General features: G+C 68.6%; 49 protein-coding genes and 1 pseudogene (1 of these 50 cut by a window edge). 33 read left to right on the top strand and 17 right to left on the bottom strand.

The genetic code is table 11. From position 1 onward, the window contains the following. The first annotated feature begins 104 nt into the window (after positions 1-104). The gene (locus tag AB5J50_RS21530; protein WP_369260058.1) at positions 105-1211 is read left to right on the top strand and encodes a hypothetical protein; all 1107 of its coding nucleotides are present in this window, start codon (positions 105-107) and stop codon (positions 1209-1211) included. A 158-nt stretch (positions 1212-1369) separates the two neighbouring features. Here AB5J50_RS21530 and AB5J50_RS21525 read toward each other — a convergent pair whose 3' ends face one another. From AB5J50_RS21525 to AB5J50_RS21510, 4 genes are all read right to left on the bottom strand, one after another. Beyond that, on the bottom strand, positions 1370-2719 hold the full coding sequence (locus AB5J50_RS21525) for a replication initiator (protein ID WP_369265471.1): 1350 nt from the start codon (positions 2717-2719) through the stop codon (positions 1370-1372). A gap of 289 nt (positions 2720-3008) precedes the next feature. After that, positions 3009-3206, bottom strand: coding sequence for a hypothetical protein (locus tag AB5J50_RS21520; RefSeq protein ID WP_369265470.1), 198 nt, complete (start codon positions 3204-3206; stop codon positions 3009-3011). 11 nt (positions 3207-3217) lie between these two features. Beyond that, positions 3218-4519: an FtsK/SpoIIIE domain-containing protein gene (locus AB5J50_RS21515; protein WP_369260057.1), complete on the bottom strand. Its 1302-nt coding sequence runs from the start codon at positions 4517-4519 to the stop codon at positions 3218-3220. Next, positions 4519-4866, bottom strand: coding sequence for a hypothetical protein (locus AB5J50_RS21510; RefSeq protein WP_369265469.1), 348 nt, complete (start codon positions 4864-4866; stop codon positions 4519-4521). The genes AB5J50_RS21515 and AB5J50_RS21510 overlap by 1 nt, the downstream gene beginning before the upstream one ends. 164 nt (positions 4867-5030) lie before the next feature. Here AB5J50_RS21510 and AB5J50_RS21505 point away from each other — a divergent pair, with 164 nt between their 5' ends. Continuing rightward, a complete protein-coding gene (locus AB5J50_RS21505; RefSeq protein WP_369260056.1) occupies positions 5031-5810 on the top strand; it encodes a GntR family transcriptional regulator in 780 nt (259 codons plus the stop codon). A gap of 404 nt (positions 5811-6214) precedes the next feature. Here AB5J50_RS21505 and AB5J50_RS21500 read toward each other — a convergent pair whose 3' ends face one another. Continuing rightward, positions 6215-6514, bottom strand: coding sequence for a hypothetical protein (locus AB5J50_RS21500; RefSeq protein WP_369265468.1), 300 nt, complete (start codon positions 6512-6514; stop codon positions 6215-6217). Positions 6515-6832: 318 nt separating this feature from the next. Then, positions 6833-7399, bottom strand: a complete 567-nt coding sequence (locus AB5J50_RS21495; RefSeq protein WP_369260055.1) for an ATP-binding protein — start codon at positions 7397-7399, stop codon at positions 6833-6835. Positions 7400-7646: 247 nt separating this feature from the next. Here AB5J50_RS21495 and AB5J50_RS21490 point away from each other — a divergent pair, with 247 nt between their 5' ends. Further along, entirely contained in the window at positions 7647-8939 is a 1293-nt protein-coding gene (locus AB5J50_RS21490; protein WP_369260054.1) for a tetratricopeptide repeat protein, read from the top strand. A gap of 95 nt (positions 8940-9034) precedes the next feature. On the opposite strand, the gene AB5J50_RS21485 is transcribed toward AB5J50_RS21490, so the two are convergent. Further along, entirely contained in the window at positions 9035-9940 is a 906-nt protein-coding gene (locus tag AB5J50_RS21485) for a hypothetical protein (protein WP_369260053.1), read from the bottom strand. A 536-nt stretch (positions 9941-10476) separates the two neighbouring features. Between AB5J50_RS21485 and AB5J50_RS21480 the strand changes: the two genes are divergently transcribed. The 8 genes and pseudogenes from AB5J50_RS21480 to AB5J50_RS21445 all read left to right on the top strand — a co-directional run bounded on the left by AB5J50_RS21480 (position 10477) and on the right by AB5J50_RS21445 (position 21129). Then, positions 10477-10794, top strand: a complete 318-nt coding sequence (locus AB5J50_RS21480) for a trypco2 family protein (RefSeq protein ID WP_369260052.1) — start codon at positions 10477-10479, stop codon at positions 10792-10794. A gap of 51 nt (positions 10795-10845) precedes the next feature. Next, positions 10846-13458 carry a tetratricopeptide repeat protein gene (locus AB5J50_RS21475; protein WP_369260051.1) on the top strand — a complete coding sequence of 871 codons (2613 nt, stop codon included), beginning with the start codon at positions 10846-10848 and terminating at the stop codon, positions 13456-13458. Positions 13459-13854: 396 nt separating this feature from the next. Further along, entirely contained in the window at positions 13855-14172 is a 318-nt protein-coding gene (locus AB5J50_RS21470; protein WP_369260050.1) for a trypco2 family protein, read from the top strand. A 48-nt stretch (positions 14173-14220) separates the two neighbouring features. Further along, positions 14221-15294 carry a trypsin-like serine protease gene (locus tag AB5J50_RS21465; protein WP_369260049.1) on the top strand — a complete coding sequence of 358 codons (1074 nt, stop codon included), beginning with the start codon at positions 14221-14223 and terminating at the stop codon, positions 15292-15294. Positions 15295-15821: 527 nt separating this feature from the next. After that, positions 15822-16985: a trypsin-like serine protease gene (locus AB5J50_RS21460; RefSeq protein WP_369260048.1), complete on the top strand. Its 1164-nt coding sequence runs from the start codon at positions 15822-15824 to the stop codon at positions 16983-16985. A 407-nt stretch (positions 16986-17392) separates the two neighbouring features. Beyond that, positions 17393-17710 (top strand): trypco2 family protein, encoded by a 318-nt coding sequence (locus AB5J50_RS21455; RefSeq protein ID WP_369260047.1) that lies wholly within the window; start codon positions 17393-17395, stop codon positions 17708-17710. A gap of 68 nt (positions 17711-17778) precedes the next feature. Beyond that, positions 17779-18342, top strand: a pseudogene (locus AB5J50_RS21450) (trypsin-like peptidase domain-containing protein); the annotation flags it as partial. 264 nt (positions 18343-18606) lie between these two features. After that, a complete protein-coding gene (locus AB5J50_RS21445; protein ID WP_369265467.1) occupies positions 18607-21129 on the top strand; it encodes a tetratricopeptide repeat protein in 2523 nt (840 codons plus the stop codon). Between the two features lie 69 nt (positions 21130-21198). Here the strand turns inward: AB5J50_RS21445 and AB5J50_RS21440 are convergent, their stop codons facing one another. From AB5J50_RS21440 to AB5J50_RS21415, 6 genes are all read right to left on the bottom strand, one after another. Further along, complete coding sequence (locus AB5J50_RS21440) at positions 21199-21966, bottom strand: EamA family transporter (RefSeq protein WP_369260046.1); 768 nt, start codon at positions 21964-21966, stop codon at positions 21199-21201. Further along, on the bottom strand, positions 21963-22523 hold the full coding sequence (locus AB5J50_RS21435; RefSeq protein ID WP_369260045.1) for a YbaK/EbsC family protein: 561 nt from the start codon (positions 22521-22523) through the stop codon (positions 21963-21965). The genes AB5J50_RS21440 and AB5J50_RS21435 overlap by 4 nt, the downstream gene beginning before the upstream one ends. Before the next feature lie 45 nt (positions 22524-22568). Further along, complete coding sequence (locus tag AB5J50_RS21430; RefSeq protein WP_369260044.1) at positions 22569-23354, bottom strand: DUF4253 domain-containing protein; 786 nt, start codon at positions 23352-23354, stop codon at positions 22569-22571. 76 nt (positions 23355-23430) lie between these two features. After that, positions 23431-25104, bottom strand: coding sequence for a penicillin-binding transpeptidase domain-containing protein (locus tag AB5J50_RS21425; RefSeq protein WP_369260043.1), 1674 nt, complete (start codon positions 25102-25104; stop codon positions 23431-23433). A gap of 103 nt (positions 25105-25207) precedes the next feature. Beyond that, complete coding sequence (locus tag AB5J50_RS21420; RefSeq protein WP_369260042.1) at positions 25208-26851, bottom strand: penicillin-binding transpeptidase domain-containing protein; 1644 nt, start codon at positions 26849-26851, stop codon at positions 25208-25210. Between the two features lie 281 nt (positions 26852-27132). Continuing rightward, positions 27133-28872, bottom strand: coding sequence for a dolichyl-phosphate-mannose--protein mannosyltransferase (locus AB5J50_RS21415; RefSeq protein ID WP_369260041.1), 1740 nt, complete (start codon positions 28870-28872; stop codon positions 27133-27135). Between the two features lie 62 nt (positions 28873-28934). On the opposite strand from AB5J50_RS21415, the gene rsmI reads away from it, so the two are divergent. The 16 genes from rsmI (at position 28935) to AB5J50_RS21335 (ending at position 49886) form a co-directional block, all read left to right on the top strand. Continuing rightward, positions 28935-29801, top strand: a complete 867-nt coding sequence (rsmI, locus tag AB5J50_RS21410) for a 16S rRNA (cytidine(1402)-2'-O)-methyltransferase (protein WP_369260040.1) — start codon at positions 28935-28937, stop codon at positions 29799-29801. Between the two features lie 304 nt (positions 29802-30105). Next, entirely contained in the window at positions 30106-30516 is a 411-nt protein-coding gene (locus tag AB5J50_RS21405; RefSeq protein ID WP_369260039.1) for a hypothetical protein, read from the top strand. Between the two features lie 83 nt (positions 30517-30599). After that, positions 30600-31472: a TatD family hydrolase gene (locus AB5J50_RS21400; RefSeq protein ID WP_369260038.1), complete on the top strand. Its 873-nt coding sequence runs from the start codon at positions 30600-30602 to the stop codon at positions 31470-31472. A 189-nt stretch (positions 31473-31661) separates the two neighbouring features. Continuing rightward, complete coding sequence (locus AB5J50_RS21395) at positions 31662-33143, top strand: ubiquitin-like domain-containing protein (RefSeq protein WP_369260037.1); 1482 nt, start codon at positions 31662-31664, stop codon at positions 33141-33143. 393 nt (positions 33144-33536) lie between these two features. After that, complete coding sequence (rsmA, locus tag AB5J50_RS21390; RefSeq protein ID WP_369260036.1) at positions 33537-34421, top strand: 16S rRNA (adenine(1518)-N(6)/adenine(1519)-N(6))-dimethyltransferase RsmA; 885 nt, start codon at positions 33537-33539, stop codon at positions 34419-34421. Then, positions 34418-35317 (top strand): 4-(cytidine 5'-diphospho)-2-C-methyl-D-erythritol kinase, encoded by a 900-nt coding sequence (locus AB5J50_RS21385; RefSeq protein WP_369260035.1) that lies wholly within the window; start codon positions 34418-34420, stop codon positions 35315-35317. The genes rsmA and AB5J50_RS21385 overlap by 4 nt, the downstream gene beginning before the upstream one ends. Before the next feature lie 149 nt (positions 35318-35466). Then, a complete protein-coding gene (locus tag AB5J50_RS21380; RefSeq protein ID WP_369260034.1) occupies positions 35467-36873 on the top strand; it encodes an acyltransferase in 1407 nt (468 codons plus the stop codon). A gap of 164 nt (positions 36874-37037) precedes the next feature. Beyond that, the gene (locus tag AB5J50_RS21375) at positions 37038-37817 is read left to right on the top strand and encodes an MHYT domain-containing protein (protein ID WP_330305139.1); all 780 of its coding nucleotides are present in this window, start codon (positions 37038-37040) and stop codon (positions 37815-37817) included. A gap of 237 nt (positions 37818-38054) precedes the next feature. Then, on the top strand, positions 38055-40082 hold the full coding sequence (locus AB5J50_RS21370; RefSeq protein WP_369260033.1) for a nitrate- and nitrite sensing domain-containing protein: 2028 nt from the start codon (positions 38055-38057) through the stop codon (positions 40080-40082). A gap of 423 nt (positions 40083-40505) precedes the next feature. Further along, complete coding sequence (locus AB5J50_RS21365; protein WP_369260032.1) at positions 40506-42311, top strand: ABC-F family ATP-binding cassette domain-containing protein; 1806 nt, start codon at positions 40506-40508, stop codon at positions 42309-42311. 666 nt (positions 42312-42977) lie between these two features. Further along, entirely contained in the window at positions 42978-44894 is a 1917-nt protein-coding gene (locus AB5J50_RS21360; RefSeq protein WP_369260031.1) for a PQQ-binding-like beta-propeller repeat protein, read from the top strand. Between the two features lie 130 nt (positions 44895-45024). Further along, complete coding sequence (locus AB5J50_RS21355) at positions 45025-46905, top strand: PQQ-binding-like beta-propeller repeat protein (protein ID WP_369260030.1); 1881 nt, start codon at positions 45025-45027, stop codon at positions 46903-46905. A gap of 248 nt (positions 46906-47153) precedes the next feature. Further along, positions 47154-47849, top strand: a complete 696-nt coding sequence (locus tag AB5J50_RS21350) for a LuxR C-terminal-related transcriptional regulator (protein WP_369260029.1) — start codon at positions 47154-47156, stop codon at positions 47847-47849. A 261-nt stretch (positions 47850-48110) separates the two neighbouring features. Beyond that, complete coding sequence (locus tag AB5J50_RS21345) at positions 48111-48563, top strand: hypothetical protein (protein WP_369260028.1); 453 nt, start codon at positions 48111-48113, stop codon at positions 48561-48563. Continuing rightward, positions 48548-49240, top strand: coding sequence for a hypothetical protein (locus AB5J50_RS21340; protein WP_369260027.1), 693 nt, complete (start codon positions 48548-48550; stop codon positions 49238-49240). Before AB5J50_RS21345 ends, AB5J50_RS21340 begins: the two co-directional genes overlap by 16 nt. Before the next feature lie 7 nt (positions 49241-49247). After that, entirely contained in the window at positions 49248-49886 is a 639-nt protein-coding gene (locus tag AB5J50_RS21335) for a class I SAM-dependent methyltransferase (protein ID WP_369260026.1), read from the top strand. Here the strand turns inward: AB5J50_RS21335 and AB5J50_RS21330 are convergent. Beyond that, positions 49862-50050, bottom strand: coding sequence for a DUF397 domain-containing protein (locus AB5J50_RS21330; RefSeq protein ID WP_369260025.1), 189 nt, complete (start codon positions 50048-50050; stop codon positions 49862-49864). The two genes, AB5J50_RS21335 and AB5J50_RS21330, sit on opposite strands and share 25 nt — an antisense overlap. Positions 50051-50058: 8 nt before the next feature. Continuing rightward, a complete protein-coding gene (locus AB5J50_RS21325) occupies positions 50059-50910 on the bottom strand; it encodes a DUF5753 domain-containing protein (RefSeq protein ID WP_369260024.1) in 852 nt (283 codons plus the stop codon). 235 nt (positions 50911-51145) lie between these two features. Here AB5J50_RS21325 and AB5J50_RS21320 point away from each other — a divergent pair, with 235 nt between their 5' ends. Genes AB5J50_RS21320 through AB5J50_RS21310 form a run of 3 tightly spaced genes read left to right on the top strand, consistent with a single transcriptional unit; the run spans position 51146 to position 52781 of the window. Further along, positions 51146-51553 (top strand): ATP-binding protein, encoded by a 408-nt coding sequence (locus tag AB5J50_RS21320; RefSeq protein WP_369260023.1) that lies wholly within the window; start codon positions 51146-51148, stop codon positions 51551-51553. 33 nt (positions 51554-51586) lie between these two features. Beyond that, complete coding sequence (locus tag AB5J50_RS21315) at positions 51587-52465, top strand: hypothetical protein (RefSeq protein ID WP_369260022.1); 879 nt, start codon at positions 51587-51589, stop codon at positions 52463-52465. Continuing rightward, positions 52449-52781, top strand: coding sequence for a hypothetical protein (locus tag AB5J50_RS21310; RefSeq protein WP_369260021.1), 333 nt, complete (start codon positions 52449-52451; stop codon positions 52779-52781). The genes AB5J50_RS21315 and AB5J50_RS21310 overlap by 17 nt, the downstream gene beginning before the upstream one ends. Before the next feature lie 61 nt (positions 52782-52842). On the opposite strand, the gene AB5J50_RS21305 is transcribed toward AB5J50_RS21310, so the two are convergent. Together AB5J50_RS21305 and AB5J50_RS21300 are read right to left on the bottom strand one after the other, a co-directional pair. After that, positions 52843-53175: a hypothetical protein gene (locus AB5J50_RS21305; RefSeq protein WP_369260020.1), complete on the bottom strand. Its 333-nt coding sequence runs from the start codon at positions 53173-53175 to the stop codon at positions 52843-52845. 21 nt (positions 53176-53196) lie between these two features. Continuing rightward, positions 53197-54900 carry a sodium:solute symporter family protein gene (locus AB5J50_RS21300; protein ID WP_369260019.1) on the bottom strand — a complete coding sequence of 568 codons (1704 nt, stop codon included), beginning with the start codon at positions 54898-54900 and terminating at the stop codon, positions 53197-53199. Between the two features lie 153 nt (positions 54901-55053). Between AB5J50_RS21300 and galT the strand changes: the two genes are divergently transcribed. The 3 genes from galT to galK all read left to right on the top strand — a co-directional run. Continuing rightward, complete coding sequence (gene galT, locus AB5J50_RS21295; protein WP_369260018.1) at positions 55054-56118, top strand: galactose-1-phosphate uridylyltransferase; 1065 nt, start codon at positions 55054-55056, stop codon at positions 56116-56118. Continuing rightward, positions 56115-57074, top strand: coding sequence for a UDP-glucose 4-epimerase GalE (galE, locus tag AB5J50_RS21290; RefSeq protein ID WP_327429329.1), 960 nt, complete (start codon positions 56115-56117; stop codon positions 57072-57074). Before galT ends, galE begins: the two co-directional genes overlap by 4 nt. Positions 57075-57140: 66 nt before the next feature. Further along, positions 57141-57671, top strand: the 5' portion of a protein-coding gene (gene galK, locus AB5J50_RS21285; protein WP_369265466.1) for a galactokinase. The gene runs 606 nt beyond the window's last position; only the first 531 of its 1137 coding nucleotides appear in the window; its start codon is at positions 57141-57143; the stop codon falls past the right edge of the window.

Genomic DNA, 57671 nt, shown 5'->3' with positions numbered 1-57671 from the left:
ACCGACCAAACCAAATGAGATGATCTCTAAAGAACAGCATCGATCAATGTCGGTTACTTGTCTCCGGTCTTGCGACGTCCGAAACCTGTGGCTAGGCTGGGCAAATGTTCCGCGGCAGGAAGATAGTGCAGAATAAGCACGTCGCCAGGCAGATGCGGCGGTTTTTCTCCGGCTTGACAGTCGAAGATCGCATGGAATCCGGAAATGTCGCCCGCATGTACGGAAAGCACATGTGGAGCGGCCCTCGCCAAACCCTCACCGATGAGAAGCGGCTCTTGAGATCACGCTATTATGTTGGCCTCGGAGTTGAAAGTGCGGAATTCGACGACGCTACGAAACGGTCCGTTCTAATCTCCGACACATTATTACTCTCGCACGGGAAGCGGGAGCGGTATGTTGACCTCGGATCCTATCGCAACGAGGGCGGATATCCGGCAGGTTCCTTTAGCGACGGAGGGTCGCCGGACTATATCAACGTTCCGCAGGATCCGTCTCCGTTCTTTCAATCTCGGTACGGATTCCACTGCCCCGATACGGTCAACCTTGGAGACTGGCTCCTTGCGTCGGAGCCACTGCTAAAAGCAGGCTTGGCTTGGTATCTCCCAAATTATTCAACGACCCTGCACGTGACTGAGCTGTCCGGTGAGCGCGGAGCCCCGGTCACGCGCCATGTTGCAGCTGTCGACTATCTGCTCCGCGACGGGCGCGCCATAGACATGTCGGGCGCAGAGCCGGTAACAGGTGATCACATACGGGAAGTCTTGCGCATCGAATTGCCATTTCTGAGCGGGGTAAGCCTCCGCGATTTCAGCAAGATCACCACCGAGGAATTCAGGTCATACTCCGCCTTCAAAGATTTTCTGCGCATGCAGCTTCTGGAAATTGATGAATCGCTCAACGATGTGCAGTCCCAAAAGGCGCTGAGAAGGATCGGCCTACAGATCGCGGAAGAAGTACGGTCTGTCGAGTCGCAGATGAGGAAAGCGAGGAAACGTCGGGCTGTTTCTGTAATGGGTGGAGCGCTAGCGTCAGCGACTGCCGCATTAGTGGCCGTATACGGCCCGACCTTCGAAAAGGCGATTGAAATTCTTGGCGTGAGTGGAGGGGTGTGGACAATCATCACCGGTATCGCCGAAAGTGATACGCGCACCATACGCGAAGACAAGTGGTACTACGTTTGGGCCCTCTCTCGGGAGAGCCATACCCTCTAGACCTGTCCTACACCACGACTAGGGGCTGTCTTATGAGTCCCTCCGTGTAGGACCAAGCAGCCGCGCGAGTCGCGTGGCGCTCTTCGGCCCTATCCGTGTGGGGAACTTGGCCGCCTGGCGCTCGACGGCCCGAGCCCACTCCTCGCTGTGGCGTCTCGTCACCGGAGCGACTCACGCTCTTCGCGGGCGATCTCACGGTTCGTGGCGATGTCTTCAGCGATTCCAGCGGCCAGGAGTGCGGCACCAAGAGTGTGGCCGGAACCGACGTAGCGCCAGTGCCGTTCGGTGACCGCGTCGGGCATGTCGGCATGGCCCATGTGATCGGCGCGTTCGGCGCGGAGTGCTGCGTACGTCGTCGAGTAGGCACGGGACTTGGTGAGGATGTGGCCCCGGTATCCGAGCGTGTGAGCCCAGGACCGGAGGCGGAGACACTGGTACTCGGGTAGGCCACCGAGGCGCCAGCACGTGCGCATGAGAGTGCGGACATGTTGGCTGACGGGTGCCGACTCGATGTCCGCCCAGGTGGTGAGTGAGTGGTCGATGCCGGCGCCTGTCTCGCTCGCGCCTTTCGTGACGTACTTGGCAACGTACGCGGCGACCGCGTCATCGTCGGGCCCGTCGCCGTCGGCGTGCAGTTGCCGGGCGTCGACCTGGGCGCCCCAGCGCAGGGCCAGTTCGCCCACGGCCGGGCTGTAGGGCGTGCGGACCAGGACCCGGCGGGCGGACTGGCACACGGCGTCGATGAGCAGCTCCGCGGTGCCCCAGGCCGGGGGTTCGTCGTCGGGTCCGTTCGGGCCGTCGAGGCGGACGACGGCGTGGACGTGGACGGCCGCCCGCTTCTGGTACTCCGCGACGCGGGCGAAGGACAGCCGTGCGTGCCGAGCAAACCGGGACTGTACGAGGCCGACCGAAGAGGCCAGACGCCGCCGGACGTCGATGACGAACCGGTCCCACAGCTTGGACGCGTGTGCGTGCCACAGGACATGGGCGGCGTAGTCGTAGCAGTCGGGGCACAGCGGTTGGCCGACATCCGGGGCGTCCGGCGCGTGGACAGTGCCGCAGCCGAGGGAGCGCCCGTGCTCGCAGGTTCCGCCGTCGCGGCGCGGTCGGCACAGCTCCCCAGCACGGTGGACCGGGCCGAAGGACGGGGCGGTGAGGGTGACGAAGAGCCGGGGCCGGTGACGGACCGCGTCGGGAACGTTCTTGCCGCCCACGAGGCCCGCGCGGACGAGGTGGAAGGTGTCCCCGGCGTGGAGACGGGAGCAGGCTGGGCAGACGGTTGCCCGTCTGTTGCGGCAGCGGACGAGGAGGCGTTCGCCGGGTTCGTCGCGGGTGTCGTAGTGGTGGAGGATCTCGCCGGTCGTGTCGTCCAGGGTGATGGTCGAGCCGGACAGATGGATGGGGTGCGAGCAGCCTCCGGTAGCGGTGACCTGCTCCAGCCAACGACGGAACTTCGGATCTTGGGCGATGCGGATTGCGTCGCGGTCTGATTCGGGGAGCTGACGCAGACGCGCCGCGCGGTCGAGGGCGGCGCGCCTGTCAGCCGGGGTGAACTCCGGGGTGATGGTGGTGACCTTCCAGGGTGGGCCGCCGAAGCGGCACGGTGGGTGGTTGGTGGCGCGACGTGGGTCATGGGGTTCGCCTTCGTGTGGTTGGTTCGATGAGGTTCAGCGGATGGTTCCGGTGCCCCGGCAGACGCGGCAGCGCCGCAGCCGTCCGGTCCAGGTCTTCCGGGCTCCGTCGCCCTTGCAGTACGGGCACCTCACGCGAGGCATGGGCATGGCGCGTCCTTTCTGCTCAGGTGTGGGAGAAGCCGCTGATGAACCAGGTCAGGAGTCCATGGATGGTGAAGAACACGGGGGTCTGGCCGAGGTAGACGCCGAAGAGGCCGACGCAGACCGCTTCCCAGGCGCGGACGTCGCGGGAGCGGACGAGGAGGACGGTGATGATCCCGAAGATCACCGCGAACGTGAACGCCGTGCCGACGCTGATCACTTGGCCGCTGGTCACTTGGCATCTCCTTCCAGTGCCGCAAGAGCGCGATCTACAGCGGGCAGTTCCGGGGTCATGCCGGAGTACTTGCGGGCGGTCGCGACGGCCTCTTGTGTCGAGGTGAGGTGGGAGCGGGCACGGCTCCAGCCGCCGTCCGGTCCGGTGCAGACGGCCACACCCTGTTCCTCGGCAGTGATCGACTGCGCGACGGCAACGGCGTCCTTGTTGAGGTCGCCCAAGGTCATTTCGGCCGTGCCGGGGTCGTTGACGCGGTGGCAGATCCGGCCGCCGAGCTGGGCGCGCAGGGCGGTGACTCCGGGGCCGAGATCGGAGCCGACCCGTTGTCCTGCGACGACCAGGTGCAAGCCGAGTGCGGCCCCGAGCTGACCCAGGCGCAGCAGCAACGTCGAGCACTGCTCCGCCTCTGCTTTGCTCTCGCGGGTGCCGTCCGCGAGGTACAGCTCCGCGATCTCGTCGACGATCACGACGACGGGTATCGGGCGCAGCTTCTCGGGCAGCTCCCAGATCGAACGCACACCAGCCGCCCGGCACGCGCTCATCCGGTCTTGCATGTCGACCACTAGTGCGCTCAACACCGCGACCGCTTCACGTCGGCAGGTCGCCAGTGCGGTCAACCTTCCAGCAAACAGGCCGAGTTCCATGCCGCCCTTGCAGTCGATCCCGACCAGGGCGACGGGTTGCGTGGCGAGTTGGGTGATCAGCCGAGCCAGCAGGGTGGACTTGCCGGAACGGGTAGCCCCGGTGATGAGCCAGTGCGGCACGAGCCGCAGGTTCATGACCCAGGCGCCGCCGGACTCCAGCGCGCCGATGAGGGCGGACAGCAGCTCGGCGGGCGCCGACGCTAAGCCGGGCTGCTCCAGCGGATCACTGGCCATAGCTGTCAGCAGCACGACACCGCGTTCCGGCGAAGTGACCCGTACCGCGTGGACTCTCCACGCATGGACGAGCGCTTCGGCCGCCTTCATGTACGTCGCCGGGGTCTGCCCCGCGTGCAGGCGCACGGTCACGGTCAGCCCAAGGCGGGTAGCGCGGGGGAACGAGGAGCGTGGAGCCACCGGCCGCACCGGATCGCCCTTGACCATCAGGTGCCCGACCAGCGTCCGTGCCGGAAGCTTGGACACGGACAGGTCATTGAGCGTGGCGACCCGACGCCAGGTGAACAGCACCCGGCACGCGGTCACCGGGTAGCCGACGACGTACCAGTGCCAGACCGGCCGCTGCCGCCGCACCAAGTCACCGACGACCATCAGCCAGGCCAGCACGGCCAGGGCGAAGGCGAGCAGGGTCGGCCCCATCACGCGTCACCGCCCTTGCCGTGCGTCGGGGTGCCGTGCACGGGTGTGATCGCGTCGGCGCGGAAGCTGATGCCGTGCCGATCTCCCATCGACCAGGCGAACGCGGTCAGACCGGTGACCCTGACGATCTGTCCTTCCTCGATGCCCTTCGGCTCACCGCTCACCGCGATCTCGATGACGGAGATCCGGCGGCCGTCCTGCCGCACGGTGACGGCCACGGTGTAGACGGGGTTACCCTCCCGGTCCTTCTTCACCTCCTGCGTCTCGAAGTTGCTGATCTTCGTTTCGGGCGCGATGGCGCACCGCAGTACGCCCAACCGCGCCGTGTCCACGGGAATGGACTGCATTTCGTTGGCCTCCCTGGCCAGTTGGGGCGCCAGCTCTGATGCTGACGTCACTTGTCCTTACGAGTTATGACTATGGAGCTCTGTACGACATCGATGCAACTACTTATGCTGACGAGTGATGTCGCGCGTGCGACGTCCCTACGACCTCACCCGGAGATCCCGAGATGTCAGAGATCCAGCGCCCCGGAGCCCTCTACCAACAGGTGGCCGCCGCCATCCGCGAAGCGATCCTGTCCGGCGAGTTCGCCCCGGACTCCCTGCTGCCGTCCGAAGCCCAGCTCATGACCCGCTACGGCGTCTCCCGCCCTACCGTCCGCAACGCGATCGCGGCCCTGCGCGCGGAAGGGCTGATCGACGTCCGGCACGGCAAGGGCAGCTTCGTACGCTCCGACAGCCAGCCCGCATTCACCATCGAGCGCCGCATCAGCCGGGCCTCGGACGGCCGGTTCGTGATGCCCAACGGCGATGCCTGGGAGGAGGCCGAGGAGCCAAGCACGTACCGCACCCGCACCACCAAGACCACCGGCCGACTCCTCGAACTCGGCGAGGAAGAAGCACTGTTGGGCTGTGACCGGCTGCTCTTCGAGCCCGGCACCGGCACCCGCGCCATGCACCGGACGCTGATCCCCTTCGAAGTGGCCGACGCTGTGCCACTGCTCGCCGAGGAGCCATGCAAACGCCCCGCGGCGATCTACCGGCTGCTCACAGAAGACGGACACAAGCTGTGGTGGTCGGAGACGGTCCGCGCCCGCATGCCGCTGCCGGACGAGCGCACCACGCTCCAACTCCCGGACGCGACTCCGATCCTGCACACTGCCCGTGTCGCGCACGGAACCGACGACCGCCCGCTGATCCTCGAAGAGATGCGCGTCGGTGCGGACCGTGCCGAACTCGCCTACCGGATCACTGCCGACAGGCAGCCCGCGCGACGCACCCGCGCCTGAGCAACGGCCATCGGTCGAAACAGCCTTCACTTCCTCAAGGGCGCGCCTGCGGCGCGCCGGGGCGCCCGCCCGCCCCGGCCGGGCGTGCGGCGTGGCCGCCGGTCCCGTCCGGTCGGCCAGCGCCCCGCACCGCAGCACGCCGGAGGAATCAGGGCGTCGACCGGCCGTCGCGGGCCGGGGCGTTCGGGGCTGGGGGTCGTCGGCCGCAGAGACTTTAGGCAGCTCCCATGGGGCGAGCCTCGAAGAACAGGGGGCCGATCGGGCTATTGCGGGCAGCTCCAAGAACTGCCCGATCCGCTGGCGAGCGTAAGGCCCCCTGTTCACTCGCCCCATGGCAGCTACCGCCCAAAGTCTCTGCGGCCGGCGACGTGCCCACGCACGCCACTCACCAGCGAAAAGGCGCCTCATCGCGCACCGCCATCGCCGTCCGCGAGCGTCTCCAGGAGATCGGCGAGCCGGTTCACGGCGTCCGGCCAGCCCGCCACACGCACGATCCCGCGCCCCTCCTCATTGACCGAGGCGACGGCCCGTAACTCGGACAGCTCGAACCCAGCACCAAGGAACGCCCGGTTCAACTGATCAGCGGACTCCCGTGCTTCACGCCAACCCGAGATGTAGTCGACACCCGACACCCACAGGCCGAAGTCCGCCCCTGCAACATCACCGAGCCCGTCGCTTAGCCAGTTCTCACCCGCGCCAGACACCTTGCCCACCTCTGCCCTGATCTAGGTAATGGATCGTCAACTCTCTTTGGTCCAAGGCAGATGCACAGCACAAATGCCCCGGTACCATCAGGCACCGGGGATCTTCGCGGTCCCCCGCCGGGCCACCCTCCGCTTTCCAGGGCTGAGGGGGTGGCCCGGTCTCGGTCTTCGGTTGTGAAGCGGACCCCCTGGCACCGAGTGGGGAACTCGGCAAGCGATCCAGGAGGCCACGCCCCGTTCGCCAGAGGAATCACCCTCCAGCCCCCGACTGCCGCTCGCTCCCGAGGGAACGAAACAAGTAGCGACAGCCCGAGATCATCAGGACGGCTTGCCGCCCACTCCCTCGTTGAGGTCGAGTCGGCACCACACGGTCTTGCCGCCCTTGTCTTCCGGCGTCCACCAGACCGCTGCCGACAGCCGCTGAAGGATCAACAGCCCACGGCCACTGTCGGGTAAGACCGCTTCCGACAGCTCTCCCATCAGCTCCGGCGAGAACGTGTCGCCCATAGGAAGCACTGGGGGTGTCGAGTCCTCATCCGTGACTCCGATGAACAGCCACTTCGGCCACATCTTGAACGTCACGTCGATACGCCGGTTGCCGCCGGGATGCGTGAGGCAGCGTTCCGGCACCACGTGGTTCACGATGTTCCCGACCAGCTCCGACACGATCAGCTGGGCATCGTCTACGGCATCAGCCGCGCCCGCACTCTGGAGGAACACGGCCGTATGGTCACGCGCGATGCGTCCGGTATCGCTGAACTCGGCGAAGAGCGTCAACGTCAGGAAGTGCCCGCCGGAGGAAGGCTCAGGCTGCGCGTACCAATGAGCGAACGCGTTCAGCTCCTCAGCCACGTACTCATGCCGCCGCGCATTCCTCGCGTCCATGACACGACCCCGTCTCAGGTCACGTCTGCCGAGTCCCTCTCGGCAGGGTGACCCGAGGGTGCACCCCTCGTACCGGTTGTCGCTCCCCCCTCTTGGGGACCCCCCTCGTGGGTACACTCGCGAGACGGACGCGGCAGAGAAGACAGGAACAGAAACGACGTCAGGTCGATCACAATGGGGAAGTGAGATGACCGAAGCTGCACCCACACCGGCAGCTCTACCGCCGCACGTGCTGGAACGCGCAGACGTGCGATCAGCGATCGCCAACCACGACTTCGGCGAGGTCTTCAGACTCGCCAAGATCCACGGGCACATCAGCTACGCCAAGATCTCCGAGGCTGTCAGCTACAAGCGCGAGCACATCGGGAAGATGGCCCGGCCCGAGACCGACGGCAAGGGCGTTCGCCCACGGATCACCCAGTTTCACAAGATCCTCGAAGTCGTCGATGGCCTGCGCATTCCCGGTCATCTAGCAGGGCTTGCCCCACGCCCGTGGGAGCTGGAACGACCAGCCACACCGTCCCAGCTCGACGACCCAAGCGCCCTGATCGCACAGGGTGGCGCCGGGCTGTGGGACGTCGCCGAGATGCTCCGGCGCACGGAGATGTCCAACATCAACAGCGCCGCCCTGGAATCGGTCGAACAGGGCATTGACCAACTGGCCCGCGCGTACCCGTACGCCGATGCCGACTACCTACACGAGCGCACCCGCAACGGCCTGCAATACGTCACCAAGCAGCTCGAAGGCCGGATGACCCTCCGTCAGCACCGGGAACTGCTCGTCGACACCGGATGGCTGTTCCTGCTGAACGCGTGCGTCCAGTACGACCGGGGCCAGCGCGAGGCCGCAAACCTCAGCAAGGCCGCCGCACTCCGCATCGGCCAGGAGAGCGGGCACGGCGAGATCATGGCTTGGGCGTGGGAGATCGAGGCATGGTTCGCTCTCACCCAGAGCCGTTGGCAAGACATGCTTGATGCCGTGGAAGCCGGGCACGTCGCTGATCAGACGCATTCCGTCGGCGTGCAGTTGTACGCGCACAAGGCACGAGCGGCCGCCCGCATGGGAGACGCCCGGTTGGTCCGTGACTCCCTGGACGCCGGCCGCGCCCGCCTGGATCGGCTCCCACGCCCGGACCACCCGGAACACCACTTCATAATCGACCCGGACAAGTGGGACTTCTACGAGATGGACGCCTACCGTCTCCTCGGAGACGACGAGCGCGCCGCCACCCACGCCCGGTCAGTCATCCGGATCAGCACAGGCCCGGACGGTACCGAGATCTCCCCCATGCGGGCCGCAGAGGCCCGCCTCACCCTCGGAGTCGCCGCAGCCCGCACCGGCGAGATCGAAGAGGCCATCGGCATGGGTGCAGCAGCTCTCGAAGCCGCCCGCAAGTCCCTCCCATCCCTGCTTTTAGTCGCTGACGAGCTGGACAAGGAACTGCGGTCCCGGCATCCCCGCGAGGCCGCCACGCGCGACTTCCACGAACGGATCATGACCATTAAGCGAGGCGCAACCAAGCCCGAGCTACCGTTCTGACCCGCCACCCCACCCAAAACGCGGGCTCTCCGAGCCGAGAGCCCGCGCCTACCTGCGGTCGCAGTAGTCCCGCAACCTGTTGCCGCTGAGTAGCGCTACGTGCCCTTGTCCTTCTCGGTCACCGGCTGCGAGATCAGCCGCTTGACCCACCGTTCGTTGAATCCCGCCAGAATCCCGATCCCGACCCAGAAGAAGAACGACTGCGCCACAGCGGCATCGTTGAACGGATCTTTACTCTTCAGCAGTGTCTCCGTCGGATCCGGGAAGACCGCCACGATATGCCCTTTGACTAGACACAGAATCCCGGCTGCAAATAGCCAACCCAAGATGATGCGGTAAAACGCCGTCCTCTTCGATGTCGTACGGTACGGAACCCGATGGTCGGCTCCGATACGCAGCAACACGCTCATCGCGGCCCCCAAAGAACCGCCCCCAATGCACGCCAGCGAATCCCTCAAGGCGAAGAATTCCTTCGGGTTAAGCTGCTTTCCCCCTTCTAGCGGCCTGCGAAGCACGACCACTAGATCTTTCATGACCAGCCCCATTAGCGCCAACACCACGATGCTGGCCAGCACTCCCCAGTAAAATCCCCGCGCATAGCGCTTCCGCGCCCGCACCGTGGTGAGCTCCTCGATGAAAGCGGCGATTTTCCCCTTCCGGTCCTCCAGGACCCTGGTAATCTCCTCCGAGCGGTTTCTTTCCCGTTGCTCGTCGTTACTCGCGAGCTCGGACGCCACGTCACCACGAGATTTCGCTGCGCTGAAAGCGCTGATCGTCATCCTGCGTACTGTCAGCCGATCTCGCTCTTCTAAGAAATTCCCTGCCTCCGAATCCATGAACTCGAAATCACACACAAGCAGCGGCGCGATCCCCCTCAATTCGGGAAGCCCTTCCACAACCCCATCGAGCGGTTCCCGCAACAGCCGCGTGCGCTCCGCCTCCCGCCCCTCTTCTTGCTGCTCCCGCCTCGACTCCGCTCCCGGACGCCGCAGCACTACCATCCCCGTTCCCCCGTTCCCCCAGCACGTATGCCCCGGGTGTACTGCCGTCTGCCTCTCCTGGCAAGGCACTCACCTCCCTCGCCTTTCTCGGATCAAGATCGTCCGAGCGTTCTCCGTGACGGCCGGTCACGGTCGAGATGATCTCGCGGTGGCCGATGTGATCACGGAGTTGGGTCGTTCCGGAGAGCCCCGTTCACAAGGTTGAGCCCGCGTGGTCAGGCCAGGCTGCGGATAAGACTGTTCGTTCCAGGCGCCTGACCGGCGAAGTTATTACGTATGAGCAATGCTTGACTGATGACTCGCGCAGCGTTGCTAGCGCGCGTGCAGGGCTGTGACGAGGAGTGGGTGCTTCAAGTTTGCGGCGGTCTCGGAGTCCGTGTCGGGTGCTGTCATACAGGGACGGCGCGCCGGTTGCGTCCCTGCTCACACGGTTGGATCCTGAGGGTGCGGCAGATCGTCATTCCGAGGCATTTCTCCGTTCGGTAGCCGTTACGCTGCCCACCTGACGACACTTCAGCAGATCAGGGGGAGCCACGATGCCGCAGGAGCCGTGGGCGGGATTGTCCGAGGCCATCAGCGCGATCCGGGCCGAGTTGGAGCAGGCGATGGCCGATGGTCATGGGCACGCGATCCAGTTCCGCACCGGGCCGGTGGAGATGGAGTTTGCCGTGGACGTCAAGAAGGACGCCCAGGCCGGCGCGAAGGTGTCCATCCTGCCCTGGAGCGCCAGCGCCGAGGCGAAAGCCGGATACGCGACCGGCAACACATCCCGCCTGAAGATCACCTTGCAGCCGGTCGACGAGCACGGCCAGGATCAGAAGATCGGCGCCCAGAGCCCGCAGCGTCCCCAGTAACACCCCCCACTGGCACCCGCTTGGTGAGACGCAGAGAACGGGGGTCCGCGCGTGGACGTGCGACGGGTGATGGAGGTCTGGGACCCGACGGGCCAGGTAGCCGGAAGCGGCTACCTCATCACGGACCACCTGGTCCTGACCGCTTTCCACAACATCCAGCGTGCCGCCGGATCCGCCTCCGAGCGGGCGGTGGAGGTGCGGCGGCTCGCCCTGCACGGGGAGCAGCCAACCGCGTGGGTGGCAGCCGAAGTTCTGTGGCCTGAGCAACCGCCCGACATTGAGCAGGATCCGCACACTGATGCCGCCCTGCTGCTGATCGCCGACTCGGTCTGGCAGCCTCCGGTCTCCGCGGAACCGGTGCGCTGGGGACGCCTGCCAGTACCCTCAGCTGGTGCCGTCGAGGCGCGGGTGGCCTGTGTCGCGGTGGGGTTCCCGGAGGCCGAGCAGCGGGACGGAAAGCGGGACACCAAGCAGATCAGCGGGCACATCGAGACCCTCAGCGGTCTGAAGTCCGGCCTGATCACCGCGCACATCGACCAGGTTGCCGCCCCCAATGCGGCTGGTGCATCGTCGTCCTGGTCCGGGGCATCCGGGGCCGCCCTGTTGTGCGGGAACCTGCTGACCGGGGTCCTGACCACCGACCGCGCGGGGCACTATCCGGGCAACCAGCTCATCGCCGTTCCGCTAGCCACGCTCGCTGCTCGCCCCGGCTTCACCTCCACGATCAAGGCCGCAGGAAACTCCCTGTCCCTCGAAGACATCGCCACCTCCGCCAGCGACGACGGTCCTTCAGCAGGCCCTTACGACGTGGACGCGCCCCTGGGCCTGCACAACCTCCCGGGTCTTCCCACCGAAGTCTTCGTCGGCCGAGAGGAAGCCCTCGCCACCCTCGCCGCCGCCATGGAGCAGGACTCCAAAGCAATCACGCAGACCGTCCAGGGTCTCGGGGGTGTCGGCAAGACCACCCTGGCCCTGCACTACGCCCACACCCACAGGGACTCCTACCAACTGGTGTGGTGGATCCGCGCCGACACCCCCGAACAGATCATCACTGACCTCGCTGGCCTAACCACCCGTATCCATGGCGGCGCTACCGGCCGCACCACTGCTGAGGACGCGGAGTGGGCCATCGGGTGGCTCCAGACCCACCCCGGCTGGCTCCTCATTCTCGACAACGCCGAGCACCCCAACACCACCCGCCACCTGATAGGCCAGCTCCACCACGCCGGACGACATCTGATTACCAGCCGCTTCGCGAACGGCTGGCCCACCATCCCCCTCGCCCTCCCCGTCCTCACCCCGGCAGCTTCACTCGATCTGCTCACCCGGCTCACCGGCCTGTCCGACCGCGACAACCAGCACCACGCCCGCTTGCTCGCCGACGACCTCGGATACCTCCCCCTCGCCCTCGAACAAGCCGGCGCCTTCATCGCCCAAAGCCGCATCTCCGTCAGTGCCTACCGGGACCTGTTCCGCCAGCACCCGGCTCAGACGACCAGCACTGCTCCCGCCGGCAGCGACCCGCAGCGCACCATGGCCCGCATCTGGCGCATCACCCTCGACACCCTCCACCGCAACACCCCCCTGGCCGTCGACATCCTGCGCGCCGCCGCCTGGTACGCCCCCACGGCCATCCCCCGCACCCTCCTCACGGCTCTAGCCGACAACCCCGTCAGCTTCGCCCAAGCCCTGAGCCAGCTCGCCGCCTACAACATGATCACCCTGGACGCCGACACCCTCAGCATCCACCGCCTCATCCAAACCGTCGCCCGCACCCCCGACCCCGCCACGACAGACGACGCCGACCCCCACCGCACCCACGACACCATCACCACCGCCCGCCAACGCGCCACCGCGCTCTTGCTCGCCGGACTGCCCGACAAACCAGACACGAACGTCGCCGGGTGGCCCACCTGGCGCACCCTGCTCCCCCACGCCGAAGCCCTCCTCACCGCCACAGACCCCGCCGACGACACCGAAGACACCGACCTCCTCCTCACCGACGCCGCTATCTACCTGCAAGGCCAAGGTCAGATCCCCCAGGCCATCACCTACAAGAAGCGCTCACTGACCACCTCCACTCAGCTCAACGGCACCGACCACCCCGACACGCTGACCTCCCGTAATAACCTCGCCTACGCCTACCAGTCGGCGGGGAACCTCGATCGGGCCATCCCGTTGTACGAACAGACCCTGACCGACCGCGTGCGGGTTCTCGGCGAAGACCACCCCTCCACGCTGACCTCCCGTAATAACCTCGCCGGCGCCTACGAGTCGGCGGGGAACCTCGATCGGGCCATCCCGTTGTACGAACAGACCCTGACCGACTGCGTGCGGGTCCTGGGCGAAGACCACCCCAACACGCTGACCTCCCGTAATAACCTCGCCTACGCCTACCAGTCGGCGGGGAACCTCGATCGGGCCATCCCGTTGTACGAACAGACCCTGACCGACTGCGTGCGGGTCCTGGGCGAAGACCACCCCAACACGCTGACCTCCCGTAATAACCTCGCCGGCGCCTACCAGTCGGCGGGGAACCTCGATCGGGCCATCCCGTTGTACGAACAGACCCTGACCGACTGCGTGCGGGTCCTGGGCGAAGACCACCCCACCACCCGCATTGTGAGCGCCAACCTCACCTATGCGAAATCGACCAGCGCCTGATCTGCCCAATCAACGAGCGGCGACTTTCGCTTGAATCAGCGGCAACCCCACGTCCGAACCAGCTCCCCTAGTCGCGCGTGATCAACCGTCGTGCACCTACGGGTGACCAAGCCCAACGCACACATACGAAAGTGCCCATCAACCTCCCTGAACAGCGAAGTTATTGCCGCATGAGCAAGGCTTGACTGATGCTCATGCAGTGCGGTGACGGGCTACGCGTCATGGTTCGGCGCGGTCTCGAAGGCTGCACTGGACATGGCAACGGCAGCTGTTTCAGTGCTCGGTCGCGGTGGCATCCTGACCATGTGACATATCGTCATTGCCGGGCATTTCAGTGGTCGGAAGCCGCTACGCTGCCTGCCTGACATCTTCTCAGCAGACCAGGGGGAGCCACTCATGCCGCAGGAGCCGTGGGCGGGACTGTCCGAGGCCATCAGCGCGATCCGGGCCGAGTTGGAACAGGCCATGACAGACGGCCACGGGCACACCATCCAGTTCCGCACCGGGCCGGTGGAGATGGAGTTCGCCGTGGACGTCAGGAAGGACGCCCAGGCCGGAGCCAAGGTGTCCATCCTGCCCTGGAGCGCCAGCGCCGAAGCCAAGACCGGATACGCGGCCGGGACCACGTCCCGCCTGAAGATCACGTTGCAGCCGGTCGATCAGCACGACCAGGACCAGAAGATCGGCGCCCAGAGCCCGCAACGCCCCGAGTAGCACCAGGTGACGCCTGCTCGCTGAGTCGCAGAGAACGGGGGTGCGCGCGTGGACGTGCGACGGGTGATGGAGGTCTGGGATCCGGCAGGCAGGATCGCCGGGACCGGCTACCTCATCGCCGACCGGCTGGTCCTGACCGCCTTACACAACATCCAGTCCTCCGCGACCACATCCGAGCGGGCTGTGGAAGTACGGCGGCTCGCCCTGCACGGTCAGCAGCCGGCAGCGTGGGTGGATGCCGAGGTGCTGTGGCCCGAGCAGCCACCCGACATCGAACAGGACCCGCACGCCGACGCCGCACTGCTGCTGATCAGCGCCCCGTCCTGGCAGCCTCCCGACACCGCGGCACCGGTGCGCTGGGGACGCCTGCCCGAACCCTCGCCCACTACCTCTGATACACGGGTGGCCTGTGTCGCGGTGGGCTTCCCAGAAGCCGAGCAGCGGGACGGAAAGCGTGACACCAAGCAGATCAGCGGGCATATCGAGACCCTGAGCGGCCTGAAGTCCGGCCTGATCACCGCACACATCGATGGTGTAGCCACCCCCGGCACGGCGGGTGGGTCATCGTCGTGGTCCGGGGCGTCAGGAGCCGCCCTATTCTGCGGGAACCTGCTGACCGGGGTTCTGACCACCGACCGCGCGAGCTGCTATCCCGGCAACCAGCTCGTCGCCGTTCCCCTGGCCACGCTCGCCGCACGCCCCGGCTTTACCAGAAGGATCAAAGTCGCAGGCAACTCTCTGGTTCTCGAAGACATCGGCTCCTTGCAGGGTGAGTCTAATAACAGATCACACAGTCCTCGGTCCCACGCCAGCGGTGAGGGTCTTGGGATACTTCGCATTTCACTTTCCCATATACCAGGTCAGATATTCTTCAATGTCGTTCACCCTCGCGTGATTATAGACGGAAAGACGCATGAACTCCGTTGGGGGAGCCATGACTTCACCCTCCCCGCCGGTCTCCACGAGATTAAGATATTCGTCCCCTACGTCAACAATCCGGAATGCTGTTCAGCCTCAACCGTCGCCAAGGTAGACACTCAAAATGTCACCCTGATCGAATATAAAACACCCCTGTCCATGTTTCAGAATGGGAAAATCCGAACCTTGCGCGTGTTTAAATAGAGACAAGTCGCGTTCATTTCCTGAACGCCAGAGCCATGCCGGATTACACAATGGGAGGGGGATGAGGATCGGGGCACGGAACGCCAGGGTGGATCGCATTCTGAGAGTAAGATGTGTACTCAGTCTAATATGTTTGCCCGTCGGAGCTATCACCGGGTTAGCGATATTCGGCAGGATGTTGAGGGCTGCGGCGACTACCTGCCAGCGATAAGCAAGCGGTATCCGTAGTCCATGCTCTGCTCACTAAGCAAGTCTGCGTGCCGACGATGCCAGGCACCGGAGTCAAGGTCGGCGCGGAGTCAGGCGACCGCCGGATCTACGGCAGAGGGTGGCAACTGAGCGAAGGGGGAACTAGCCCGCCGGAACCGGGTTGAGGAAGTCTCCGATCAGCGCCGGTAAGCGATCTGGAAGCCGTACGGTGTGCGCATCGAGCGCGTCGGCGACCTCGGCGCGCCCGCACCCCCAGCGCCCCCAGTAGCACCCGGCCGGCGCCCGCTTGGTGAGATGCAGAGAACGGAGGTCCGCGAGTGGACGTGCAACGGGTGATGGAGGTCTGGGACCCGGCGGGCCAGATCGCCGGGACTGGCTACCTCATCACGAACCGTTTGGTCATGACCGCGTACCACAACATCCAGCACGCCGGATCCACCTCACAGCGTGCGGTGGAGGTGCGGCAACTCACCCTGTACGGGCAGCAGCCGGCAGCGTGGGTGGATGCCGAGGTGCTGTGGCCGGAGCAACCGCCCGACATCGAGCAGGACCCGCACACCGACGCCGCCCTGCTGCTGATCGCCGACCCGGCCTGGCAGCCTCCCGTCTCCGCGGCACCGGTGCGCGGGGGGCGCCTGCCGTTACCTGGTGCCGTCGAGGCACGGGTCGCCTGTGTCGCGGTGGGGTTCCCGGAGGCCGAGCAGCGGGACGGAAAGCGGGACACCAAGCACATCAGCGGGCATATCGAGACCTTGAGCGGCCTGAAGTCCGGCCTGATAACCGCGCACATCGATCAGGTCGCCACCCCCAATAGCACTGGTGCAACATCGTCCTGGTCCGGGGCATCCGGAGCCGCCCTGTTCTGCGGGAACCTGCTCACCGGGGTCCTGACCACCGACCGCGCGGGACAATACCCGGGCAACCAGCTCATTGCCGTTCCGCTCGCCACCCTCGCCGCCCGTCCCGGCTTCACCACTACCATCAAAGCCGCAGGAGAGCCCCTGGTCCTCGAAGAGATCATCACTACCCGCCGCCTTGAGCACTTGGGGCGCAGGCGCGCGCCTCGCAGGGAGGCATACACAGCCCTATCGAACGAGTTCCGCAAGTTTCATCGAGCGATGGGATCCTGCCGGGAGCGGGCAAACGCAGGAGACGTACAGGGAGCAGAGGCGGCGCTACCTTCTTACCCTGAAGGGACTGACCGTTTCGAAATGGCTATCACCGCCGTCCAATTGGAAGGACCTAGAAAGGTTGCGCAATCCGCCTTGGAGGTTTTCGAATCCTGTGTGCGCTGGTATGGCGAAATGCGGGAGTGGATAAGCCTCCTTCGAGGGGAGTCTGATGGCGTCACAGAATCAAACTGGCCTTTCCTCGTCGAGGTGGCGGAAATGGAATCCGAGAGGAAGTTTTCAGAATTCATGGACGTGGCGTCTGATGGCCTCAACGAAGACGACTCTGATCCTGGAAGTGCGCTGGATTAGTGAAATCATCAGGTCGCCGGGGCATCAGCCGCGCTGCCCCTGCAGGTAGGTTCTCCGTCTCCTCCCGCCGCAGGCCTTACCGAGGGGCGACGCAGAAGTGCGCGGATGACATCGTCCAGTGCCCTGACCAGCGAATTTATTCCTGCATGAACCGGAGTTGACGGATGACTCGCGCAGCGTCGCTAGCGCGCGGGCAGGGCTGTGACGAGGAGTGGGTGCTCCAAGTTTGCGGCGGTCTCGGAGTCTGTGTCGGGTGCCGTCATACAGGGACGGCAGCGCCGGTTGCGTCCCTGCTCACACGGTTGGATCCTGAGGGTGCGGCAGATCGTCATTCCCAGGCATTTCTCCGTTCGGTAGCCGTTACGCTGCCCACCTGACGACACTTCAGCAGATCAGGGGGAGCCACGATGTCGCAGGAGCCGTGGGCGGGATTGTCCGAGGCCATCAGTGCGATCCGGGCCGAGTTGGAGCAGGCTATGGCCGATGGTCATGGGCACGCGATCCAGTTCCGTACTGGGCCGGTGGAGATGGAGTTCGCCGTGGACGTCAAGAAGGACGCTCAGGCGGGTGCGAAGGTGTCCATCCTGCCCTGGAGTGCCAGCGCCGAGGCGAAAGCCGGATACGCGGCCGGCACCACATCCCGCCTGAAGATCACCTTGCAGCCGGTCGACGAGCACGGCCAGGATCAGAAGATCGGCGCCCAGAGCCCGCAGCGTCCCCAGTAACACCCCGACTGGCACCCGCTTGGTGAGACGCAGAGAACGGGGGTCCGCGCGTGGATGTGCAACGGGTGATGGAGGTGTGGGACCCGGCGGGCCAGATCGCCGGAAGCGGCTACCTCATCACGGATCACTTGGTCCTGACCGCCCACCACAACATCCAGCGCGCCGGATCCACCACCCAGCGCGCGGTGGAGGTACGGCGACTCGCCTTTTACGGGGAGCAGTCAGCTGCGTGGATGGCAGCCGAAGTTCTGTGGCCTGAACAACCGCCCGACATTGAGCAGGATCCGCATACCGATGCCGCCCTGCTGCTCATCACGGACTCGGCCTGGCAGCCTCCTGTCTCCGCAGCGCCGGTTCGTTGGGGGCGCCTGGCCGCACCTTCACATGCTGCGGCCGAGGCACGCGTGGGCTGTGTTGCGGTGGGGTTTCCGGTGGCCGAGCACCGGGACGGAACGCGGGATACCAAGCACATCCGCGGGCACATCGAGACTCTGAGTGGCCTGAAGTCCGGCCTGATCACCGCGCACATCGACCAGGTTGCCGCCCCCAATGCGGCTGGTGCATCGTCGTCCTGGTCCGGGGCCTCCGGGGCCGCCTTGTTCTGCGGGAACCTATTGACCGGGGTCCTGACCACCGACCGCGCGAGAAACTACCTGGGCAACCAGCTCATCGCAGTTCCCCTGGCCACGCTCGCCGCTCGCCCCGGTTTCACCATCACCATCAATGTCGCAGGCAACCCACTGGCTTTGGAAGATATCACCGCCTCCGCCAGCGGCGATCACCACCCAGCAGGGCCTTACGACGTGGATGCCCCCCGGGGCCTACACAACTTGCCCGACCTGCCCCCCAAAGTGTTCGTCGGCCGAGAGGAAGCTCTCACTGCCCTCGCCGCCGCCATGGAGCAAGACTCCAAAGCCATCACACAGACCATCCAGGGCCTCGGCGGTGTCGGCAAGACCACCCTGGCCCTGCACTACGCCCACACCCACCGGGACGCGTACCAACTCGTGTGGTGGATCCACGCCGACACTCCCGAACAGATCACCACCGACCTCGCCGCCCTGACCACGCGCATCCACGCCGCCGCCACCGGCCGTACCACCGCCGAGGATGCGGAGTGGGCCATCGGATGGCTACAGACCCACCCCGGCTGGCTCCTCATCCTCGACAACGCCGAGCATCCCGACACCACCCGCCACTTGCTAGGTCAGCTCCACCACACTGGCCGCCACCTGATTACCAGTCGCTTCACGGACGGCTGGCCCACCACCCCCCTCGCCCTTCCCCTCCTCACCCCTGACGCCTCACTCGATCTGCTCACCCGGCTCACCGGCCTGACCGACCCTGACAACCAGCACCAGGCCCGCCTGCTCGCCGACGACCTCGGACACCTCCCGCTCGCCCTCGAACAAGCCGGCGCGTTCATCGCCCAGAGCCGCATCTCCGTCAGCGTGTACCGGGACCTGCTCCGCCTGCACCCAGCCCAGACCACCAGCACCGCTCCCCCCGGCAGCGACCCGAAGCGCACCATGGCCTGCATCTGGCGCATCACCCTGGACACCCTCCGCCACACCGTGCCGCTGGCCGTCGACATCCTGCGCACCGCCGCCTGGTACGCCCCCACCGCCATCCCCCGCACCCTGCTCGCCCCCCTGACCGACAACCCCGTCAACTACGCCCAAGCCCTCAGCCAACTCGCTGCCTACAACATGATCACCCTGGACACCGACACCCTCAGCATCCACCGCCTCATCCAGACCATCGCCCGCACCCCCGACCCAGCCACCGTGGACGCTGACCCCCACCGCAGCCACGACGCCATCACCAGGGCCCGCCACCACGCCACCGACCTCCTACGCACCGCACTGCCCGACGAACCAGACACAAACGTGGCCGGATGGCCCGCCTGGCGCACCCTGCTCCCTCACGCCGAAGCCCTCCTCACCGCCACCGGCCCCGTCCACGACACCGAAGACACCGACCTTCTCCTCACCAACGCCGCCATCTACCTTCAGAGCCAAGGCCAGATCGCCCAAGCCATCACCTACAAGAAGCGCTCCCTGGACACGTCCACCCGCCTCCACGGCCACGACCACCCCTCCACGCTCACCTCCCGCAACAACCTCGCGGGCGCCTACCAAGCGGCGGGGGATCTCGGCCGGGCCATCCCGTTGTACGAACAGACCCTGACCGACGGCGTGCGGGTACTGGGCGAAGACCACCCCTCCACACTCGCCTCCCGCAACAACCTCGCGTACGCCTACCGAGCGGCGGGGGATCTCGGCCGGGCCATCCCGCTGTACGAACAGACCCTGACCGACCGAGTGCGGGTACTGGGCGAAGACCACCCCTCCACGCTTACCTCCCGCAACAACCTCGCGTACGCCTACGAGTCGGCGGGGGATCTCGGCCGGGCCATCCCGTTGTACGAACAGACCCTGACCGACGGCGTGCGGGTACTGGGCGAAGACCACCCCTCCACACTCGCCTCCCGCAACAACCTCGCGTACGCCTACCGAGCGGCGGGGGATCTCGGCCGGGCCATCCCGCTGTACGAACAGACCCTGACCGACCGAGTGCGGGTACTGGGCGAAGACCACCCCGACACGCTCACCTCCCGCAGCAACCTCGCGGGCGCCTACCAAGCGGCGGGGGGCCTTGGCCGGGCCATCCCGTTGTACGAACAGACCCTGACCGACCGAGTGCGGGTACTGGGCGAAGACCACCCCGACACGCTCACCTCCCGCAACAACCTCGCGTACGCCTACGAGTCGGCGGGGGATCTCGGCCGGGCCATCCCGTTGTACGAACAGACCCTGACCGACCGAGTGCGGGTACTGGGCGAAGACCACCCCGACACGCTCACCTCCCGCAACAACCTCGCGTACGCCTACGAGTCGGCGGGGGATCTCGGCCGGGCCATCCCGTTGTACGAACAGACCCTGACCGACCGAGTGCGGGTACTGGGCGAAGACCACCCCGACACGCTCACCTCCCGCAGCAACCTCGCGGGCGCCTACCAAGCGGCGGGGGGCCTTGGCCGGGCCATCCCGTTGTACGAACAGACCCTGACCGACCGAGTGCGGGTACTGGGCGAAGACCACCCCTCCACGCTTACCTCCCGCAGCAACCTCGCGTACGCCTACCGAGCGGCGGGGGATCTCGGCCGGGCCATCCCGTTGCACGAACAGACCCTGATCGACCGAGTGCGGGTACTGGGCGAAGACCACCCCTCCACGCTCACCTCCCGCAACAACCTCGCGGGCGCCTACCAAGCTGCGGGGGATCTCGGCCGGGCCATCCCGCTGTACGAACAGACCCTGATCGACTGCGTGCGGGTACTGGGCGAAGACCACCCCACCACCCGTGTTGTCAGCGCCAACCTTGCCTACGCGAAATCGACGAACCAACTTCCCTAGTCGCGCGCGATCAACCGGCGCACGCCCACGGGTGACCACCCCGACGTACGCATCCGAAGAGTGACCTCATCAAGTCCCCAAATTATTACTGCATGAGCATGGCTTGATCGAGGACTCGCGCAGGGCGGCGATCGGTGCCAGCTCGGCCCGCGTCTGGGCCCACAGGACCAGCCCGTACGCCGACACGGAGAGCGCCGCGCCGAGGAGGCCGACGGCGGCGTACGGCCGGAGAACGGACACGAACTCGCCGCGCCACCGGTACCCCGCGTACACCGGGATCGCCACACCCTCGATGGCCATCAGCCAGGCGATGTAGCCGAGGGAGGAGCCGGACGCGCGTACGCCCAGACCGTCCACCACGGTGTACGCGGCGATCGACACGCCGGTCGCCAACGCCGCCCCGATCGCGGCCCAGTGGGGGCGCCGCCCGCGCAGCCCCCACAGGGCGACGCCCGTCAGCCCCGCGCAGGACAGCGCGATCCCGGACGCCGCCCAACCGTCGGGCACCTCGTGCGCGAAGACCGCCGCCAGCGCCGTGACGACCAGCGGAGCGGTCCCGCGGGCGATCGGATACGCCTGCCCGAAGTCGCCGAGCCGGAACGAGCGCATCAGCAGGACGTAGTACGCGACGTGGATCACGGCCGACACCATGAGGTACGGCCATGCCCCGGACGCCGGGACCGCCACGAACGGCACCATGGCGAGGCCGATCAGTGTGCCGCCGCCCGCGATCAGCGTGAAGCCGACCAGCTTGTCGTCGATGCGGTGCGCGAGCGCGTTCCAGCTGGCGTGGGTGACCGCGGCGAGCAGTACCGCCGCGGTGACGAGCGGCGTCACGCCGTCTGCTCGCGCACGTCCACCAGGGTGCCGCCGGCGTGGGCGATCAGGCTCTTCGGGTCCATCGGGAAGACGGCGTGCGGCGTGCCCGCCGCGGCCCACACCGTGTCGTGGTCGAGCAGCGAACGGTCCGCCAGGACACGGGTTCTGGTGCGGTGTCCGAAGGGCGGTACGCCACCGATCGCGTACCCCGTCGTCTCCCGCACCAGGTCAACCTTGGCCCGCGTCACCTTCTCGGCGCCCAGCTCCCGCCGTACGAGCTCCACGTCGACCCGTGACGCGCCGTCCATCAGGACCAGCACCGGCACCCCGTCCGCCGCGAAGATCAGCGACTTGCAGATCTGGCTCAGCTCACAGCCGATCGCGGCGGCGGCCTCGGCGGCGGTGCGGGTCGCGTCCGGGAAGCGGCGGATGCGCTCGGTCACCTCGTCGAGGCCCAGTTCTTGGAGGGCTTCGGCGAAACGGGGATGGGCCGCGTTCTCGGTGGTGGCGTTCTCGGCGGTGGCTTTGTCTGCGGGGGAGTGTTCTTCGGCGGCGTTCGCATCGGTGGCGGTCATGAACGGCACGCTAGCGGTCGGTGTACGAGGCACGCGACCGAGTTCCTAGTCCCACCAGAAGCGCCACAGCGGGGCGTTGACGAGGGATGCCGCGTACCGGGGGAAGGGGGTCGGGGGGTCGTCGACGATGTTGTCGGCCGTGGTCAGGAGGTGTTCGAGGGCGAGGTGGCTTGCCTGCTCCTCGGTGCGCGGCGGGCTCGCGACGGAGACGTACAGCGTCGCCCCCACGGCGGCCAGGACGCGCGCCCCGAAGCGGTCCTCCCAACTGCGCAACAGGGCGCAGAGCAGCGGGAGAGGGGCGCCGCGGTCCCAGCCGACGACGGCGGGTATGTCGGCGCTCCGCCGGGCGGCGACGAGTGCGAGACGGCCGTCCCACAGCTCGTACGGCCATTCGTCCGCGAGTACGGCGAAGGCGGACCGCGCGGCCTCGTCCGGGTCGACGCCGGCCGGGGGGAGCGTGGCGGGCGCCAGTCCGGGCCACTGCTCGAACGGTGGGCCGGGGTCGTCCTCCCACGGCTCGACGTCCTGGGGGCAGTCCACCGGCTCGGGCGCCGCGGCGAGCCGGGCGAGTTGGCGCCGGCGATGGGTGCGCCAGGCCTCCTCCAGTTCACCCTCCAGGTCGAAGGCGTCGACGGCGGCGAGGTCGAACGGGGCCGGCCGGACGTCGGAGTAGCACAGGAGCGGCAGCAGACCGGTGACGTGCTGCTGCCGCTGGTGCCCGGTCCACGCGGCCAGCGGGTCCGCCGGGGGCTGGTCGGAGTACCACATGACCGGCGAGCCGTCCGGCACGAAGTGGCCGGCCGGAAGTCCTTCGGGCAGCGAGAACGTCATGGGTGGAGAGTAGAACTCCCCACTGACATCGCCCCCGCGCCCAACTCCCCGCCGAACTCGCGGCCCAACTCCCGGCCTAGCTCCCCGCCTTCAGCAGCGCCGCCACGATCGGCCCCGCCGTGTCGCCCCCGTGGCCGCCCTGCTGCACGACGCCCGCAGCCGCGAGGTCGCCCTTCCAGGCCGTGAACCAGCCGTTCGGCTTGTCCTGGCCGTCGACCTCGGCGGAGCCGGTCTTCGCGCCGTAGTTGGGGCCGAGCCCGGACATCGCCTCGGCGGCGGTGCCGTACGCCGCCGTGTACTGCATGACTTCGCGGAGCTGGGAGAGCGTGGACGCGGACATGGTGCGGGACGCCGTGACCAGCGTGCGGTGGTCGACCGTCGGAGACACCAGGTAGGGCTGGTGGAAGGTGCCCGCCTGGACCGTGGCGGCGACCGACGCCATGTTCAGCGGGTTCATGCGGACCCCGCCCTGGCCCATCAGGGACGCCGCCATCTGTGCGGCGCTCTGCACCGGCACCGAGCCGTCGAAGGTCGGGACGCCGATGGCCCAGTTGTTCATGCTCAGCCCGAAGACCTGCTGGGCCTGCTTGGTCAGGTCGTCGTTCTCCAGCTTCTTCGCCTGGGTGATGAAGGCCGTGTTGCAGGACCGCGCGAAGCTCGCCTTGAACGTGCCGCCCTTGATGGAGAAGTCGTTGTCGTTGTGGAACGTCCAGCCGCCGTACTTCGCGGTCTTGGGGCACGGGTGCGCCTTGTCGGCGGAGGCCAGGCCCTTGTCGAAGAGCAGCGACGCGGTGATGACCTTCATCGTGGAGCCGGGGGCGAGGGAGCCCTGGAAGGCGGTGTTGAAGCCGTGGCCGCTGTTCGCGACGGCGAGGATCTCGCCCGTCGAGGGGCGCATCAGGACCACCGACGCCTTCGCCTTGGCGGCCACCTGCTGCTCGGCGTCCGCCTGGAGGGTCGGGCTGAGGGTCGTCTTCACGGTCCCCGGGGTGCCCTCGCTGAGCGTCAGCAGGGTCTTGTCGGGGGTCTTCTGGGCGCCCTTCTTCGCGGCCTTGCGGACCACGCGCAGCTCGATGCCCGCCTTGCCGCCGGCCGTCTTGCCGTACTTCTCGCGCAGTCCGTCGAGGACCGTGCCCAGGGAGGGGTACTTGGCGGTGGTCAGCTCCCCGCCGTTCCGGTCGAGGGCGGTGACCGGGGGCGTGCCCGACTCGCCGGTGACGAGCCGGTCGCCGTCCTGGAGGTCCGGGTGCACGACGGACGGCTTCCAGCCGACCAGCGCGACACCGTCCTTGGCGCGTCGCACGACCGTCAGCTTCGACGCGTACGAGAGCGGCTTGCTCTTGCCCTTGTACGTCACGGTGGCCTTGACGGTGAACGGGACGGCGGTGCCCGACCGCTTGCCGCTCGTCAGGGTCACGCCGGTGATGTGCGCGTCCTTGCCGTAGCCGGTCAGCGCGGTGGTCGCGGCGGCCGAGTCGTCGGTGGCGGCGGCCGCCTTCGCGACGTCGCCGCTCTGCCAGGCGGTGAGGAAGGCCGCGGCCGTGGTGCGCACTTCGGCCGCCGACAGCGGGCCGGTCTTCACGGCCTTGTGGTCGGCGGTCGTCGTCGTACGGTCGTCGGCCGCCGCACCGCCGCCGTACAGGCTGTAGGCACCGAACGCCCCGCCGGCGACGACCACGGCGATCAGCCCGCCGAGCACGGCGGGCCGCTTCGTCTTCCGTCGCTCGGCGACGCGCCTTCTCTTGCCCACAGCTCCAAGTCCTCCGCTGTCCCCTGATGCCCCCGTGCCTCACGCTGCTCGGACTGCTCAACGAGAAGCATCAGCCTAGGGTCCCGCCCTGTGAGGGGTGACTTCAGCCACCAGTTCGTAGCACAGCTGCGACGATCGGACCGGCGGCGTCCCCTCCGTGGCCGCCCTCCTGGGTCATGGCGGCGGCCGCGATGTCGTTGCGGTAGCCGGTGAACCAGCTGTTGGACTTGGCCTGGCCGTCGACCTCGGCGGAGCCGGTCTTGGCGCCGAGGTCACCGCCGAGCCCGGCCATCACGCGCGCGGCGGTGCCGCTCGTCGCGGTGAGCCGCATCATCTGCTTGAGCTGCGCGACGGTGTTCATCGGCAGCCCCTTCGCCTGCGCCGGCACGCGGTCGTCGAGCTTCAGCGGCACGATGACCGGCTGGCGGAACGTGCCGGTGATGGCGGTCGCCGTCACCGACGCCATGTTCAGCGGGCTCAACTGGACCTGGCCCTGGCCGATCGCGTTCGCCGCGCGGTCCGGGCCGCCCGAGGCGGGGACACTGCCGTCGAAGGACGGAATGCCGGTCTTCCAGTTGTCCTGGCCGAGGCCGAACCGCGTCTGTGCCTCGGTGGTGAGCGACTCGTCGGTGAGCGGCGCCTTGGTGGTGCCGTCGATGAGCTTCACGAAGGCCGTGTTGCAGGACCGCATGAAGCTGTTGGCGAGGCTGGCGTTCTCATTCGGGGTCATGCCCGTCAGGTTGTGGAAGGTCTGGCTCTGCCAGGTCGCGGTCTCCGGGCAGGGCGCGGGGCCGTTCATCGTGGTCACGCCGTTGTCGATGAACATCGCCGCGGTGACGATCTTCATCGTGGAGCCGGGCGCGAGCTTGCCGAGGAACGCCGCGTTGAACCCGTCCTCCCGGTGGTTGGCGACCGCCAGCACCTCGCCCGTGCTCGGCTTCACCGCCACCACGGACGACTCGGAGTACTGCGTGACCGCCTTCTCCGCGGCGGCCTGCGCGGTGGCGCTGAGCGTCGTACGGACCTTGCCCGTCTTCCCCTTGGCGAGGGTGACGAGGGTCGTGTCGCCCGTCTCCTCGCTCCCGTGCCGGATCGCCAGCTCGATGCCGGGTGAGCCGCCCGCCGTGTCGCCGTACTTCTCGCGCAGCGCGTCCAGGATGGGCCCCAGTGACGGGTACTTCTCCTTCGTCAGGACAACGTTGTTGCGGTCCACGGCCTCGATCGCCGGACTCGCCGACTCGCCCGTGACCAGCGTGTCGCCGTCCTTCAGCTCCGGGTGGACGACCGACGGCTTCCAGTCGACCAGCGCCTTGCCGGTGGTTTCCCCGCGCACGACGGTCAGTTCGGAGTCGTACGAGAAGGGCTTGCTCTTCCCGTCGTACGACACCGTCGCCTTGACCGAGAACGGCACGGTCGCCCCGGACGGCGTGCCCGGTGTGATCTTCACGCCGGTGAGGTGCGCGTCGGTGCGGTAACCGCCCAGCAGCCCTTCGGCCTTCGACGCGAAGTTGGTGTACGCCGCCGCCTTGGCCGCGTCGCCCTTCTCCCACGCCGCGAAGAACTTGGCGCTGGTCTCCTTGACCTCGGCACCGCTCGGCGGCCCGGTCTTGACCGCCGCGGGCCCGGACGCACCCGTGCCGCCGTCCCCGCTGATCGCGGTCACCACGTTGTACGCGCCGTATCCGGCGCCCCCCACCATCACGGCGAACACACCGCCGATGACGGCTGCCCTTGCCCCCTTGCGCATCGCGCGAATCCCTCCCCGTGGACCCTCCCCCGAACTTCTGAACGCGTTCAGAAAAGTTGGTCTACTCCGCACTGTAGGCGCGGGTGGGGCTCATGGGGCGGACGTTCTCCGAATTGTTAGGCCCGGACACGCTCCGTCACATCCATGAACGCCGGTCGGGATGCTGGACGGTGGGGGTCGCTGTGCGCGTGGTGAGGGGGCCGGACGGCCGGCCGGGTGACAGTGAGCCCGGCCGACGCATACGCGGCCGGACCCGCCCCGCCCCGCGCACGTGCCGCCGGCTAGACCCAGGTATCCAGCCACATCCGCGACCGCCACTGGTCGATCGGGATCGCCGTGCCCGTGTACAGCGGCCAGAAGTAGATGAAGTTCCACACGATCAGCAGGACCAGGACGCCGGCCCCCGCCGCGCCGATGACACGGCGGCGTTCACCGGCGCCGGGTGGGCCGAGGATCGCGCCGGTCATCATCGCGACGGCCAGACAGAGGAAAGGCACGAAGACGACGGCGTAGAAGAAGAAGATCGTGCGCTCCTGGTACATGAACCAGGGGAGGTAGCCGGCCGCGATGCCGCAGGCGATCGCGCCCGCGCGCCAGTCGCGGCGGAACGCCCAGCGCCACAGCACGTAGGCGATCGCGAAGCAGGCCGCCCACCACAGGAGCGGGGTGCCGAGGGCGAGGACCTCGCGGGCGCACTTCTGGCCGGCGTCGGCGGGGCAGCCGTCCTTGCCGGGCGCCGGGGACTCGTAGAAGTACGAGACGGGCCGGCCCAGGACGATCCAGCTCCACGGGTTCGACTGGTAGGTGTGCGGCGACGAGAGGCCGACGTGGAACTTGTACACCTCGTGCTCGTAGTGCCACAGGCTGCGCAGCCAGTCCGGCAGGAAGGTCCAGTGGCCGCCCTTGCCGTCGGTCACGGCCCAGTTGCGGAAGTAGCCGCCCTTGCCGTTGTCCGGCGACAGGATCCAGCCGGTCCAGGAGACCAGGTACACGGACAGGGCGACCGGGACCGTCGCCAGGAACGTGATGCCCGTGTCGTGCTTGAGGGCCGCCAGGTACGGGTGACGGGCGCCCGCGACCCGGCGCGAGGCCGCGTCCCACAGCACCGCCATCACGCAGAACGCGGCCAGGATGTAGAGGCCGTTCCACTTGGTGCCGATGGCCAGGCCCAGCATCAGGCCCGCCGTCCAGCGCCAGGGGCGCCAGCCGAGGCGGGTCGTCTCGGCGAAATGCGCGTCGGGGCGTACGCCGCCGTCGTCGTCGGCGGGCAGCGCGGCCGCGAGTTTCTCCCGTGCCTTGTCGCGGTCGACGACCAGGCAGCCGAAGGCCGCGAGCACGAAGAACATGAGGACGCCGTCGAGCAGCGAGGTGCGGCTCATCACGAAGTGCAGGCCGTCCACCGCCATCAGCGCGCCCGCCAGGCAGCCGAGGAACGTCGAACGGAACAACCGGCGCCCGATCCGGCACAGCAGCAGCACCGACAGCGTGCCGAGCAGCGCCGTCATGAACCGCCAGCCGAACGGGTTGAACCCGAACATCCACTCGCCGAGCCCGATGACGTACTTGCCCACCGGCGGGTGCACGACATAGGCGGCGTCGCTCGGGATCCGCACGTTGCCGTTGCCCTGCAGGATCAGGTCGTTGGCGTCCTTCGCCCAGTTGACCTCGTATCCGCGGTGGATGAGCGCCCAGGCGTCCTTGGCGTAGTACGTCTCGTCGAATATCACCGCCTTCGGGCTGCCCAGGTTCCAGAACCGCAGCAGCCCGGCCAGCAGCGTCACCAGGAGCGGGCCGCCCCAGCCCGACCAGCGCGTGATGCGCTCGGCGATCTCGTGGCGCAGCCCGAGCGCCGCCCAGATGCGCGGACCGGGCTCGGCGTACGGCGGCACCAGCCGGTCGCGCACATCGCTTCTCGGCGGCGCCGAATATCCGAAGCGGCGCAGCCGCTGCTGCCACGACGGCCGCTGCTCTTCGGCGGCCTGGCCCTGCCGGGTGTCCGTGGAGGACGCGGTACTGGTCACCGCGCCATCGTAGGGAACACGTCTGTGGGAGTCCCGTGCCTGGGCCCTGCGAGGATGGAACCGTGACAGGAACGCCGGGAACTCTCGTACTCGCAGGCACCCCCATTGGCGATATGGCGGACGCGCCTCCGCGGCTGGCCCAGGAGCTGGCGGTGGCCGATGTCGTCGCCGCCGAGGACACCCGGCGGCTGCGCCGGCTCACCCAGGCGCTGGGCGTACAGCCGGCCGGGCGCGTCGTGTCGTACTTCGAGGGCAACGAGGCGGCCCGTACGCCCGAGCTGGTCGAGGCGCTGGCCGGCGGGGCGCGGGTGCTGCTGGTGACCGACGCCGGGATGCCGTCCGTCTCGGACCCCGGGTACCGGCTGGTCGCGGCCGCCGTCGAGAAGGACATCAAGGTCACCGCCGTACCCGGCCCGTCCGCCGTGCTCACCGCGCTCGCGCTGTCCGGGCTGCCCGTCGACCGCTTCTGCTTCGAGGGTTTCCTGCCCAGGAAGGCGGGCGAGCGCCTGTCGCGCCTGCGCGATGTCGCCGACGAGCGGCGCACCCTCGTCTACTTCGAGGCGCCCCACCGGCTCGACGACACGCTCGCCGCGATGGCCGAGGTGTTCGGCACGGAGCGGCGCGCCGCCGTCTGCCGCGAGCTGACGAAGACGTACGAGGAGGTCAAGCGCGGCCCGCTGGGCGAGCTGGCCGCCTGGGCCGCCGAGGGCGTACGCGGTGAGATCACCGTCGTCGTCGAGGGCGCGGCCGACAAGGGCGCCGAGGAACTGGACGCCACCGAACTGGTGCGCAGAGTGCAGGTGCGCGAGGAGGCGGGGGAGCGGCGCAAGGAGGCGATCGCCGCCGTCGCCGCGGAGGCGGGAATTCCCAAGCGCGACGTCTTCGATGCAGTGGTCGCGGCAAAGAATGCCGCACGGAGCGCCCCATAGAAGGGCAAAGGACTGTGCCGAAAGGCAAAGCTCAGGCCGGGTAGCGGGAGCCTTCCGACAAGGAAAGACCAAAACGACTCCAATAGTCGACAGGCCTGATGCGTTCGCGCCGGTAGAAGCGTCCACTGGTTGAAGGGACGTACCCGTCCCTCGCCTTCGGAGTCCCGGAGTCTCGGCGTCCCGGAGTTTCGGAATGTCGGAACTTCGGTGTTCGGTATTCGGTGCCCGGTGGGATTTCGGCTGTCGGCTTCAGCGGGAATCCTGTCGGGGCGGAGGCGCTTGTCCAGCGGACAGAGGAGCTGGCATGAGTGAGATCGCAGGACAGACCGGGCATCGCAGCGCGGCGACCGCCGTCGTCCATGAGTCGTATTCCTTCGCCTGCATGCGCTGCGGGCACGGCTGGGAGCAGTCGTACGAGATAGAGCACCACCTCGACGCCGAAGGCAGCGAGTTCGTGATGTACGTGGCGAACGGCCAGGTCGTGCCGTCGCCGCTGAGTCGGCCCAGCTGCCTGAACTGCGACAGCCATGTGGTGCGCATCATGCGCGCCGGCCAGGTGTCCTCCGTCCTCGACTCCATGCACCGCACCCCCCGTCCGGTGCCGCCCCGCCCGTCCGACGAGGCCCTCGCGGCGCCTCAGGCCGAGCACAGGGAGCCGCACCACTGGCACCTCTCGGATCTGCTGCATCCGTTCCACCACCGCAAGGCGGGTTGACCGCTTTCCTCAGGTGAGGCGCCGCAAGGTCTGGTGAGGTAACTCGGGTGAGGCGTGGCATGCCCCTTTCGTAGGATCGGGGCATGCCCTCCGAGAAGACCGAAGCCCCGCCCCTGCCCGAGCCGCTGCGTGTGCCCGTCGCCGACTCGCACACCCATCTCGACATGCAGTCGGGCACGGTCGAGGAAGGCCTCGCCAAGGCCGCGTCGGTCGGCGTGACGACGGTCGTCCAGGTCGGATGCGACGTGAACGGCTCGCGCTGGGCGGCCGAGACGGCGGCCGCGTACGACGCCGTCCACGCGACGGTCGCGCTGCACCCCAACGAAGCGCCCCGCATCGTCCACGGCGACCCCGACGGCTGGTCCCGGCAGGGCGCGCGGCAGCCGGGCGGGGACGCCGCCCTGGACGAGGCGCTCGCGGAGATCGACCGCCTCGCCGCCCTCCCGCACGTCAAGGGCGTCGGCGAGACCGGGCTCGACTACTTCCGTACGGGACCCGAGGGCAAGGCCGCGCAGGAACGGTCCTTCCGCGCCCACATCGAGATCGCCAAGCGGCACGGCAAGGCCCTGGTCATCCACGACCGCGACGCCCACACCGATGTGCTGCGCGTCCTCAAGGAAGAGGGCGCCCCCGAGCGGACCGTCTTCCACTGCTACTCCGGCGACGCCGCGATGGCCGAGCTCTGCGCCCAGGCCGGCTACTTCATGTCCTTCGCCGGCAACATGACCTTCAAGAACGCCCAGCCGCTGCGCGACGCGCTCGCCGTCGCGCCCCTGGAACTCGTCCTCGTCGAGACCGACGCGCCCTTCCTGACCCCCGCCCCGTACCGCGGACGGCCTAACGCCCCGTATCTCATTCCGGTCACGGTCCGCGCCATGGCGGCTGTACGGGGCATCGACGAGGACGCGCTGGCGACCTCGGTCGCAGCGAACACCGCGCGAGCATTCGATTACTGACGCATAACGGTTCCGGGGGATTTCCGGGGGCGCACCTCGGGGAGTGTCGCGACACAGCGTAGCCGCGTTGCTTTGGAGAGTGACGACCGCTCCGCTAGGTTCTGGTCTCCCTCCCGTCTCCCACCACCACCCTGACGGAGCCCTTCGGGCACACCTCTTTCTCCTCCGGAACCCCTGGAGCGTGTCGTCGTGAGCAGCTCGCAGTACGAGACGTATGGACCGACTGGTGTCGCTGGTGTTGCTGGTGTCACTGGTGCGACGGGAACGTCGTACGAGGACTACGAGCCCAACGAGGCCTATGCGCCGCCGAACGGCCATGGCTACCCGGACACGTACCAGCCCGCGTACGAGGCGCGCGCGCCCGAGCCCGAGGTCCCGGCGGAGCCCGGGCCGGGGTGGGGGCTTCCGCGGCAGGCGGAGGGCGCGGACGGGGCGGAGGGGGCCTACGGGGCCTACGGGGCGTACGGAGTGGCGGGATGGGCGCGCGAGGAGCGTGGTGCGCCGGCGCCTGGGGCACCCACGCCCGGCGGTCGCGCCGCCGCCCGGCGCGGGGCACGGCGCAAGCGCGGCACCGAGCGCCCCGACCCCCTGCGGCGGCTGCTCCCGCAGGCGCTGGTCGTGGCGTTCCTGGCCGGCGGCACCTCCGCGTTTGTCGCCAACGACAAGGCGATCGAGCTCAGCGTCGACGGGAAGCCGCGCACCCTGCACACCTTCGCCGACGACGTGACCGAGCTGCTCGCCGACGAGGGCGTGCGGGTGGGGGCGCACGACGTGGTGGCGCCCGCCCCCGGCACGGCGCTCGCCAGTGGCGATGAGGTCGCGGTTCACTACGGGCGCCCCGTGCACCTCACCCTCGACGGGCACCGGCGCAAGGTGTGGACGACGGCGCACACCGTGGACGAGGCGCTCAGGCAGCTGGGGGTGCGCGCGGAGGGCGCGTACGTGTCGACTTCACGCTCCCGGCGCATCGGGCGTGAGGGCCTCGCGCTCGATGTGCGCACCGAGCGCACGGTGACGATCATGGCGGACGGGCGGGCGCGCACGATCCGTACGAACGCGGCGAGCGTCCGGGAGGCCGTCGAGGAGGCCGGGATCACCCTGCGCGGGCAGGACACGACCTCCGTCGCGCCGGGGAGTTTTCCGCGCGACGGGCAGACGGTCACCGTCATGCGGGTCACCGGGACCAAGGAGGTCCGCGAGGAGGTGATTCCGTTCCAGGTGGAGCGGACGCTGGATCCCTCGCTGTTCAAGGGCACCGAGGTCGTGGAGCGTGCCGGGCAGCTGGGGGCCCGGCGGGTCACGTACTCGCTGCGGACCGTCAACGGGGTCAAGCAGAGGCCCAGGCGGATCAAGTCCGAGGTGGCGCGTGAGCCGCGGGCCCAGCTGGTGAAGGTCGGTACGAAGCCCCCTCCGACGTCCGACGCCGGGGCCGATCACCTGAACTGGGCCGGTCTTGCGGCGTGCGAGTCCGGGGGGCGTCCTGGGGCCGTGGATCCGTCCGGCACGTACGGAGGCCTCTACCAGTTCGACAGCCGGACGTGGCATGCCCTTGGGGGTTCCGGGCGGCCCCAGGACGCGCCTGCCGCCGAGCAGACGTTCCGGGCGAAGAAGTTGTACGTGCGGCGGGGGGCGACCCCTTGGCCGCACTGCGGGATGCGGCTGCACGGCTGAGGGGTTTTCGCCCCCGCCGCCCCTACCCGTCCCATCCCGTTCCTGGGGCTCCGCCCCAGACCCCGTTCGGTTGTTCTTTGGGTGCGGGCGGGTGGGGGTTGCTCGCGCAGTTCCCCGCGCCCCTTAAAGGCGCGGGGCTTCGCCCCGCGATCCCCCGCCCGCCCCAGAGTCTTTTAGGGGCGCGGGGAACTGCGCGACCAGCCCCCACGGCCCGCACACAAACGAACCGGGGTGGGCGGGGAATCGCGGGGCGCAGCCCCGCCGAAGGGGCGCGGGGAACTGCGCAATCTTTTAGGGGGGTCTGGGGGCGCAGCCCCCAGGAACGGGATGGGACGGGTAGGGGCGGCGGGGGCGAAAACATCCGCCGGCCCACCGCACCCGTACCCTTGGTCCGTGACCAGCCCCACCCCCGACGCCCTCCTGGGCCCCGCCGACATCCGCGAGCTCGCGGATGTGCTCGGCGTGCGGCCCACCAAGCAGCGCGGCCAGAACTTCGTCATCGACGCGAACACGGTGCGCCGCATCGTGCGGACCGCGCAGGTGCGCCCCGACGACGTGGTCGTGGAGGTGGGCCCCGGCCTCGGCTCCCTGACGCTGGCTCTGCTGGAGGTCGCCGACCGGGTCACGGCGGTGGAGATCGACGACGTGCTCGCCGGAGCGCTGCCGTCGACCATCGCCGCCCGCATGCCGGAGCGCGCGGAGCGGTTCGCGCTCGTGCACTCCGACGCGATGCAGGTGCGGGAACTGCCCGGCCCCGCCCCCACCGCACTCGTCGCCAACCTCCCGTACAACGTCGCCGTACCCGTCCTGCTGCACATGCTCGACACCTTCCCGACCATCGAGCGCACGCTGGTGATGGTGCAGGCGGAGGTCGCGGACCGGCTAGCGGCCCCGCCCGGCTCGAAGGTGTACGGCGTCCCGTCCGTGAAGGCGAACTGGTACGCCGACGTGAAGCGGGCCGGTTCCATCGGGCGGAACGTGTTCTGGCCGGCGCCCAACGTCGACAGCGGGCTGGTGTCGCTCACCCGGCGCGCCGAGCCCCTCAAGACGACGGCGACGAAGCGCGAGGTGTTCGCCGTGGTCGACGCCGCCTTCGCCCAGCGGCGGAAGACCCTGCGCGCCGCCCTCGCCGGGTGGGCGGGATCCGCCGCGGCCGCCGAGGTCGCACTCGTCGCCGCCGGTGTCTCGCCACAGGCCCGCGGGGAGTCGCTCACGGTGGAGGAGTTCGCCCGTATCGCCGAGAACAAGGCCGAGAACAAGGAGTCGAGCCAGCCGTGACGGAGACGGTGACGGTCCGCGTCCCTGCCAAGGTCAACGTCCAGCTCGCGGTGGGCGGCGCCCGCCCCGACGGCTTCCACGACCTGGCCAACGTCTTCCTCGCCGTCGGCCTGTACGACGAGGTGACGGTCGCACCGGCGGACGAGCTGCGCATCACCTGCGCGGGGCCGGACGCCGCGCAGGTGCCCCTGGACCGTACGAACCTCGCGGCCCGCGCGGCCCTCGAACTCGCCCGGCGGTACGACCTCGACCCCGCCGTCCATCTCCACATCGCCAAGGACATCCCCGTCGCCGGCGGCATGGCCGGCGGCAGTGCGGACGGAGCCGGTGCGCTGCTCGCGTGCGACGCCCTGTGGGGTACGCGGGCCTCGCGCGAGGAACTCCTCGACATCTGCGCCGAGTTGGGCAGCGATGTGCCGTTCAGCCTGGTGGGCGGGGCGGCGCTCGGCGTCGGGCGGGGCGAGCAGCTGCGGACGCTGGAGGTCGGCGGCACCTTCCACTGGGTCTTCGCGATGGCCGAGCGGGGGCTTTCGACTCCCGCGGTCTTCCGGGAGTTCGACCGGATGAACGAGGGGGTGCGGATCCCCGAGCCGGTCGCCTCGCAGGAGCTGCTCGACGCCCTGGCGAAGGGGGATGCCGGGGCCCTCGCGCGCGCCGTCTCCAACGATCTCCAGCCCGCCGCCCTCTCCCTCTTCCCGGCCCTCGCCGACACCCTCGCCGCGGGCCGCGCGGCCGGCGCCCTCGCCGCGCTCGTCTCCGGCTCGGGCCCGACCACCGCCTTCCTCGCGCAGGACGCGGAGTCCGCGCACACGGTCGCCGAGGCGCTGCTCGCCTCGGGCACCTGCCGTTCCGTACGGGTCACCGAGAGCCCCGCGCCCGGCGCGACCGTCCTCTGACGGCGCGAGCGTTCTCGTACGGCGCCGGCGTTCTCGTACGGCTTGTGCGTCTCGTATGGGCTTGTACGGCCTCGTACGGCACGTACTCAGACGCCAGTTGAGTACGGGAGCGCTGCCGCCTGCCGGGCGTGCGGCGCGATCGTACTCGTATGGGATCAAGCGCTCATGAGCTCGCCGCGGCCACACCCGCCTCGCGCGACAAGTACATCGACCTGCTGCGGGTCGCCTCGCTCGGCACGGTGGTGCTCGGGCACTGGCTGATGGCCGCGGTGACCGTCGGGGACGGCGGGCGGGCCGAGGTCGGCAATCTGCTCGCGGTGGAGCCGAGGCTCCAACTGCTCACCTGGGCGCTGCAGATCATGCCGGTGTTCTTCTTCGTGGGCGGCTTCTCGCACGCGCTGTCTTACCGCTCGCTGCGGAGGCGGTCGGAAGGTGCCCCGGTCTACTCCGTGTTCCTGCGCGCCCGGTTGCAGCGGCTGCTGCGACCGACCGTCGTGTTCATCGGGGTGTGGGGCGCGGGCGCCCTCGCGCTGCAACTCGCGGGTGAGGGCGGCGGATTGCTCGACGTGTCGCTTCGGCTGGTGGCCCAGCCGTTGTGGTTCATAGGGATCTATCTGGCGATGGTGGCCTTCACGCCGCCGTTGCTGCGGCTGCACGAGCGGTACGGCTGGGGCGCGTTCGGCGGGCTGGTCGCGGCGGCGGCCTCCGTGGACGTACTCCGGTTCGCGTTCGAGGTGCCGTACGTCGAGTTCCTCAACTTCGCCTTCGTCTGGCTCGCGGTCCACCAGCTCGGATTCCTGCGCGCGGACGGGCGGTTGGGGCGGCCGTACGTCCTCGCGGGCGCCGGACTCGCGGGGGCCGCGCTGCTGGTGGCGTACGGGCCTTATCCGCTGTCGATGGTCGGGATGCCCGGCGAGAAGATCTCCAACATGGCACCGCCGACCTTCGCGCTGCTGTGCCACGGGCTGTGGCTGGTCGGCGCGGTGGAGCTGCTGCGGGAGCCCGCGGGGCGGTGGCTGCGCCGGCCGCGGGTGTGGCGGACCGTCGTCGCCGCCAACGGCGTGTCCATGACGGCCTTCCTGTGGCACCTCACGGCGATGCTCGGCGTGTACGGCGTGCTGCTCGCCGCGGGGGCGCGGCTGCCGGAGCCCGCGACGGGGGGCTGGTGGGCGCAGGTGCCACTGCGGATCGCGGCGGCGATGGTGGTCACGGGGGTGCTCGTCGCGGTGTTCCGGCGGTTCGAACGGCCTCCTGCGGGAGGGAAGTTGAAGGTGTCCCCGGAGGTGTCCCGGGAGGTGTCCCCGAAGGTGTCTCCGGATGTCTCCTCCAGCGGCGCGGGCCCTGCTGCCGCGGTCGGTGTCGCCCTCTGCCTCTTCGGTGTGCTCGGGCTGTCCATGGTCGGCTTCGGGGGGCTTCTGGAAGGCCGTACGGCGATGCTGATCGCGGTGCGGGTGACGGCTCCGGTGGCCGTGGCGATGACGCTCGTGGGGTGGCTGCTGGTGGAGCGGGCGGGGCGAGGGCGCCCGGCGCTGCATAAATATGCAACCCAGGTGTAACCTACGTCACCGTAATTTAATTCTCATCTATCACCCCCATGGTCCCTTTCGCGCCGTCTGCTCCTCAGGCGGTGCTGGCATGATCAGCCGTCCCCGGTCTCTTGTTACCGGCGGTACTTCCGTGTGCGCGGCCATGCCCGCGCGACGGCGAGAGGGGCTTCCCCATGGGACACATGGACCACTTCAGCGCAGGATGGGTCACTCCCGTCCTCTCTTACGCGATGGCCTGCGTCGGCTCGGCACTCGGACTGAGGTGCACGGTCAGGGCCCTTGAGGCCGACGGCGCCTCGAAGCGCAACTGGCTGCTGCTGGCCTCCATCGCCATCGGGTCCGGCATCTGGACCATGCACTTCATCGCCATGATGGGCTTCTCGGTCGACGGGACGCCCATCCGTTACGACGTCCCGCTCACCGTGCTCAGCCTGCTGATGTCGATCGCGGTCGTCGGCGCGGGCGTCTTCACCGCCGGGTTCGGACGGTCTCCCGTACGGGCCGTGCTGCTCGGCGGGCTCGGTACCGGCGTCGGCGTCGCCGCCATGCACTACACCGGTATGGCCGCGCTCAACCTGCACGGCGAGGTCAACTACGACCCCACCCTCGTCATCGCCTCCGTCATCATCGCCGTCGTCGCCGCGACCGCCGCGCTCACGCTCACCCTCATCGTGCGCGGGCCGATCCTCGCCACCGCCGCCGCGCTCGTCATGGGCCTCGCGGTCGTGAGCATGCACTACACCGGCATGTGGGCCGTCAGCATCAGCCTCGCGCCCAGCAGCGCGTCGCTGTCCGGGGCCACGGCCACCGAGTTCATCTTCCCGCTCGCCGTGGTGCTCGGCTCGTTCCTCTTCCTGACGTCCGCGTATGTCGCGCTGTCCCCGACCGGGAAGCGGGACGAGTCGGCCGCCGCCGTCGAACTGCTGCGTCAGGTCGAGCTCTCCACGGCCTGAGTCGGACGACTCCCTTCCCCAGGTGGACTCGTGCGTTCACTTCCTCTTACGGCCTTGAGCCCGCGGTTCCGGTCGCTGACGTCCCCGCGGCCGCCGTTACGGCCGTCCACGTCCCGCCGGCAGCTGTGACGGCCGTTCGCCGGCAACTGTTACGGCCGCCCGTGCCGCCCGTGCCGCCCGTACGTCCCCCCCCCGTAACTCATTCTCCGCAACTCCCTCACTGAACGAGGTCCCCCCATGCGTGTCCCCCGCACGCCCGACCGGCTGCGTCCCAGATCGGTTCGCGCGAAGATCGTCGCTCTGCTCATGCTGCCCATCGTGTCCCTCATGGCGCTGTGGGGCTTCGCCGCCGTGACCACGGCCTCCAGCATCGGCGCCCTGGAGACGGCCAAGGACGTCAACTCCGAACTCCTCACCCCCGTCGGCGACTTCGTCACCGCCCTCCAGGGCGAGCGGTCCGCCACCCTGCGGTACGTGGCCGCGCCGAGTGGCAGCGGTCTCGCCGCCCTGAAGACCGCGCGGACCGCCACCGACAAGGCCGCCTCCGCGCTCCTCGACGGCGTCAACGCGTCCAGCTCCGACGCCGCGCTGCTGGACGCCGGGCTGCCCGCCCGCATCACCCGCCTCCAGAGCGACGCGGGCGGCCTTCCGACCCTGCGTACCGAGGTCGGCGTGAAGGGGGCGGCGCCCTCCGCCGCGTTCACGAAGTACTCCGCGATCATCGAGCACGGCTTCTCCGTCACCGGTGCGCTCACCGGCGACCAGAACACCGACGCGACCAGCGAGGCCCGCGTCGTCCTCGAACTCTCCCGCGCCCGCGAGGCCGTCTCCCAGGAGCAGGCTCTGCTGACCGCCGGGCGGGGGACCGGGACGCTGACCACGAACGAGTACGCGCTGTTCGCCGGGGCCGTCGCCACGCAGCGGTCGCTGCTCGAGCCCGCGGTCGCCGACCTGAAGAGCGAACACCGGGCGGCGTACAACTCCCTCCTGGAGAGCGACAGTTACGCGCGGCTCCAGGCCGTCGAGAACCGAGTACGCAGCGCCGGGCCGGGGGCCTCCGCCGTGTCCACGGGTCTCGTCGCGGGCTGGGACGGCTCCGTCTCGGCCGTGCTGAAGGGCCTGACCAAGGCCGAGGCGGGGGCCGGGACCGCGGCCGCCGCGAAGGCGAACCCGTTCGGCTGGGCCACGCTCGGCGCTTCCGGCATCGCGGTGGTGCTCGGCCTCGTCGGTGTGCTGCTGTCGCTGCTGGTGTCCGTGCTTGTCGGCCGCGGGCTGATCGTGGAACTGCTGGATCTGCGGAACTCCGCGCTCGAGGTGGCCGGGCGACGGCTGCCGCAGGCCATGCGGCGGCTGCATGCCGGGCAGGGCGTCGACATCGACCTCGAGGCGCCCATGCGGCGACTGGTGGGCGACGAACTGGCACAGGTGGGTACCGCCCTGACCGCCGTGCAGCGGGCCGCGCTCAAGGCCGCGTCCGAGCGCGCCGAACTGCTGAGCGGGATCTCCGGCGTGTACGTCAGCCTCGCGCGCCGCAGCCAGGTGCTGCTCCACCGCCAGCTGGACCTTCTCTCGACGATGGAGCAGCGCCAGCAGGACGTACTCGAACTCCAGGACCTCTACCGGGTCGACTACCTCGCCACCCGTATGCGCCGCCACTCCGAGAGCCTCCTCATCCTCTCCGGCATCGCGCCCGGGCGTGGCTGGCGCACCCCGATCCCCCTCGCGGACGTGCTGCGCGCCGCCGTCGCGGAGATCGAGGACGCGACACGGGTCCAGATCTGGGCCGTACCGCGGGTCTCGGTGGCCGGCGGCTCGGTCGCCGACGTGATCCACCTCCTCGCCGAGCTCGTCGAGAACGCCGCCGCCTTCTCGCCGCCCAGCGCCAAGGTGCAGCTGCGGGCCGCGCGGATGCGGGACGGGGTCCTCATCGAGGTCGAGGACAGCGGGTTCGGTATGAACGAGGAGGCCATGGCCGACGCCAACCGGAAGATCCAGGCCCAGAAGGTCGACCTGCTCGACGCCAAGCAGATCGGTCTCTTCGTGGTGAACCGGCTGGCCGAGAGGCAGGGCTTGCGGGTGGAGCTCCGGCCGTCGCCGAACGGTGGCGTCACCGCGGCGGTGCTCATTCCCGAACAGTTGCTCCGCGACGACATGCCGGTGCATGACCGTGCGGTCGCCGAAGGGGGCGTACAGGGGCGGGGTCGGTCCTTGGCTCCGGCGTCGGCACTGATCCCTCGGCAGCGGCTTTCGGGCAACGGGGCGTAGCGCCTGTCCGGCGGGGGTGCGGCTTGGGTTTCGCCCCCGCCGCCCCTACCCGTCCCATCCCGTTCCTGGGGCTCCGCCCCAGACCCCGGGGTGGGTTCTTTGGCTGCGGGCCGGTGGGGGCTGGTCGCGCAGTTCCCCGCGCCCCTGAAGGCTCGGGGCTGCGCCCCATCGCCCCACCCCCGGCTCGCCCCCGGTCTTTTGTCTTTTAGGGGCGCGGGGAACTGCGCGAGCAACCCCCACCCACCCGCAGACGACTTTCAGGGGCGCGGGGAACGGCGCAATCTTTTAGGGGGGTCTGGGGGCGCAGCCCCCAGGAGCGGGATGGGACGGGTAGGGGCGGCGGGGGCGAAAAAACTCGCGGCTCGGCTCGTGTAGCGCGCGGACTACCCTTGAGGGTCGATCGTCCCCCTCGTCAGGAGAGAAATGGCCGTCAACCTGGTCAATGTCGAGTCCGTCAGCAAGGTGTACGGCACCCGTGCCCTGCTCGACGGAGTCTCCCTCGGCGTCAGCGAGGGTGACCGCATCGGCGTGGTCGGCCGGAACGGTGACGGCAAGACGACCCTCATCCGGATGCTCGCCAAGCTGGAGGAGGCCGACACCGGCCGCGTCACGCACTCCGGCGGCCTGCATCTGGGGGTACTGACGCAGCATGACTCCCTCGACCCCACGGCCACCGTCCGGCACGAGGTCATCCGCGACCTGGCCGACCACGAGTGGGCGGGCAACGCCAAGATCAGGGACGTACTGACGGGCTTGTTCGGCGGGCTCGATCTGCCGGGGTTCCCGCAGGGGCTCGACACCGTCATCGGTCCGCTCTCCGGCGGTGAGCGCCGCCGTATCGCGCTCGCCAAGCTGCTCATCGAGGAGCAGGACCTGATCATCCTCGACGAGCCCACCAACCACCTGGACGTGGAGGGCATCGCCTGGCTCGCCCAGCACCTGCGCGAGCGCCGCTCCGCGCTGGTGTGCGTCACCCACGACCGGTGGTTCCTCGACCAGGTCTGCACCCGCATGTGGGACGTGCAGAAGGGCGCGGTGTACGAGTACGAGGGCGGGTACTCCGACTACGTCTTCGCGCGCGCCGAGCGGGAGCGCATCGCCGCCACGGAGGAAGTCAAGCGGCAGAACCTCGTGCGCAAGGAGCTGGCCTGGCTGCGGCGCGGCGCCCCCGCCCGTACCTCCAAGCCGCGCTTTCGCGTCGAGGCCGCCAACGAACTCATCGCGGATGTGCCGCCGCCCCGCGACAAGAGCGAGCTGATGAAGTTCGCCAGCTCTCGGCTCGGCAAGACCGTGTTCGAGCTCGAAGACGTGACCGTGCAGGCGGGCCCGAAGGTCCTGCTCAAGCACCTCACCTGGCAGCTCGGCCCCGGCGACCGCGTCGGACTCGTGGGCGTGAACGGCGCCGGCAAGACCTCCCTCCTGCGCGCCATGGCCGAGGCCGCCCGCAGCGAGGGCGAGCAGCAGCCGGTCGCCGGGCGCATCTCCACCGGCAAGACCGTCAAGCTCGCCTACCTCTCCCAGGAAGTCGCCGAACTCGACCCGACCTGGCGCGTGCTCCAGGCCGTCCAGGCCGTCCGCGACCGCGTCGACCTCGGCACGGGGCGCGAACTGACCGCGGGGCAGCTCTGCGAGACGTTCGGCTTCAACAAGGAGAAGCAGTGGACGCCCGTGGGGGACCTGAGCGGTGGTGAGCGGCGGCGCCTCCAGCTGCTGCGCCTGCTGATGGACGAGCCCAACGTCCTCTTCCTCGACGAGCCCACCAACGACCTCGACATCGAGACCCTCACCCAGCTGGAGGACCTGCTCGACGGGTGGCCCGGCTCGATGATCGTGATCTCCCACGACCGGTTCTTCATCGAGCGCACGACGGACAACGTGTTCGCGCTGCTCGGCGACGGCACCCTGCGGATGCTGCCGCGCGGCATCGACGAGTACCTGGAGCGGCGCAAGCGCATGGAGGAGGTCGCCGCGGCCGCCGTACTCGCCGCCGCGCCCGCGCCCGCCAAGGCCGCGTCCGCCGCCGACGCCCGCGCCGCCAAGAAGGAGCTCCAGAAGATCGAGCGGCAGCTGGACAAGGTCTCCGAGAAGGAGACCAAGCTGCACGCCCAAATCGCCGACAACGCCACCGACTTCGCCCGGGTCGCCAAACTCGACACCGAGTTGCGCGAGTTGGCCGGGGAGCGCGAGGAGCTGGAGATGCGCTGGCTGGAGCTCGCGGAGGACGCGTAAGCGAGGCGGGCGGCGCGCAGTTGGGTGGGCGGCGCGTCAGCCCGTCGGAGGGCGCGTCCGCAACGCGGAGGCGCGTAAGTGAGGGCGCGTGCGCCAGGCGTGCAGGGCGCGTAGATGAGCTCGTACGTGGGAAACGCGCCCCTCTGGAGCCAACACGCGCCCTGCGCAAGCCATATGCGCACGTCGCGCAAGCCATACGCGCATGTCACTCAAGCCGCGCCACACCCGCGCCCTGCGACGGCGCCACACGCCCGCCCCGCGCCCCACGAACAGGGCGCGCACGCCCACCAGCACGGCGCGCACATCCACCGCGCGAGCCCCGGCACGTCCCACATGCGAGCCCCGGCACGTCCCACATGCGAGCCGCGGCACGTCCCACGTGCGAGCCGCGGCACGTCCACCGTGCGAGCGACGCACGCCCAACTGACGTGCCGCGCACAGCGCATGAACGTGCGGCGCGCGCGTGGCGTGAAGGGCGGGTGAAGGCGCGTAACGACGGCATCACGGGCCGGTTCTCCCTTGGGAACAGGGAAAGGACCGACCCCCTGTTCCTGTGCGTCAGAGTGATAGAAAGAGCCGTCTGAGAACAGTCTGAGAACCACCGGCCGTGGCGCGAATCCAGCGCCGCCGGTGGGGCGCCACATCAGTGAAGAGGGGGAGCCGCTGATGAGTCAGCCGCCCAATCAGCCGCCGCAGGGCGGCTTCGGAGCACCACAGGATCAGCCGCCGGCGGGGGGTTTCGGCGCGCCGCAGGACCCGCGGGCGCAAGGCGGATTCGGCGCGCCCCCCAATGCGCCGCAGGACCCGCGGTCACAGGGCGCGCCCCCCAACTCGCCCCACGCGCCCCAGGGCACGCCCCCTCCGCCCGCGCAGCCGCCCCAGGCGCCCGCGCCCCCGCAGGCTCCGCCCGCCGGTCCTCCGCAATCGCAACCGCAGCCGCAGCCCGGTTACGGATACCCCCAGCAGCCGGGCCCCTACGCCCAGCCGGGCCCGTACGCGCAGCCGCAACAGCCGCCGCAGCCGGGGCCGTACGGTCAGCCCGGTCCTTACGGGCAGCCGCAGCCGGGTTACGGATACCCGCCCCAGGCGCAGTACCCGGGCGCGCCCGGCACCCTGCCGCCCGGCGGGCCCGGCGGTGGTTCCAAGAACCCCTTCAAGGGCAAGCCCGCCGTGGTCATCGGCGCCGCCGTGGCCGCGCTGCTCGTGGTCGGCGGCACCGTATGGGCCGTCGGCAGCAGTGGTGACGACGGCAAGAAGTCCAGTGCGGAGAAGAGCCAGAGCCCGAGCCAGAGCCCGAAGGCTTCCGCCTCGGGCGATCCGGTCAACCCCGGTGACGGCAGCGGCAACGGCGGTGAGGACCCGCAGAACCTCAACGAGGGCCGCCAGGCCGGTGAGGCGAAGGTGCTCTGGTACAAGGAGGCGCCGGACGCGCCCGGTTCCGGTGCCGACGCCCCCGGTCTGTGGATCACCGGCAAGGCCGCGGTGAAGGCGGCGTACAAGCAGGTCTTCGCGTACAACGTCGGGGACGGAAAGCCCACTTGGGACGCGATCACCTTCCCGCAGAAGATCTGCGCGGTCACTCCGCAGAAGACGTCGGACGACAAGGTCGTCGTGGCGTACATGAGCGGTTCCAGTGACAGCGCCAAGTGCAACCAGCTCCAGCAGATCGACCTCGGCACCGGCGCCAAGGGCTGGAGCGGGAAGGTCGCTGACGGCGCGCTCTTCGACAGCACGCTCACCCTCGAACTGTCCATCGCCGGTGACACGTTGGTGGCGGGCCGCTCGATGTCCGGTACGGCGTACGACGTCAGCAGCGGCAAGAAGCTGTGGGACAAGGAGAAGTACGGTTCGAGCTGCTACCCGGCAGGGTTCGCGGGCGGTGCCAAGCTGGTGTCCGTGGCGTCCTGCGGGGCCGGCAGCGACACCGAGCACGACGAGGTGCAGGAGCTGGACCCGGTCACCGGCAAGACCAAGTGGACCACGAAGATCCCCAAGGGCTGGCGGGTCGAGCGCACGTACTCCGTCGACCCCGTCGTCCTCTACATGACCAACGACGACAAGAAGACGGTCAACGTCACCACGCTGAAGAACAACGGCGACGTGCGTTCGCAGCTCAAGAGCCAGGACACCTTCGCGCCCGAGTGCGGCTACGCCATCCTCGACCGTGATCTGACCGGCTGCCAGGGTGCCGTCGCCGACGCCAACACCCTCTATCTGCCGACCGAGGCGAAGAGCGGTGCCAACGAGGTCGTCGCGTTCAGCCTGGAGACCGGCAAGGAGAAGTGGCGCGTCAAGTCCCCGGTGGACGAGGCGATGATGCCGCTGAAGATGGACGGTACGAACCTCATCGCGTACGTCGAGCCGTCGTACGACGCCGGTGGGCGGATCGTGTCGATCCCGACGACCGGCAGCAGCCACACGACGACGAAGCTGCTGCAGAACCCGAAGGGCACCGCCGACATCGAGAATGGTTTCTTCTCAAAGGCGGTCGACTACGTGGACGGGCGCTTCTACATCTCCACCACCCGGCTGACGGGCAATGACGAGGCGAAGGAGAAGTTGATGCTGGCCTACGGCAAGTGAGCCGACCGCTGCCGCTGCCGCTGCTGTCGCCGCCTCTGCCTCTGCCTCTCTCTCCCGTCCGGTTCTTCATCCTCCGGGCCCACCGCACCTCCGTCCCGTTCGGCCCCTTCGTATCCGAGGTACACACGTCATGAGTCAGCCGCCGCCCCCGCCACCGCCGAACCAGCCCCCGCAGGGCGGTTTCGGCGCGCCCCAGGACCCGCCGCCGGGTGGTTTCGGCGCCCCGCAGGACCCGCCCCCCGGCGGTTTCGGCGCCCCGACACCCCCGCCGCCCGCGCAGGGCCCCGGCTACGGCTACCCGCAGGCGCCCGCGGCTCCGCAGTCGCCCCCGCCCACCCCGCCGCAGGGCCAGCCCCAGCAGCCGTACGGCTACCCGCAGACGCCGCCGCCTCCGGCCCAGCCCGGCTACGGCTACCCGGGCCAGCAGCCGCAGTACGGAGCTCCGGGCCAGCAGCCGCCGTATGGCGCTCCGGGCCAGCAGACCCCGTACGGCTACCCGCAGCCGCAGACCATGCCGATGCAGCCGCAGGCTCCCCAAGGGGGAGGCGGCGGGCGGAAGTTCAACAGCCAGATGGTCATCATCGTGGCGGCCGTGGCGGCCGTCGCGCTGATCATCGGCGGCGGTGTCTGGTACGCGGGCTTGTCCGGCGAGGACGACGGCAAGAACACCTCCGCCGGTGCGAGCGGCGGCACCGGCGGCAAGGAGGGCAAGGACGGCGGCAAGACCACCGGTTCCACCGGCAAGGAGAAGGTCCCCTCCAACACCAACTCCACGTTGCTGTTCCAGGTCCCCGCGCCCGCCGTGAACAAGGACGACAGCAGCGTCACCACCGTCGGCTCCTGGCTCACCGACAAGGTGTACGCCAAGAGCGGCAACGCCGAGGTCAACGGCTACGACCCCGAGTCCGGCGCGAAGCTGTGGACGATCAAGCTCCCCGGCCCGGTGTGCCAGGCCAGCCGGCACAGCACCGACGCCAACCGGACGGCGATCATCTACGAGCCCGCCATGCCGACCAAGAAGGACCCCTCCCACGGCTGCAGCCAGCTCGCCGCCCTCGACCTCGACACCGGCACGAAGCTGTGGACCAAGACGGTCAAGTCCGGTGACCAGGACATCAGCCTCGACAACGTCACCGTGAGCGCGAACACGGTCGCCGCGGGCAGCACCAGCGGCGGCGCCGCGTTCGACATCTCCACCGGCAAGCAGCTGTGGGCGCCGAAGCCGACCGACAGCTGCTACGACGCCGGGTACGGCGGCGGCGACAAGCTGGTCGCGGTCCGCAAGTGCGGTGAGTACGGCAGCACCCGCCAGCTGCACATCCAGACCATCGACCCGAAGTCCGGGACGGTGATCTCCGAGTACAAGATGTCGCCCGGCATCGAGTACGCGAGCGTCGTGTCGACCAACCCGCTGGTCGTCGCGGCCGACGTCGGCGACTCCGCCGGTGACGGCAGCGGCATCTCGGACTTCTTCTCCATCGACAACAAGACCGGCAAGCTGCGTACGAAGATCTCGGCGCCAGCGAAGACGTACGCGGCCCGGTGCGACGGCATCACCAGGATCGAGTACTGCTCCTCGCTCGCCGTCGGCAACGACAAGCTCTACATCCCGACCGAAGAGCACGACGGCTCCGGCGACTACAGCCGGACCAACGAGATCATCGCCTTCGACCTCGCCACCGGAAAGCAGACCGGCCAGCGCGCCGACGCGGGTGACGGCTACTCCATCACCCCGCTGCGCATGGACGGCAACAACCTCCTCGCGTACAAGTCTCCGCCGTACGACAAGGGCGGGCAGATCGTCAGCATCGACGGCACGTCCTTCAAGGAGACCAAGCTCCTGGAGAACCCGTCGACGGAGGCGACCCGCGACGCGGAGACGAGCATGCTCCCGGAGTTCGCGGAGATCCTCTACAAGGACGGCCACCTGTATATGTCCGCGCCCTACGCCAGCAAGCTGTCGGTCTCGGACGACAAGGAGTACCTGGCGATCGCGTTCGGAGCGAAGTAGCCGAGACTGAGGCCGTGGATCTCTTTCTCCCACGTCTCCCACGGCCCCGCCCCTGTTCAGGGGCGGGGCCGTGCGCGTACCCCTCATCACTCCCGAATGGTAGGGATTTCGATATTCCGGGGCACTTCTCTCCAGTAGGGGAAGCGCAACGTCGAACAAGCGTGTAGCTTCCGGGGGATGGAGAGCCGGGGGGCTCCTAATCCACGGGGAACCAGTGGGGATGCTTGGGGGGACTGGGGGGTTGCCTGATGGGAGTGCGGCTCATGGTGGTCGACGACCACCGACTGCTCGCCGAGGCCTTGGCCTCGGCCTTGAAGCTGCGGGGGCACCGCGTGCTCGCCGCGGCGGCGCCCGCCGCGGGAGCGGCGGAGCTGGTGATCACACGGGCACCCGAGGTGTGCCTGATCGGTACGGCGACACCCGCCGAGCCGGGAATCTTCGACCCGGTGGTGAGGATCAAACGGGAGCGCCCGCAGGTGGCGGTCCTGGTCCTGGGCCCGGTACCGAACCCACGCGGCATCGCCGCCGCGTTCGCCGCCGGCGCCTCGGGCTACGTACGCCATGACGAGCGCATAGAGGGAGTCGAGCGCGCGATCATGAAGGCCCGCGCGGGCGAGGCGGCCGTGGCCCCGCAACTGCTCCAGGGCGCCTTCAGCGAGCTGCTGAATCCGGCCGCCCAGCCGGACGACGAGGGCCAGCGGCTGCTCCAGATGCTGACGCCGAGGGAGGTCGAGGTCCTGGTGCGGGTCGCGGACGGTGAGGATACGAGGCTGATCGCCGCCGGGATGGGGATCGCTCCGTCGACTGCCCGGACCCATGTCCAGCGGGTGCTGATGAAGCTGGGGGTGGGGTCGCGGCTGGAGGCGGCCGCGCTGGCGGCGCGTACGGGGCTGCTGGATCGGGCGGGGCCGTTGCCGGCGCCCGCCGACGGGCCTCGGGAGTGAGTGTCCCCTTGTCACCCGTGGCCGAGGACCCTGTGCACGGCCTCCCGGTCGGGCGCCCCGCTGTCGAGCGGGGCGCCGACCAGGGCGGCGCCGTCGCGGCTCGCCGATCACCGCGTCGGCGATGCCGCTTGGGCGGGCACCGCGTTCGACGACAAGGCCATTGACCGGGCACTCGCTCAGGCACTCCGTATGGGCTAGCACGTGAAGCGGGAAACCGACGAGCGTGTTGGGATCGGACCAAGTCGGAGAAGGAGATGCTCCATGGCCAAGGAACCTGGCGTGAAGAAGAAGCCCGAAATCAACGCCGTGGTGGGCGGTCTGGTCGATGCCGGGAGCGAGGAAGCAGTCACGCTCACGGGCTTTGTCTCCGCGTCGTCCCGCGAGGGTTATGTACGGCTGTTCACCGCGCTCAACAACATGTCCCGAAGTATTGAGATCGCCGAGAGCGACATTCTCGCCTCGGTCGAGCTGCCGAAATCCGGTCTCGGCGCTGTGGCCCTCTGGGTGAAACGGGACGCCGCACTCCATCACCACATCGTCGAGACGGCCGCGTCGTGCGCGACCCGCACCTCATCGGGTGGCGGTTTCACGACGGTACGGCGCGGCGGGCTCCGGATGAGGGTCCGTCCCCAGGCCCGGGACGTCTGCACATGCGAGTACTTCTGTGACGGGACACAGTGCGTCCCGTGCACCTGTGAGTGCCTGCCGCAATGACGACTACGACAACCGGGTCCGTCGCGGCGGAAGTGTGGTCGCAAGCGCTGGCGTACGAAGCTCCTTTTCTCATCGAGAAGCTCACAAAGGACCACGTCGTCGAATCCGCCGACGAGGCCGAGGCGCTGTTCCGCGAGGTGAAGCGCTACCTGGTCATGGTGGCGGCCGACCGTAGCTTCGTCTGGTCGATGCACTCTCTGGGAGTGGACCAGATCTGGCACCACTTCATTCTGTTCACGCGTCAGTACATCGACTACTGCCGCCAGAATTTCGGCAGGTATATTCAGCACGCGCCGAGTACGGCTCCTCCGGTCGAAGGGCTGGCGCCGCGTCGGCCGTCGACATTCCAGCAGTTCTCGGAGGCGTACGAGAAGCTCTTCGGAGAGCCTTTGCCCGACCTCTGGTACGACGAGAAGAGCGTCACCGTGGATCGGCGGATCGTCAACTCGCGCGTCGGCGCCGTCAGCCTGCGCGACGACGAGGACATGGTCGAATTGCTGAACGGAAAAGGCGAACCGCTCTTCGCGGTCGATCACGTCGCACGTCCTGCCCTTGAATTCATCACCCGCACGGGCACCTTCTTCGTCCGGGAGCTGCCCGGAGACCTGCTGGACGAGCAAAGGGTCGCCCTGGTCTCGGCGTTGGTGGAGCACAAGGTGCTCGACCTCGCCGCATGATGCCCTCGTGACGGACCGGCTCGAGGAAACGATCAGAAGTTACGACACGCTGCCCCAGGCGTACGCGCGGCGATTCGCCGCAGCCGACATGACGAGGGAGCAGGAACTCTTCGCGGCCCGCCTTCCCCTACGGAACCGGCCCGTCCTGGATGCGGGCTGTGGAGCCGGACGCGACTTCCGGGGATTTCGCCTCTTGGGCGTCGAGTCGATCGGCATCGACCTGTCGGCGGGCCTCCTCGCCGAAGCAGGGAGATGCACGGATTCCTCCCTCATACGGGCCGACATGCGCCGACTGCCGTTCCGTGCCGCCTCGTTCCGCGGTGTCTGGTGCTGTGCCTCGCTCCCACATCTGACGCCCCCGCAAGCAGCAGTGGCTCTCGGCGAGTTCCGGCGGGTCCTTACCGGAGACGGCGTTCTCTTCGTGCTGGTCCGCGCCGGGGACGTGGCCGAACGGAGGGCCGCCGCCGCCCCCTGGCGTGACGGAAGCGGCCGTTGGTTCCACCCGTATGGGAGAGCCGAAATGGGGCAGTTGCTTGAGTCCGCCGGCTTCGCCGTCGTCCATGCTAGGGCGACGTCGCGGCCGGGTGTCGGCAGATGGGTCGGTCTCCTGGCGGAGATCGCTCAGACCGCGCCGGTTTTTATGTAGTGGAGGAGCTGGGCGAGGGGGGTGGGGGTGGTGGTGAGGTGGGTGGCGGGGGTGTCGCTCTCGCGGAGGTGGATCGTGTCGGGGGTGGTGGCGAGTTCGACGCAGTCGTTGCCGTCGCCGAAGCCTGAGAAGGACGACTTCTGCCAGTTGTCGGGGGTCGTCATGGCGTGCCTCACAGTTCCTTCGTCAGCCTGTGGATGAAGTCACGCGAACGTTCGGGTTCTAGTGACACGGCTTCCACTTTACGGAAGAGCGTTCGAAGGGCGCCGAGTTGAGCCTCGGAGTCAATAAAGGCCGTGCCGTGGGGTGTGTCGCGCAACGCGGTGTCCAGCTTGGGCACGGCTCCGCCCGCGTACGTCATGGCGCTTGCGGCGCCGGCGAAGCCGTCCAGGTCGAAGGGGATGACACGCACGGTGATGTGGTCCGCTTCGGAGAGTTCCAGGATGCGGGCGAGCTGAGCGCGTGAAGCGACTCGGTCGCCGACTCTGATGCGCAGTGCCGACTCATGGATCAGCGCTTCGTACGGGGCGGGGTTGGGTCCCTCGATGACGACCTTCCGGTCCATCCGGTGGCGCACGCGCAACTCAAGTTCGCCGTAGGGCGGTTCAGGGACCCTGTACGAGAAGATGGCGCGGGCGTAGTCCTCTGTCTGAAGCAGGCCGGGAACGTACAGGAACTCCACGTTGTACCGGTACGTGGCGTGGTACTCCAGCTCGGCGAGGTCCAGGAACGGCTTGGGCAGCAGCCCCCGGTACTTCTCCCACCAGCCGCGCGTCCGGTCGGTCGCCATAGCCACCAGCGCGGAGATCAACTCTTCGTCCATGCAGTCGTAATGCGCGGCGAGGCGTCGTAGACGCTCCTCGCTCACGCCCGCGATACCGGACTCGATCTGACTCATCTGTGCTGAGTCCGCCCCGGCCAGCGCGGCGGCCTCACGCGCCTTGAGTCCCGAGGCTTCACGCAGTTTCCGCAGTTCGATGCCCAGGCGTTCCTGGCGTGCGGTGGGCTGCCGTCTGCGCGGCATGACTTCCTCCTCGCCACAACTGCCTTGAGGCAGTGACTCGTTCGAGGGGCAGATTACGGCAATGACTTGCACGGGCCCAAATTTTACCCGTACCGTCGGTGACGCGACGCACACGCTGCGGAACCCCGGGACCCCGGAAGCGCACCACTCCGTCCTGCCACGACGGCCGTGACATGCCACCGCCCGGCACCCGCCGCCCTCCCTCACCTCCCCACACCTGAGCCGGAGTTCACGCATGCCGCAAACCGAGAAGGAACCCTGGGAGTACGCCCTCCACATCCCCCACGACGACCGCGCCGTCACCGTCTGCCGCCGCACCGTCCGCCTCATCCTCACCCTGCACGGCCTGATCCGCCTCGCCGACGTCGCCGAGCTGCTCGCGGCGGAGCTGGTCTCCAACGCCGTACGGCATACGAAGGGGCCCGCGGCCCTGCGGATGCACTGGCGGGACGGGGTGCTGCGGATCGGCGCGTGGGATGCGAGCCCCGAACCGCCGCCGTACGCACTGGCGTTGGCTCCCGACGCGGAGGCGGGCCGCGGCCTCACCCTCGTCCGGGCCTGCGCCGACAACTGGGGCTGGCATCCGTTGCGGCAGGGCGGTGACACCGGCAAGTACGTGTGGTGTGACCTTGGTGCCGCCTAGCTCGTTGATCACGTCGTACAGGAAGGAGAACTGGTGGTCAGCTCGTCGCACGAGGCGCTGCACCACTTCGGCCAGAAGGACACGGCTGGATTGATCCGCAACTTTCAGAAGCTGTTCCATGTGCCGTTCCCGGAACCCTGCGGCTTCACGGTCCTCAACACGGACTTGACCGAGATCGAGCCGGTCGAGCGGCGCGTGGACAGCCTGGTGAGGGTGAACACCGAGGAGGGTGACTATCTGCTGGTGCTGGAGTCGCAGGGCAAGAAGGACGAGAGGAAGCGCGGGAGTTGGCCGTATTACCTCTCGTACCTCTACGAGGAGTACCGCTGTGAGCCGGTGCTGATCGTCATGACCCAGAGCAGCTCCACCGCCCGGTGGGCCGCCCAGCCCATCCGGTTCGGTCTGCCCGGTTGGTCCTCTCTCGTCGTACGGCCGATGGTTCTCGGACCGGACAACGTGCCGGTGATCACCGATGAGAAGGAGGCCGAGCAGAACGTTTCGCTCGCGGTGCTCTCGGCGATTACGCATGGCAAAGGGCCGCGTGCCGCTGCGATACTGGGACCACTCGCGGCGGCTCTGGACACCATTGACCCGACCAGCGCGGCTCTGTTCGTGCAGCTGGTGACGTCTGGCCTGGTGGATGACCAGGCGAAGGAGATTTGGAGGGACCTGATGTCTCCAGTGAACTACTTCTTCCGGCACCCGGTGGCCGAAAAGACGCGCGATGAAGGGCGCATCGAAGAGCGCATCAAGATGACTTTGAGGACCCTGGAGCTGCGCGGCCTCCAAGTCCCCGAATCCGTCCGGCTTCGGGTAAAGGCATGCTCTGACCTGGACCAGCTTGAGGTCTGGTCGGAACGGGCCATCCGCGTGACCGAAGCTGCCGAACTGTTCGATGACGACGGAGTCTGAGGAGAAGAACGGCAGTCAGCAACGGGACTCGACACCCTGGAGACTGCCGTCGGACATCTGGCACCCAACGGTACGAAGAGCGTGGCTGGAAGCCGCTGAGCGGGCCTGGAGTGAAGGCTATGCGGAGACCTTCGAACGGGGGCGTCTGCAGCGCATCGTCCTGAAACTCCTGTACTGGCGGGGCATCGAGGCATCACCCGACGTCAATGCCAGGGTGTTCGCAACCACCGACCTGGACCGGCTCCGGATCTTGCGCGGCCGCGCCTTCGAAGTGACCGACCCGGCCGACCTCTTCACCCCCGAACAGCCCGAATAACCGTACGGGACCGGAGCCCCCTCAAGAACTCCAGCCCCGTACACAGGTGTTACGCCAGGCTCTACTCCGACTGCGATCCCTCCTCATGCGGCACCGGCGGAGCCAACGGCCGCAGCCAAAGCCACCCCAGGAAGAACACGCCCAGGGCCAGCATCCCCAGCCCCGTCCACAGGTTGATGTTGACGCCCTCGGCCTTGGCGAGGTTGGCGTCGGAGACGGTGATGCCGGCGATCGTGACGATGATGCCGTAGATCACGAAGAGGCCGCCGATGATGCGGCGCAGGTCGAAGATGCGGGCCGCGGTCGCGGACTTCTGCTCCAGCTCGGTGACTTCCTGCTGGACGTCCCTCTCGGAGTACTCGGAGTGCTCGGAGTGCCCGGAATGCTCGGTCATGGTCTCTCCATCCTCCCGCGGTCAGAACGAGAACGGGATGTAGCAGGCGGCGGCCAGGATCACCGCGCCCCAGCCCAGCAGGGCCGGCCTGCGGTACCAGGCGTCGTCGCCGGCGGCGGGCGGCTCGGCCATGCCGGGGGAGCGGGTGCCGTAGACGAGGCCTTCGAGGTCCTCCGCCGCCTTGGGGGCGGTGAAGAGCGAGACCGCCACCATCACCACCGCACCGGCCACGAAGCCCGCGATCGCCGAGACGAAGTTGGCGCCCTGGTCGGAGGGGATGCTGATGATGTCCCTCTTGTACAACACGAAGTAGTTGACCATCGCGGTCACCGTGCCGGCGAGCAGTCCCCAGAAGCCGGACTTCACGGACGCGCGCTTCCAGAACATGCCGACGATGAAGACCACGAACATCGGCACGTTGAAGAAGGAGAACAGCGTCTGGAGGTAGCTCATGATGTTCGAGAACGAGGACGCCAGGAACGCCGTGCCGATCGACGCGAAGACGCCGATCGCGGTGATGAGGCGGCCGAACCGCACGTAGTACTCGTCCTCGCGGTGCCTGACCACGTACCTCGCCCAGATGTCGTTGGTGAACACCGTGTTGAAGGACGAGATGTTGGCCGCCATGCCCGCCATGAAGGCCGCCAGCAAGCCCGTCACCGCGATGCCCAGGACGCCGTTCGGGAGCAGCTCCTGCATCAGGTACGGGATCGCGTCGTTGTACTGCAGGTCCGAGCCGCTCGTGCCGATGTTGGGGACCAGGACCGCTGCCACCAGGCCCGGGATCATCACCAGGAAGACGATGAAGATCTTCGGGTACGCGGCGATGAGCGGCGTGCGCTGGGCCGCCGACAGGTTCTTCGCGGACAGCGCGCGCTGCACCTCCGCGAAGTTCGTCGTCCAGTAGCCGAAGGAGAGCACGAAGCCGAGGCCGAGGACGATGGTCAGCCAGTTGGCGCCCAGCGGGTTCGCGCTGCCGATGCCGGTGCCGCCCCACGCGGTGGTGAAGTTGTGGCCGTGGGTGACGGTGAGCTTGTCGGTCAGGCCGTCCCAGCCGCCGACCTTCTTCAGGCCGAGCACGGAGATCGGGATGAGGGCCGCCAGGATCACGAAGAACTGCAGTACCTCGTTGTAGATCGCGGACGACAGACCGCCGAGGGTGATGTACGCGAGGACGAAGGCGCCGGCGACCACGATCGCCACCCACTGCGGCCAGCCGAGGAGCGCCTCGACGACGATCGCGAGGGCGTAGAGGTTCACACCGGCGATCAGGATGGCGGCAAAGGCGAACAGGATCGAACTGAGAATGTGCGCCCACTTGTCGAACCGCAGCAGCAGGAACTCGGGGACCGAGCGGACCTTGGAGCCGTAGTAGAAGGGCATCATCACCAGGCCCAGGAAGACCATGGCCGGGATGGCGCCGATCCAGTACCAGTGCACGGTGTAGGCGCCGTACTGGGCGCTGTTCGCGGCCATGCCCAGGATCTCGGTGGCGGCCAGATTGGCCGAGACGAAGGCCAGGCCCGTGATCCAGGCGGGCAGTGAGCGCCCGGACAGGAAGAAGTCGAGGGTCGTCTTCACCGAGCGCTTCGCGGCGAAACCGATGCCCAGCACCACGACGAAGTAGATGCCGAGGATCGTGTAGTCGAGCCCGTTCGTGGGGAGCCGGAGTTCGGCGGCGAGGGAGCCGGCCAGCTGGTTGGCCGTGTATGCGGGGTTTTGCATGCCCGTATCTATGCCCCATGGGCCCCTTAAGTCTGCCCAAGCTCCACAGACACCCCCCAAACCACCCCAGGCATTGACGTTGCTGTTGCCTTGTGGTTTGTTGTGTTCGGTTCTGTTTGAAGGTTTGAATGGGTGCGGATGGGGAGTCCGACTGTGAAGAAGACCTCGACCCGGCTGGCCGACGGTCGTGAGCTCATCTACTACGACTCACGCGACGACGTCGTGCGCGACGCGGTGGACCGGCGCCCGCTCGACCCCACCGTCACCACTTCGGAGGTACGCCGGGACCCGCTGCTCGGCGACTCGGTCGCGATCGCCTCGCACCGCCAGGGCCGCACGTACCACCCGCCGGCGAACGAATGCCCCCTGTGCCCGTCCTCCGGTGACCGGCTCAGCGAGATCCCCGACTCCTCGTACGACGTCGTGGTCTTCGAGAACCGCTTCCCTTCGCTGGCCGGCGACTCCGGCCGCTGCGAGGTCGTCTGCTTCACCTCCGACCACGACTCGTCCTTCGCCGACCTCACGGAGGAGCAGGCGGGCCTCGTCCTGGACGCGTGGACGGACCGGACGGCCGAGCTGTCGCACCTCCCCTCCGTCGAGCAGGTGTTCTGCTTCGAGAACCGCGGCGCCGAGATCGGCGTCACCCTCGGCCACCCGCACGGGCAGATCTACGCCTACCCCTTCACCACTCCGCGTACGGCCCTGATGCTGCGCTCGCTCGCCGCGCACAAGGAGGCCACCGGCGGCGGCAACCTCTTCGACGAGGTCGTCGCCCGCGAGGAGGCGGACGGCTCCCGGATCGTCCTGTCGACCGACCACTGGGTGGCCTTCGTGCCGTACGCCGCGCACTGGCCGTACGAGGTCCACCTCTACCCGCGGCGCCGCGTGCCGGATCTACTTGGCCTGGACGAGGCCGCGCGCACAGAGTTCCCCCAGGTGTATCTGGAACTCTTGAGACGCTTCGACCGGATCTTCGGTGAAGGGGAGCCCCCGACGCCGTACATCGCAGGATGGCACCAGGCGCCGTTCGGGCCGCTGGAGGACTTCGAAGGCGTCAACCGGGACGACTTCGCGCTCCACCTCGAGCTTTTCACCATTCGCCGTACTTCCGGCAAGCTGAAGTTCCTCGCGGGTTCCGAGTCCGGCATGAGCGTGTTCATCAACGACGTGCCGCCGGAGACCGCGGCCCAGCGACTGCGAGAGGTAGCGAGTTCATGAGTGGGAAGTACCTGGTCACCGGCGGCGCGGGATATGTCGGCAGCGTGGTCGCGCAGCACCTGATCGAGGCCGGTCACGACGTCACGGTCCTCGACAACCTGTCGACCGGCTTCCGCGAGGGCGTCCCGGCAGGGGCCTCCTTCATCGAGGGCGACATCCGCGACGCCGCCAAGTGGCTGGACTCCTCGTTCGACGCCGTACTCCACTTCGCCGCGTTCTCGCAGGTCGGCGAGTCGGTCGTGAAGCCCGAGAAGTACTGGGACAACAACGTCGGCGGCACCATGGCGCTGCTCGCCGCGATGCGCGAGGCGGGCGTCCGCAAGCTGGTCTTCTCCTCCACGGCCGCCACGTACGGCGAGCCGGAGACGACCCCGATCGTCGAGACCGCGCCCACCAAGCCCACCAACCCGTACGGCGCCTCCAAGCTCGCCGTCGACCACATGATCACCGGTGAGGCGGCGGCGCACGGACTGGGCGCGGTGTCTCTGCGGTACTTCAACGTGGCGGGCGCGTACGGGGAGTGCGGCGAGCGCCACGACCCCGAGTCGCACCTCATCCCGCTGGTCCTCCAGGTCGCACAGGGCCGCCGCGACGCGATCTCGATCTACGGCGACGACTACCCGACGCCGGACGGCACCTGCATCCGCGACTACATCCACGTCGCGGACCTGGCCGAGGCCCACCTGCTGGCGGTCGAGGCCGCGTCCCCCGGCGAGCACCTGATCTGCAACCTCGGCAACGGCAACGGGTTCTCCGTCCGCGAGGTCATCGAGACGGTGCGCCAGGTGACCGGGCACCCGATCCCCGAGGTCGTCGCGCCGCGCCGCGGCGGCGACCCGGCGGTCCTGGTGGCCTCGGCGGAGGCCGCCCGGGAGCGGCTCGGCTGGAACCCGTCCCGCGCGGATCTCGCGGGGATCGTCGCGGACGCGTGGGCGTTCGCGCAGAACAGGGACTAGGGACTGAGGAGCGAACAGGTGGGGCACGTGGGGCACGCGGGGCAGCAGGATGTCGGGCAGGCGGGTATTCGCGAGGGCTTCGAGGAGCTGTACGGCGCCGCGCCCGAGGGGGTCTGGGCCGCGCCCGGCCGGGTCAACCTGATCGGCGAGTACACCGACTTCAACGAGGGCTTCGTGATGCCGCTCGCGCTGCCGCACACGGCGGTGGCGGCGGTGTCCCGCCGGGACGACGGCGTACTGCGCCTGCACTCGGCGGACATCGATGGGCCGGTCGTCGAACTGCACGTGGACGAGCTGGTGCCGCTGACGAACACCAGCTGGGCCGCGTATCCGGCGGGCGTGGTGTGGGCGCTGCGCGAGGCGGGCCACGCCGTCACCGGCGCGGACATCCACCTGGCCTCGACGGTGCCGACCGGCGCGGGCCTGTCCTCCTCGGCCGCCCTGGAGGTCGTGACGGCGCTCGCGCTCAACGACCTGTACGAACTCGGCCTCACCCGCCCCGAGTTGGCCCGCCTGGCCCAGCGCGCCGAGAACGACTTCGTCGGCGTGCCCTGCGGGATCATGGACCAGACGGCGTCCGCGTGCTGCACCGAGGGG

Source organism: Streptomyces sp. R35, from assembly GCF_041053035.1.
Lineage (GTDB): Bacteria > Actinomycetota > Actinomycetes > Streptomycetales > Streptomycetaceae > Streptomyces > Streptomyces lutosisoli.
This window is presented reverse-complemented; position numbering and strand designations above follow the sequence as displayed.

Excerpts from the sequence above, each read along its gene's own strand:
- AB5J50_RS21350 (WP_369260029.1), top strand. The coding sequence starts at position 47,154 with ATGGGAGTGCGGCTCATGGTGGTCGACGACCACCGACTGCTCGCCGAG.
- AB5J50_RS21510 (WP_369265469.1), bottom strand. The coding sequence starts at position 4,866 with ATGCAGTCCATTCCCGTGGACACGGCGCGGTTGGGCGTACTGCGGTGC.
- AB5J50_RS21320 (WP_369260023.1), top strand. The coding sequence starts at position 51,146 with ATGCCGCAAACCGAGAAGGAACCCTGGGAGTACGCCCTCCACATCCCC.
- AB5J50_RS21480 (WP_369260052.1), top strand. The coding sequence starts at position 10,477 with ATGCCGCAGGAGCCGTGGGCGGGATTGTCCGAGGCCATCAGCGCGATC.
- AB5J50_RS21495 (WP_369260055.1), bottom strand. The coding sequence starts at position 7,399 with ATGGACGCGAGGAATGCGCGGCGGCATGAGTACGTGGCTGAGGAGCTG.
- AB5J50_RS21325 (WP_369260024.1), bottom strand. The coding sequence starts at position 50,910 with ATGCCGCGCAGACGGCAGCCCACCGCACGCCAGGAACGCCTGGGCATC.
- AB5J50_RS21435 (WP_369260045.1), bottom strand. The coding sequence starts at position 22,523 with ATGACCGCCACCGATGCGAACGCCGCCGAAGAACACTCCCCCGCAGAC.
- AB5J50_RS21420 (WP_369260042.1), bottom strand. The coding sequence starts at position 26,851 with ATGCGCAAGGGGGCAAGGGCAGCCGTCATCGGCGGTGTGTTCGCCGTG.
- AB5J50_RS21515 (WP_369260057.1), bottom strand. The coding sequence starts at position 4,519 with ATGGGGCCGACCCTGCTCGCCTTCGCCCTGGCCGTGCTGGCCTGGCTG.
- AB5J50_RS21380 (WP_369260034.1), top strand. The coding sequence starts at position 35,467 with ATGGGATCAAGCGCTCATGAGCTCGCCGCGGCCACACCCGCCTCGCGC.
- galE (WP_327429329.1), top strand. The coding sequence starts at position 56,115 with ATGAGTGGGAAGTACCTGGTCACCGGCGGCGCGGGATATGTCGGCAGC.
- AB5J50_RS21310 (WP_369260021.1), top strand. The coding sequence starts at position 52,449 with ATGACGACGGAGTCTGAGGAGAAGAACGGCAGTCAGCAACGGGACTCG.
- AB5J50_RS21405 (WP_369260039.1), top strand. The coding sequence starts at position 30,106 with ATGAGTGAGATCGCAGGACAGACCGGGCATCGCAGCGCGGCGACCGCC.
- AB5J50_RS21455 (WP_369260047.1), top strand. The coding sequence starts at position 17,393 with ATGTCGCAGGAGCCGTGGGCGGGATTGTCCGAGGCCATCAGTGCGATC.
- AB5J50_RS21365 (WP_369260032.1), top strand. The coding sequence starts at position 40,506 with ATGGCCGTCAACCTGGTCAATGTCGAGTCCGTCAGCAAGGTGTACGGC.
- AB5J50_RS21330 (WP_369260025.1), bottom strand. The coding sequence starts at position 50,050 with ATGACGACCCCCGACAACTGGCAGAAGTCGTCCTTCTCAGGCTTCGGC.
- AB5J50_RS21400 (WP_369260038.1), top strand. The coding sequence starts at position 30,600 with ATGCCCTCCGAGAAGACCGAAGCCCCGCCCCTGCCCGAGCCGCTGCGT.
- AB5J50_RS21505 (WP_369260056.1), top strand. The coding sequence starts at position 5,031 with ATGTCAGAGATCCAGCGCCCCGGAGCCCTCTACCAACAGGTGGCCGCC.
- AB5J50_RS21530 (WP_369260058.1), top strand. The coding sequence starts at position 105 with ATGTTCCGCGGCAGGAAGATAGTGCAGAATAAGCACGTCGCCAGGCAG.
- AB5J50_RS21355 (WP_369260030.1), top strand. The coding sequence starts at position 45,025 with ATGAGTCAGCCGCCGCCCCCGCCACCGCCGAACCAGCCCCCGCAGGGC.
- AB5J50_RS21300 (WP_369260019.1), bottom strand. The coding sequence starts at position 54,900 with ATGCAAAACCCCGCATACACGGCCAACCAGCTGGCCGGCTCCCTCGCC.
- AB5J50_RS21370 (WP_369260033.1), top strand. The coding sequence starts at position 38,055 with ATGCGTGTCCCCCGCACGCCCGACCGGCTGCGTCCCAGATCGGTTCGC.
- AB5J50_RS21375 (WP_330305139.1), top strand. The coding sequence starts at position 37,038 with ATGGGACACATGGACCACTTCAGCGCAGGATGGGTCACTCCCGTCCTC.
- AB5J50_RS21470 (WP_369260050.1), top strand. The coding sequence starts at position 13,855 with ATGCCGCAGGAGCCGTGGGCGGGACTGTCCGAGGCCATCAGCGCGATC.
- AB5J50_RS21345 (WP_369260028.1), top strand. The coding sequence starts at position 48,111 with ATGGCCAAGGAACCTGGCGTGAAGAAGAAGCCCGAAATCAACGCCGTG.
- AB5J50_RS21430 (WP_369260044.1), bottom strand. The coding sequence starts at position 23,354 with ATGACGTTCTCGCTGCCCGAAGGACTTCCGGCCGGCCACTTCGTGCCG.
- AB5J50_RS21360 (WP_369260031.1), top strand. The coding sequence starts at position 42,978 with ATGAGTCAGCCGCCCAATCAGCCGCCGCAGGGCGGCTTCGGAGCACCA.
- AB5J50_RS21445 (WP_369265467.1), top strand. The coding sequence starts at position 18,607 with ATGGAGCAAGACTCCAAAGCCATCACACAGACCATCCAGGGCCTCGGC.
- AB5J50_RS21485 (WP_369260053.1), bottom strand. The coding sequence starts at position 9,940 with ATGGTAGTGCTGCGGCGTCCGGGAGCGGAGTCGAGGCGGGAGCAGCAA.
- AB5J50_RS21305 (WP_369260020.1), bottom strand. The coding sequence starts at position 53,175 with ATGACCGAGCATTCCGGGCACTCCGAGCACTCCGAGTACTCCGAGAGG.